44 protein-coding genes and 2 pseudogenes are annotated in these 46218 nt (G+C 52.8%); 16 read left to right on the forward strand and 30 right to left on the reverse strand.

Annotation, left to right across the window (positions count from 1 at the left end; translation table 11 throughout):
* Positions 1–229 precede the first annotated feature (229 nt).
* Positions 230–667, reverse strand: a complete 438-nt coding sequence (locus ACLD11_RS18060) for an acetyltransferase (RefSeq protein WP_000973244.1) — start codon at positions 665–667, stop codon at positions 230–232.
* A gap of 156 nt (positions 668–823) precedes the next feature.
* Here ACLD11_RS18060 and metA point away from each other — a divergent pair, with 156 nt between their 5' ends.
* The 4 genes from metA to aceK all read left to right on the forward strand — a co-directional run bounded on the left by metA (position 824) and on the right by aceK (position 6842).
* Positions 824–1753, forward strand: coding sequence for a homoserine O-succinyltransferase MetA (metA, locus tag ACLD11_RS18065; RefSeq protein WP_001122764.1), 930 nt, complete (start codon positions 824–826; stop codon positions 1751–1753).
* A gap of 268 nt (positions 1754–2021) precedes the next feature.
* On the forward strand, positions 2022–3623 hold the full coding sequence (gene aceB / locus ACLD11_RS18070; protein ID WP_001069371.1) for a malate synthase A: 1602 nt from the start codon (positions 2022–2024) through the stop codon (positions 3621–3623).
* Between the two features lie 31 nt (positions 3624–3654).
* Entirely contained in the window at positions 3655–4959 is a 1305-nt protein-coding gene (gene aceA / locus ACLD11_RS18075) for an isocitrate lyase (RefSeq protein ID WP_411015209.1), read from the forward strand.
* A gap of 101 nt (positions 4960–5060) precedes the next feature.
* Complete coding sequence (gene aceK / locus ACLD11_RS18080) at positions 5061–6842, forward strand: bifunctional isocitrate dehydrogenase kinase/phosphatase (protein WP_411015210.1); 1782 nt, start codon at positions 5061–5063, stop codon at positions 6840–6842.
* Positions 6843–6886: 44 nt separating this feature from the next.
* On the opposite strand, the gene iclR is transcribed toward aceK, so the two are convergent.
* The gene (gene iclR, locus ACLD11_RS18085) at positions 6887–7711 is read right to left on the reverse strand and encodes a glyoxylate bypass operon transcriptional repressor IclR (RefSeq protein ID WP_183059181.1); all 825 of its coding nucleotides are present in this window, start codon (positions 7709–7711) and stop codon (positions 6887–6889) included.
* Between the two features lie 303 nt (positions 7712–8014).
* Here iclR and metH point away from each other — a divergent pair, with 303 nt between their 5' ends.
* Together metH and ACLD11_RS18095 are read left to right on the forward strand one after the other, a co-directional pair.
* Entirely contained in the window at positions 8015–11698 is a 3684-nt protein-coding gene (gene metH / locus ACLD11_RS18090; RefSeq protein ID WP_411015211.1) for a methionine synthase, read from the forward strand.
* 266 nt (positions 11699–11964) lie between these two features.
* On the forward strand, positions 11965–13596 hold the full coding sequence (locus tag ACLD11_RS18095) for a Na/Pi cotransporter family protein (protein ID WP_411015212.1): 1632 nt from the start codon (positions 11965–11967) through the stop codon (positions 13594–13596).
* 75 nt (positions 13597–13671) lie between these two features.
* Here the strand turns inward: ACLD11_RS18095 and pepE are convergent, their stop codons facing one another.
* Positions 13672–14361 (reverse strand): dipeptidase PepE, encoded by a 690-nt coding sequence (gene pepE / locus ACLD11_RS18100; protein WP_000421776.1) that lies wholly within the window; start codon positions 14359–14361, stop codon positions 13672–13674.
* 71 nt (positions 14362–14432) lie between these two features.
* Between pepE and ACLD11_RS18105 the strand changes: the two genes are divergently transcribed.
* The 3 genes from ACLD11_RS18105 to rluF are packed head-to-tail and all read left to right on the forward strand — an operon-like array spanning position 14433 to position 16024.
* Positions 14433–14534 (forward strand): hypothetical protein, encoded by a 102-nt coding sequence (locus ACLD11_RS18105; protein WP_001541281.1) that lies wholly within the window; start codon positions 14433–14435, stop codon positions 14532–14534.
* Between the two features lie 34 nt (positions 14535–14568).
* On the forward strand, positions 14569–15108 hold the full coding sequence (locus ACLD11_RS18110; protein WP_001096724.1) for a DUF2058 domain-containing protein: 540 nt from the start codon (positions 14569–14571) through the stop codon (positions 15106–15108).
* Positions 15109–15154: 46 nt separating this feature from the next.
* Positions 15155–16024, forward strand: coding sequence for a 23S rRNA pseudouridine(2604) synthase RluF (rluF, locus tag ACLD11_RS18115; RefSeq protein WP_001541283.1), 870 nt, complete (start codon positions 15155–15157; stop codon positions 16022–16024).
* Here rluF and ACLD11_RS18120 read toward each other — a convergent pair.
* The 25 genes and pseudogenes from ACLD11_RS18120 to ACLD11_RS18240 form a co-directional block, all read right to left on the reverse strand.
* Entirely contained in the window at positions 16021–16293 is a 273-nt protein-coding gene (locus ACLD11_RS18120) for a DUF3811 domain-containing protein (RefSeq protein WP_001207628.1), read from the reverse strand. The two genes, rluF and ACLD11_RS18120, sit on opposite strands and share 4 nt — an antisense overlap.
* Before the next feature lie 210 nt (positions 16294–16503).
* A complete protein-coding gene (locus tag ACLD11_RS18125; protein ID WP_001068171.1) occupies positions 16504–17262 on the reverse strand; it encodes a DeoR/GlpR family DNA-binding transcription regulator in 759 nt (252 codons plus the stop codon).
* Positions 17249–18112, reverse strand: a complete 864-nt coding sequence (locus ACLD11_RS18130) for a Cof-type HAD-IIB family hydrolase (protein ID WP_411015213.1) — start codon at positions 18110–18112, stop codon at positions 17249–17251. The genes ACLD11_RS18125 and ACLD11_RS18130 overlap by 14 nt, the downstream gene beginning before the upstream one ends.
* Positions 18113–18128: 16 nt before the next feature.
* Positions 18129–18968, reverse strand: a complete 840-nt coding sequence (locus ACLD11_RS18135) for a hypothetical protein (protein WP_000472332.1) — start codon at positions 18966–18968, stop codon at positions 18129–18131.
* A 23-nt stretch (positions 18969–18991) separates the two neighbouring features.
* Positions 18992–20581, reverse strand: a complete 1590-nt coding sequence (locus tag ACLD11_RS18140) for a PTS sugar transporter (protein WP_000716847.1) — start codon at positions 20579–20581, stop codon at positions 18992–18994.
* Between the two features lie 428 nt (positions 20582–21009).
* A complete protein-coding gene (locus ACLD11_RS18145; protein WP_000587740.1) occupies positions 21010–21738 on the reverse strand; it encodes a hypothetical protein in 729 nt (242 codons plus the stop codon).
* 484 nt (positions 21739–22222) lie between these two features.
* Positions 22223–22738 (reverse strand): tail fiber assembly protein, encoded by a 516-nt coding sequence (locus ACLD11_RS18150; RefSeq protein ID WP_411015214.1) that lies wholly within the window; start codon positions 22736–22738, stop codon positions 22223–22225.
* A 204-nt stretch (positions 22739–22942) separates the two neighbouring features.
* Positions 22943–24064: pseudogene (locus tag ACLD11_RS18155) on the reverse strand (tail fiber protein); the annotation flags it as partial.
* Between the two features lie 2 nt (positions 24065–24066).
* Positions 24067–24699, reverse strand: a complete 633-nt coding sequence (locus tag ACLD11_RS18160; protein ID WP_411015215.1) for a phage tail protein I — start codon at positions 24697–24699, stop codon at positions 24067–24069.
* Positions 24692–25807: a baseplate J/gp47 family protein gene (locus ACLD11_RS18165; RefSeq protein WP_411015216.1), complete on the reverse strand. Its 1116-nt coding sequence runs from the start codon at positions 25805–25807 to the stop codon at positions 24692–24694. Before ACLD11_RS18165 ends, ACLD11_RS18160 begins: the two co-directional genes overlap by 8 nt.
* Positions 25798–26157, reverse strand: a complete 360-nt coding sequence (locus tag ACLD11_RS18170; RefSeq protein ID WP_183060006.1) for a GPW/gp25 family protein — start codon at positions 26155–26157, stop codon at positions 25798–25800. The genes ACLD11_RS18165 and ACLD11_RS18170 overlap by 10 nt, the downstream gene beginning before the upstream one ends.
* A 98-nt stretch (positions 26158–26255) precedes the next feature.
* On the reverse strand, positions 26256–26978 hold the full coding sequence (locus ACLD11_RS18175) for a phage baseplate assembly protein V (protein ID WP_411015217.1): 723 nt from the start codon (positions 26976–26978) through the stop codon (positions 26256–26258).
* Positions 26979–26987: 9 nt separating this feature from the next.
* Positions 26988–28031 carry a phage late control D family protein gene (locus tag ACLD11_RS18180; protein WP_411011965.1) on the reverse strand — a complete coding sequence of 348 codons (1044 nt, stop codon included), beginning with the start codon at positions 28029–28031 and terminating at the stop codon, positions 26988–26990.
* The gene (locus tag ACLD11_RS18185; RefSeq protein WP_023201681.1) at positions 28019–28228 is read right to left on the reverse strand and encodes a tail protein X; all 210 of its coding nucleotides are present in this window, start codon (positions 28226–28228) and stop codon (positions 28019–28021) included. Before ACLD11_RS18185 ends, ACLD11_RS18180 begins: the two co-directional genes overlap by 13 nt.
* Positions 28228–29181, reverse strand: coding sequence for a phage tail protein (locus ACLD11_RS18190; RefSeq protein ID WP_411015218.1), 954 nt, complete (start codon positions 29179–29181; stop codon positions 28228–28230). The genes ACLD11_RS18185 and ACLD11_RS18190 overlap by 1 nt, the downstream gene beginning before the upstream one ends.
* Positions 29181–31546, reverse strand: a pseudogene (locus tag ACLD11_RS18195) (phage tail tape measure protein). The gene ACLD11_RS18190 and the pseudogene ACLD11_RS18195 overlap by 1 nt, the downstream one beginning before the upstream one ends.
* Positions 31547–31642: 96 nt before the next feature.
* A complete protein-coding gene (locus ACLD11_RS18200) occupies positions 31643–31771 on the reverse strand; it encodes a GpE family phage tail protein (protein WP_001651222.1) in 129 nt (42 codons plus the stop codon).
* Positions 31731–32048: a phage tail assembly protein gene (locus tag ACLD11_RS18205; protein WP_023201678.1), complete on the reverse strand. Its 318-nt coding sequence runs from the start codon at positions 32046–32048 to the stop codon at positions 31731–31733. Before ACLD11_RS18205 ends, ACLD11_RS18200 begins: the two co-directional genes overlap by 41 nt.
* Positions 32049–32099: 51 nt before the next feature.
* Positions 32100–32624, reverse strand: coding sequence for a phage major tail tube protein (locus ACLD11_RS18210; RefSeq protein ID WP_000907494.1), 525 nt, complete (start codon positions 32622–32624; stop codon positions 32100–32102).
* Positions 32624–34051 (reverse strand): phage tail sheath subtilisin-like domain-containing protein, encoded by a 1428-nt coding sequence (locus ACLD11_RS18215; RefSeq protein WP_411011969.1) that lies wholly within the window; start codon positions 34049–34051, stop codon positions 32624–32626. The genes ACLD11_RS18210 and ACLD11_RS18215 overlap by 1 nt, the downstream gene beginning before the upstream one ends.
* Positions 34041–34238, reverse strand: a complete 198-nt coding sequence (locus ACLD11_RS18220) for a hypothetical protein (protein ID WP_023201676.1) — start codon at positions 34236–34238, stop codon at positions 34041–34043. The genes ACLD11_RS18215 and ACLD11_RS18220 overlap by 11 nt, the downstream gene beginning before the upstream one ends.
* A complete protein-coding gene (locus tag ACLD11_RS18225) occupies positions 34235–34690 on the reverse strand; it encodes a Gp37 family protein (protein ID WP_023201675.1) in 456 nt (151 codons plus the stop codon). Before ACLD11_RS18225 ends, ACLD11_RS18220 begins: the two co-directional genes overlap by 4 nt.
* A gap of 158 nt (positions 34691–34848) precedes the next feature.
* Entirely contained in the window at positions 34849–35163 is a 315-nt protein-coding gene (locus ACLD11_RS18230; RefSeq protein ID WP_000777269.1) for a hypothetical protein, read from the reverse strand.
* Between the two features lie 12 nt (positions 35164–35175).
* Positions 35176–35781, reverse strand: coding sequence for a lytic transglycosylase domain-containing protein (locus ACLD11_RS18235; RefSeq protein ID WP_023201674.1), 606 nt, complete (start codon positions 35779–35781; stop codon positions 35176–35178).
* A 2-nt stretch (positions 35782–35783) separates the two neighbouring features.
* Positions 35784–36071 (reverse strand): putative holin, encoded by a 288-nt coding sequence (locus ACLD11_RS18240; RefSeq protein WP_001226439.1) that lies wholly within the window; start codon positions 36069–36071, stop codon positions 35784–35786.
* Positions 36072–36647: 576 nt separating this feature from the next.
* Between ACLD11_RS18240 and ACLD11_RS18245 the strand changes: the two genes are divergently transcribed.
* Positions 36648–36995, forward strand: coding sequence for a Mor transcription activator family protein (locus ACLD11_RS18245; protein ID WP_000615248.1), 348 nt, complete (start codon positions 36648–36650; stop codon positions 36993–36995).
* A 130-nt stretch (positions 36996–37125) separates the two neighbouring features.
* On the opposite strand, the gene lysC is transcribed toward ACLD11_RS18245, so the two are convergent.
* A complete protein-coding gene (lysC, locus tag ACLD11_RS18250; protein WP_411015219.1) occupies positions 37126–38475 on the reverse strand; it encodes a lysine-sensitive aspartokinase 3 in 1350 nt (449 codons plus the stop codon).
* Positions 38476–38819: 344 nt separating this feature from the next.
* Between lysC and pgi the strand changes: the two genes are divergently transcribed.
* The 6 genes from pgi (at position 38820) to psiE (ending at position 45241) form a co-directional block, all read left to right on the forward strand.
* Positions 38820–40469: a glucose-6-phosphate isomerase gene (gene pgi / locus ACLD11_RS18255; RefSeq protein ID WP_000790036.1), complete on the forward strand. Its 1650-nt coding sequence runs from the start codon at positions 38820–38822 to the stop codon at positions 40467–40469.
* 443 nt (positions 40470–40912) lie between these two features.
* Positions 40913–41155, forward strand: coding sequence for an exopolysaccharide production protein YjbE (gene yjbE, locus ACLD11_RS18260; RefSeq protein ID WP_001541297.1), 243 nt, complete (start codon positions 40913–40915; stop codon positions 41153–41155).
* 63 nt (positions 41156–41218) lie between these two features.
* Entirely contained in the window at positions 41219–41857 is a 639-nt protein-coding gene (locus tag ACLD11_RS18265; protein ID WP_000824809.1) for a YjbF family lipoprotein, read from the forward strand.
* Positions 41854–42591, forward strand: coding sequence for a capsule biosynthesis GfcC D2 domain-containing protein (locus ACLD11_RS18270; RefSeq protein WP_411015220.1), 738 nt, complete (start codon positions 41854–41856; stop codon positions 42589–42591). The genes ACLD11_RS18265 and ACLD11_RS18270 overlap by 4 nt, the downstream gene beginning before the upstream one ends.
* Entirely contained in the window at positions 42591–44687 is a 2097-nt protein-coding gene (locus ACLD11_RS18275) for a YjbH domain-containing protein (RefSeq protein WP_411015221.1), read from the forward strand. The genes ACLD11_RS18270 and ACLD11_RS18275 overlap by 1 nt, the downstream gene beginning before the upstream one ends.
* A 143-nt stretch (positions 44688–44830) precedes the next feature.
* A complete protein-coding gene (psiE, locus tag ACLD11_RS18280) occupies positions 44831–45241 on the forward strand; it encodes a phosphate-starvation-inducible protein PsiE (protein WP_183060016.1) in 411 nt (136 codons plus the stop codon).
* 45 nt (positions 45242–45286) lie between these two features.
* Here psiE and ACLD11_RS18285 read toward each other — a convergent pair.
* Positions 45287–46218: sugar porter family MFS transporter (locus tag ACLD11_RS18285; RefSeq protein WP_411015222.1), on the reverse strand; the 932-nt coding region annotated here is incomplete at its 5' end.

Consider the following 46218-nt stretch of genomic DNA (forward strand, 5'->3'; position numbering starts at 1 on the left):
TTTGAACGTTGCGCAGCAACGGCCCGTAGGGTGGCGGGCAGGACGCCCGCCATAAACTGCCAGGCATCAGACAAGTGAAGAAGCCCGTCCGTCAGGACGGGCTTTTTTGTGTGTGTGGTAACTGTAAAAATGTAGGCCTGATAAGCGCAGCGCCATCAGGCAACCTGCACCGCCGGATGGCAGCTTCGCCTTATCCGGCCGGCATGCACTTATCAGACAGCGCTGCTACTCACGGATAAATTAAATTCAACAATGGATACGGTTTCCCAAGATCGTCGACCTCCGAACGTCCCGTCACCTTAAATCCCATTTTCTTATAAAATCCAACAGCTTGTGTATTCTGCTCGTTAACATTGGTTGTCAACCCCGGCGCCAGTGTTAACGCATGTTCAACCAGCATCTTACCGATACCCTGGCCACGCACGTCCGGATCGACAAACAGCGCATCCATATGTTCACCGGTAAGCAGCATAAATCCTACCGGCTCATCCTGATCGGTCACGGCAACCCATAGTGGCGCTTCTGGCAGAAAATCGCTCACCAGCTCTTCCAGTTCGGCCCGATAAGCGTTTGACAGAAAATCGTGCGTGGCATCGACTGAGCGACGCCAGATCGCAATCAGTTTTTCCCCTTCCTCATGCCTTGAACGGCGAATGTTAATCATCATCTTCACTCCTTTTTTGCTTACTTCTATTCTAATGCAAATGCTGTCGTGAAACTTTCTCACCTTGAACTTGCAGACTCGACATTCGCCTGATTTCTGAGTATCTTCAGCTATCTGGATGTCTAAACGTTTAAACGTATGTCGTGAGGTTATCAGGTTATGCCGATTCGCGTGCTGGACGAGCTACCCGCCGTCAATTTTTTACGTGAGGAAAATGTCTTCGTCATGACGACTTCTCGCGCATCAGGTCAGGAAATTCGCCCGCTGAAGGTTCTTATCCTTAACCTGATGCCGAAGAAGATTGAAACGGAAAATCAGTTTCTGCGCTTGCTATCGAACTCGCCATTGCAGGTCGATATTCAACTACTGCGGATAGATGCCCGCGAGTCGAGGAACACGCCAGCCGAGCACCTGAACAACTTTTACTGTAACTTCGACGATATCTGCGATCAGAACTTTGATGGGCTTATCGTGACCGGAGCGCCGCTGGGTCTGGTGGAATTTAATGACGTGGCTTACTGGCCGCAGATTAGGCAGGTGCTGGAATGGGCGAAAGATCACGTTACTTCGACGCTATTTGTCTGTTGGGCCGTTCAGGCCGCACTCAATATTCTTTATGGTATCCCTAAGCAGACCCGTACAGATAAACTTTCCGGCGTCTATGAACATCACATCCTTCATCCTCATGCTCTGTTGACACGTGGTTTTGATGATTCGTTTCTTGCGCCACACTCACGCTATGCCGATTTCCCGGCGGCGCTGATACGGGATTATACGGATCTTGAAATTCTGGCCGAAACAGAAGAGGGGGATGCGTACCTGTTTGCCAGCAAAGATAAACGTATTGCGTTTGTCACCGGTCATCCTGAATATGACGCTCATACGTTAGCGGGTGAATATTTTCGTGACGTTGAGGCCGGGTTAAATCCGGAGATTCCGTACAACTATTTCCCGAAAAACGATCCGCAAAACATACCGCGCGCAACCTGGCGCAGCCACGGTAATTTACTGTTTACTAACTGGCTCAACTATTATGTCTACCAGATTACGCCATATGATCTGCGTCACATGAATCCAACTCTGGATTAATCTTCTGCTCCTGACGATCCTAAAGCGTTTCAGCATGTTGAATCAGGCACCTTCGGGTGCTTTTTTTATTTCCGAAACGCACCTCATCATGTAATTAAATTTAATTTATATTGTTATCAATAAGTTAATTCACAATTAAATTAAAAATGGAAATTGTTTTTGATTTTGAAATTTAATTGAGTAGTCTTAGTTGTGTTGAACGAAAAGCGCACAGTGATCCTTCGTTCGCATTGGGGATGTATCTGGATCAACAACGAGGAGCTGCATGATGAATCCACAGGCAACCACAACTGATGAGTTAACCTTTACCAGGCCGCAAGGCGAGCTGGAAAAGCAAGTCCTGACCGCTGAGGCAGTCGAGTTTTTGACGGAGTTAGTCACCCGTTTTACGCCAAAACGCAATAAACTCCTGGCTGCACGTATCCAGCAACAGCAGGATATTGATAACGGTAAGTTGCCTGATTTTATTTCGGAAACCACTTCCATTAGAGAAAGTAATTGGCAGATTCGTGGTATTCCGGCGGATTTACAGGATCGCCGAGTAGAAATTACCGGGCCGGTTGAACGTAAAATGGTGATTAATGCCCTGAACGCAAATGTGAAAGTGTTTATGGCGGATTTTGAAGACTCGCTGGCGCCGGACTGGAATAAAGTTATTGATGGTCAAATCAACCTGCGTGATGCGGTGAACGGCACCATTAGCTATACCAACGAAGCCGGAAAAATCTATCAGCTCAAGCCCGATCCGGCCGTATTGATTTGTCGTGTACGTGGTCTACATCTGCCAGAAAAACATGTTACCTGGCGGGGGGAAGCCATTCCTGGCAGCCTGTTTGATTTTGCTCTGTACTTTTTCCACAACTATAAAGCGCTGCTCGCTAAAGGTAGCGGCCCGTATTTTTACCTGCCGAAAACGCAAGCCTGGCAGGAAGCAGCCTGGTGGAGTGAAGTTTTCAGCTACGCCGAAGACCGCTTTAACCTGCCGCGCGGTACGATCAAAGCGACCCTGTTGATTGAAACGCTGCCTGCTGTTTTCCAGATGGATGAGATTCTTCATGCGCTGCGTGATCATATCGTCGGTCTCAACTGTGGTCGCTGGGATTATATTTTCAGCTATATCAAAACGTTGAAAAATCACCCGGATCGCGTCTTGCCGGACAGGCAGGTGGTAACGATGGACAAACCGTTTCTGAGCGCCTACTCGCGCCTGCTGATCAAAACCTGTCACAAGCGCGGCGCGTTCGCGATGGGCGGTATGGCGGCGTTTATCCCGAGCAAAGATGTTGAACGCAACAATCAGGTCCTTGCCAAAGTGAAAGCGGATAAAGCGCTGGAAGCGAACAACGGCCACGACGGCACGTGGATTGCGCATCCCGGGTTGGCGGATACCGCAATGGCCGTCTTTAACGAGGTACTGGGCGAGCACAAAAATCAGCTGTTCATTACCCGTGATGAAGATGCGCCGATTACCGCTGAGCAGTTACTGGAGCCATGTGAAGGCGAACGCACAGAAGCGGGAATGCGCGCCAATATTCGCGTGGCAGTGCAGTACATTGAAGCGTGGATCTCCGGCAATGGCTGTGTACCGATTTACGGTCTGATGGAGGATGCCGCGACGGCGGAAATCTCACGAACCTCTATCTGGCAGTGGATTCACCATGAGAAAACGCTGAGCAATGGAAAACCCGTAACGAAAGCGCTTTTCCGCGAAATGTTGGCGGAAGAGATGCGGGTAATCCAGGACGAACTGGGCGAGCACCGCTACAGCAGCGGGCGCTTCGACGATGCCGCACGTCTGATGGAGCAAATCACCACCTCAGATGACTTAATCGACTTCCTCACCCTGCCGGGCTATCGCTTACTGGCTTAATTCACCACATAACAATATGGAGCATCTGCACATGAAAACCCGTACTCAACAAATCGAAGAATTACAGAAAGAGTGGACACAACCGCGCTGGGAAGGCATCACCCGCCCGTACAGCGCGGAGGAGGTGGTGAAATTACGCGGCTCGGTTAACCCGGAATGCACGCTGGCGCAGCTCGGCGCCGCGAAAATGTGGCGGTTGTTGCACGGTGAAGCGAAAAAAGGCTATATCAACAGCCTTGGCGCGCTGACCGGCGGTCAGGCGTTGCAGCAGGCGAAAGCCGGTATTGAGGCGATTTATCTTTCAGGCTGGCAGGTGGCGGCAGATGCCAACCTGGCATCCAGCATGTATCCGGATCAATCGTTGTACCCGGCAAACTCTGTTCCGGCGGTGGTGGATCGGATCAACAACACTTTCCGTCGTGCAGATCAGATCCAGTGGGCATCCGGTATTGAACCCAACGATCCGCGCTATGTGGATTACTTCCTGCCGATCGTTGCTGATGCGGAAGCCGGTTTTGGCGGCGTTCTGAATGCCTTCGAACTGATGAAATCGATGATTGAAGCCGGTGCAGCGGCCGTTCACTTCGAAGATCAACTGGCGTCGGTGAAGAAATGCGGCCATATGGGCGGCAAGGTGCTGGTCCCCACGCAGGAGGCGATTCAGAAACTGGTTGCTGCGCGTCTGGCCGCTGATGTGGTGGGCGTCCCGACGCTGGTGATTGCGCGTACCGATGCGGATGCGGCAGATCTGATCACCTCCGACTGCGATCCCTATGACAGCGGTTTTATTACCGGCGAACGCACCAGCGAAGGTTTTTACCGCACCCATGCGGGCATTGAGCAGGCGATCAGCCGCGGTCTGGCGTATGCCCCGTATGCCGATCTGGTATGGTGCGAAACTTCTACGCCGGATCTCGAACTGGCGCGTCGTTTTGCCGATGCTATCCACGCGAAGTATCCGGGCAAACTGCTGGCCTATAACTGTTCGCCGTCCTTCAACTGGCAGAAGAATCTGGACGACAAGACCATTGCCAGCTTCCAGCAGCAGTTGTCGGACATGGGTTACAAATACCAGTTTATTACCCTGGCGGGCATCCACAGCATGTGGTTCAACATGTTCGACCTGGCGCATGCATACGCTCAGGGCGAGGGCATGAAGCATTATGTTGAGAAGGTTCAACAACCCGAGTTCGCCGCGGCGAAAGATGGCTACACCTTTGTTTCCCACCAGCAGGAAGTGGGTACTGGTTACTTCGACAAAGTCACCACCATTATTCAGGGCGGCGCGTCATCCGTTACCGCGTTAACGGGTTCCACCGAAGAATCGCAGTTTTGATTGATGCCCGGTGGCGCTGTGCTTACCGGGCCTACAGATAGCGTAGGCCGGATAAGCGAACGCGCCATCCGGCATGACGTGGTGCCGGATGAGGGAAAAAAATGCCGCGTGGCCTGGAATTACTGATTGCTCAAACCATCCTGCAAGGCTTTGACGCGCAGTATGGTCGATTTCTGGAAGTGACTTCCGGCGCGCAGCAGCGTTTTGAACAGGCCGACTGGCACGCCGTCCAGCAGGCGATGAAAAGCCGTATCCACCTCTATGATCATCATGTGGGTCTGGTGGTGGAGCAACTGCGCTGTATTACCGATGGCAAAAGTACCGACGCGGATTTCCTTTTACGCGTTAAAGAGCATTACACCCGGCTGTTGCCGGATTACCCGCGCTTCGAGATTGCGGAGAGCTTTTTCAACTCCGTTTATTGCCGGTTATTTGACCACCGCTCGTTAACACCCGAGCGGTTGTTTATTTTCAGTTCGCAACCGGAGCGTCGCTTCCGTACTATCCCGCGCCCGCTGGCCAAAGACTTCTTTCCCGATCACGGTTGGGAGCCGCTGTTGATGCGCATACTCAGTGACTTACCGCTGCGTCTGCCCTGGCAGAATAAAAGCCGGGATATCCGCTATATTATCGCGCACCTGACTGAAACACTGGGCGAGGACGCGCTACCTCGCTGCCATGTCCAGGTGGCGAATGAGTTGTTTTACCGTAATAAAGCGGCCTGGCTGGTAGGTAAATTAACCACACCTGACGGTACGCTGCCGTTTTTATTGCCGATTCATCGTACTGATGAGGGGGAACTGTTTGTCGATACCTGCCTGACCACCACGGCAGAAGCGAGCATTGTGTTTGGTTTTGCCCGCTCTTATTTTATGGTGTATGCGCCGCTGCCTGCCGCGCTGGTTGAGTGGTTGCGTGAAATCCTGCCGGGTAAAACCACTGCCGAACTGTATATGGCGATTGGCTGCCAGAAACATGCGAAAACCGAAAGCTACCGCGAATATTTATGTTATCTGGCTGAAAGCGATGAGAAATTCATTGAGGCGCCTGGCATCCGCGGCATGGTGATGCTGGTGTTTACCCTGCCAGGTTTCGACCGGGTATTTAAAATCATTAAAGACAAATTCGCCCCGCAGAAAGAGATGTCTGCCGCCCATGTGCGTGCCTGTTATCAACTGGTAAAAGAGCATGATCGCGTCGGTCGTATGGCGGATACCCAGGAGTTTGAGAATTTCGTGCTGGATAAACGGCAAATCGATCCGGCGCTGATGGCGCTGTTACGACAAGAAGCGCCAGAGAAGATTACCGAGCTTGGGGAACACATCGTCATTCGCCATCTCTATATTGAACGTCGCATGGTGCCGCTCAATATCTGGCTGGAACAGGTAGAAGGCCAGCAGTTGCGCGATGCGATAGAAGAATATGGTAATGCGATTCGCCAGCTTGCCGCCGCTAATATTTTCCCCGGCGATATGCTGTTTAAAAACTTTGGCGTTACCCGTCATGGTCGCGTGGTGTTCTACGACTACGATGAAATTTGCTACATGACGGAAGTGAATTTCCGCGATATTCCGCCAGCGCGTTATCCAGAAGACGAACTGGCCAGCGAACCCTGGTATAGCGTCTCGCCGGGTGATGTTTTCCCGGAGGAGTTTCGCCACTGGCTGTGTGCCGATCCGCGTATCGGGCCATTGTTTGAAGAGATGCATGCCGACCTGTTTCGCGCCGATTACTGGCGCGCGCTACAGACGCGTATTAAAGAAGGGCATGTAGAAGATGTGTATGCCTATCGTCGTCGCCAGCGCTTTAGCGTGCGTTATGAAACCGACCGTAGGCCGGATAAGGCCTTTGCGCCGCCATCCGGCAATGTACGCCGTGCCTGATGGCGCTGCGCTGATCAGGCCTACAAATCAGTCCCAACCCTTGCTTATCTAAACCCACCATAGGCCAGCGTCACCTCTTTCGCCGCTTTAATCGCCATGGCGCCAAACTCGGTCACGCGATCGTCGGTAATACGCGAAATGGGTCCGGAGATGGAAATCGCAGCAAACGGCTCGCGGTGCTCGTCATAAATACACGAGGCCACGCAGCGCAGACCGAGCGCATGTTCTTCGTCGTCAAAGGAATAGCCGCGCTTGCGTGTTTGGGCGAGGTCATCTTTCAGATGCAGCGGTGACACCAGCGTCGCATGGGTATAAGCGTGCAACCCCTTGCGGTGCAGCAGACTGGTAACCTGTTCCTCACTGAGCTGTGATAAAAACGCCTTGCCCGCGCCAGAGGCGTGCATGGGCAGCTTGCCGCCAATAGGGGCGGACATGCGCATCAGCTGCGTACACTGCACCTGGTCGATAATAATGGCCTGATGGTCGCTCTGGTCGAGTACGGCAAGGTTTACCGTTTCGCCGGAGTCCTCCATCAGCTTGCGCAAAATCGGATGGACAATCGCCAGCAGATTACGGCTCTGTAAGAAGCTGCTGCCGACGATAAACGCGTGTGCGCCTACGGCCCAGTGGCCCAGCTCACCAACCTGGCGGACAAAACCCTGTTGCTGCATGGTGGTGAGTAGACGGTGAGTCGTGGAATTAGGCAAACCCGCCTGTTGCGCCAGTTCGGTCAGCGCCACGCTGCCGTTGGACTCGGCAATCCACTCCAGCAGCTTCAGACCGCGAGTTAAAGACTGAACCTGCCCGGTTACGGGTGCAGTGGTAGCGGCAGGTTTTCTCCCGCGTTTCGCGGGAACAGGGGCAACCATGGCAGACTCCTTTTTCTGTATCGTGGAAATCATTTTCGTTTTATTCAATTATAATGCAAGAGTTCCTGAACTGATCGGATGAGTGACATCACAGGATGCCCGATGGCGCTGCGCTTATCAGGCCTACGCTTTGGGAGCCGCCAAAGTAATTTGTAGACTGATAAGGCGCTTGCGCCGCCATCCGGCAAAGCGACAGAAGTGGGTGGCAAGCTGAACATGTCTCATGTTGCCCGTTGTTCTCTTTTCCGCCAGCACGCTTTGTGCCAGTATGGCTCGTTACGTGGAGCGTTGTCGGGAGCGAGTGTGAGCAGCAAAGTTGAACAACTGCGTGCGCAGTTAAATGAACGTATTCTGGTGCTGGACGGCGGTATGGGCACCATGATCCAGAGCTATCGTCTACATGAAGAAGATTTCCGCGGGGAGCGCTTTGCCGACTGGCCCTGCGACCTGAAAGGCAACAATGACCTGCTGGTACTCAGCAAGCCGGAGGTGATCGCCGCTATCCACAACGCCTACTTTGAGGCTGGCGCGGATATCATCGAAACCAACACCTTTAACTCGACAACCATTGCGATGGCGGATTACCGGATGGAATCCCTGTCGGCGGAAATTAACTATGCGGCGGCCAAACTGGCGCGCGCCTGCGCCGATGAATGGACGGCGCGAACACCAGAAAAACCACGCTTTGTTGCGGGCGTGCTTGGTCCAACTAACCGCACGGCCTCCATTTCGCCGGACGTCAACGACCCGGCGTTTCGTAATATCACCTTCGATCAGCTGGTGGCGGCCTACCGTGAATCCACCAAAGCGCTGGTGGAAGGTGGCGCAGACCTGATTCTGATTGAGACCGTCTTTGACACCCTGAATGCGAAAGCGGCGGTGTTTGCGGTGAAAGAAGAGTTTGAAGCGCTGGGCGTTGATCTGCCGATCATGATTTCCGGCACCATCACCGACGCCTCTGGTCGTACCCTCTCCGGCCAGACGACCGAAGCCTTTTATAACTCGCTGCGCCACGCCGAGGCGCTCACTTTTGGCCTTAACTGCGCGCTGGGGCCAGATGAACTGCGCCAGTACGTCCAGGAACTGTCGCGGATTGCCGAATGCTACGTCACCGCGCATCCGAACGCCGGCCTGCCGAACGCTTTCGGCGAGTACGACCTCGACGCCGACACCATGGCGAAACAGATTCGCGAATGGGCGGAAGCGGGCTTCCTGAATATCGTTGGCGGCTGCTGCGGCACTACGCCGGAGCATATTGCGGCGATGAGCCGGACGGTAGAAGGTTTACCGCCGCGTCAGTTGCCAGAAATCCCGGTCGCCTGCCGCCTTTCCGGCCTGGAGCCGCTGAACATTGGTGACGACAGCCTGTTTGTCAACGTCGGCGAACGTACCAACGTCACCGGCTCGGCCAAATTTAAACGGCTGATCAAAGAAGAGAAATACAGCGAAGCGCTGGATGTCGCCCGTCAGCAGGTCGAAAGCGGCGCGCAGATTATTGATATCAACATGGATGAGGGGATGCTCGACGCCGAAGCGGCGATGGTGCGTTTCCTCAGCCTGATTGCCGGTGAGCCGGACATTGCCCGTGTACCAATCATGATCGACTCCTCCAAATGGGAGGTTATCGAAAAAGGGCTGAAGTGCATTCAGGGTAAAGGCATCGTCAACTCTATTTCGATGAAAGAGGGCGTGGAAGCCTTTATTCATCATGCGAAGTTGCTACGTCGCTACGGCGCGGCAGTGGTGGTCATGGCCTTTGATGAGCAGGGCCAGGCCGACACCCGCGAGCGTAAAATCGAAATTTGCCGCCGAGCCTACAAAATTCTCACCGAAGAGGTGGGCTTCCCGCCGGAAGACATCATCTTCGACCCGAATATTTTCGCCGTGGCGACCGGTATTGAAGAGCATAACAACTACGCGCAGGACTTTATCGGCGCTTGCGAAGATATTAAACGCGAGTTGCCCCATGCGCTGATCTCCGGCGGCGTCTCTAACGTGTCCTTCTCGTTCCGCGGCAACGACCCGGTACGTGAGGCTATCCACGCGGTATTCCTCTACTACGCCATCCGCAACGGCATGGACATGGGCATCGTCAACGCCGGGCAACTGGCGATTTATGACGATCTGCCTGCCGAACTGCGCGATGCGGTTGAAGATGTCATTCTTAACCGTCGCGATGACGGCACTGAGCGTTTGCTGGATTTGGCGGAGAAATACCGCGGCAGCAAAACCGACGAAGCTGCCAACGCCCAGCAAGCGGAATGGCGCTCCTGGGATGTCAAAAAACGCCTTGAATACTCGCTGGTGAAAGGCATTACCGAGTTTATCGAGCAGGATACCGAAGAAGCCCGTCAGCAGGCCGCCCGCCCGATTGAGGTGATCGAAGGGCCGCTGATGGACGGCATGAATGTGGTCGGCGACCTGTTTGGCGAAGGGAAAATGTTCCTGCCGCAGGTGGTGAAATCCGCTCGCGTGATGAAACAAGCGGTGGCCTACCTGGAGCCGTTTATTGAAGCCAGCAAAGAAAAAGGCTCCAGCAACGGCAAGATGGTGATTGCCACCGTGAAGGGCGATGTGCACGACATTGGCAAGAACATTGTTGGCGTGGTGCTGCAATGTAACAACTACGAAATCGTCGATCTTGGCGTGATGGTGCCTGCGGAGAAAATCCTCAGAACGGCGCGTGAAGTGAATGCCGATCTGATTGGCCTTTCCGGGCTGATTACCCCGTCGCTGGACGAAATGGTCAACGTGGCGAAAGAGATGGAGCGACAGGGCTTTACTATCCCGCTACTGATTGGCGGCGCAACCACTTCGAAAGCGCATACGGCGGTGAAAATCGAGCAGAACTACAGCGGTCCGACGGTCTACGTGCAGAATGCTTCGCGTACCGTGGGCGTGGTGGCGGCGCTACTCTCCGACAACCAGCGCGATGACTTTGTCGCCCGTACCCGCAAAGAGTACGAAACCGTGCGTATTCAGCACGCCCGCAAAAAACCGCGCACGCCGCCGGTCACGCTGGAAGCGGCGCGCGATAACGATCTGGCATTCGATTGGGAACGCTACACCCCGCCGGTAGCCCACCGTCTGGGCGTGCAGGAGGTGGAAGCCAGCATCGAAACTCTGCGCAACTACATCGACTGGACGCCGTTCTTTATGACCTGGTCGCTGGCCGGCAAATACCCGCGCATTCTGGAAGATGAGGTGGTGGGCGTTGAGGCGCAGCGTCTGTTTAAAGACGCCAATGATATGCTGGATAAACTCAGCGCCGAGAAACTGTTGAATCCGCGTGGCGTGGTGGGCCTGTTCCCGGCTAACCGTGTGGGTGACGACATCGAAATCTATCGTGACGAAACCCGTACTCATGTTCTGACGGTCAGCCACCACCTGCGCCAGCAGACCGAGAAAGTCGGTTTTGCCAACTACTGTCTGGCGGATTTTGTCGCGCCGAAACTGTCCGGAAAAGCGGACTACATCGGCGCGTTTGCCGTCACCGGCGGTCTTGAAGAAGACGCCCTGGCTGATGCTTACGAAGCGCAACACGACGACTATAACAAGATCATGGTGAAAGCGATTGCCGACCGTCTGGCGGAAGCGTTTGCCGAGTACCTGCATGAGCGTGTACGTAAGGTTTACTGGGGATATGCGCCGAACGAGAGCCTGAGTAACGACGAATTAATCCGCGAAAACTACCAAGGGATTCGCCCGGCGCCGGGTTATCCTGCCTGCCCGGAACATACCGAAAAAGGCACTATCTGGCAGCTACTGGATGTCGAAAAACACACCGGGATGAAGCTTACCGAATCTTTCGCCATGTGGCCTGGCGCGTCGGTTTCAGGCTGGTACTTCAGCCATCCTGAGAGCAAATACTTCGCGGTAGCGCAGATCCAACGCGATCAGGTGACAGATTATGCTTTCCGTAAAGGAATGAGCGTTGAGGACGTTGAGCGGTGGCTGGCGCCGAACCTGGGTTACGATGCGGACTGATTCATAAAATCGTCACTTTTCCTTACAACATACAAGGCGCTCATTGGGTGCCTTGTCTCTTTCTTACAATTAAACCCTTATACTGAAGGAAGGCTCTACGCTGAATTTGCCGGATGGCGGCGTAAATGCCTTATCCAGCATACCGTATTACGTATGGTAAGCCCGGTGGCGTGCAACGCCAGCAGGCCTTAACGCTGTGCGCCATCAGGCAATTTATCGCAAGTGAGCTTCAGGAAAACGTATAACGATAAGGAGAACCTGACGCCGTGTTAACTTTGCTCCATCTACTTTCTGCCGTTGCGCTGTTGGTATGGGGAACACATATCGTTCGTACTGGCGTAATGCGCGTGTTTGGCGCGCGTCTACGCACTGTCCTCAGCCGCAGCGTGGAAAAGAAACCGCTCGCCTTTTGTGCGGGTATCGGTGTTACCGCGCTGGTACAAAGCAGTAACGCCACCACTTTATTGGTAACGTCGTTTGTCGCCCAGGATCTTGTCGCCCTGACGCCAGCTCTGGTGATTGTGCTGGGCGCCGACGTGGGGACCGCGCTAATGGCGCGTATCCTGACCTTCGATCTCTCGTGGCTGTCGCCGCTGCTGATTTTTATCGGCGTGATTTTCTTTTTGGGACGTAAGCAGTCCCGCGCCGGGCAGCTGGGTCGCGTCGGTATCGGGCTTGGCCTGATTCTACTGGCGCTGGAGCTGATTGTGCAGGCGGTGACGCCGATCACTCAGGCTAATGGCGTGCAGGTCATTTTCGCGTCGCTGACGGGCGACATTATGCTGGATGCGCTGATTGGCGCGATGTTCGCTATCATCAGTTATTCCAGCCTGGCGGCGGTGTTGCTGACGGCAACCCTGACGGCGGCGGGGATTATATCGTTCCCGGTGGCGTTGTGCCTGGTCATCGGCGCCAATCTGGGATCGGGGCTGCTGGCGATGCTCAATAACAGCGCCGCCAATGCTGCCGCGCGTCGCGTAGCGCTCGGCAGCCTATTGTTCAAATTGATCGGCAGCCTGGTCATCCTGCCGTTTGTCCATCCGCTGGCGAATCTGATGGATGAGCTATCGCTACCGAAGTCAGAGCTGGTGATCTATTTCCACGTTTTCTATAACCTGGTGCGCTGCCTGGCGATGGTGCCATTTGCCGAGCCGATGGCGCGTTTTTGTAAACGGATTATTCGTGATGAGCCTGAACTGGATACCCATCTGAAGCCGAAACATCTGGATGTCAGCGCGCTGGATACGCCAACGCTGGCGCTGGCTAATGCTGCCCGTGAGGTGTTGCGCATTGGCGATGCGATGGAACAGATGATGGAAGGGCTAAAAAAGGTCATGCACGGCGAGCCGCGTGAAGAGAAAGCGCTGCGCAAGCTGGCGGATGACGTTAACGTGCTCTACACCGCGATTAAGCTTTATCTGGCGCGGATGCCGAAAGACGAGCTGGCGGCGGAGGAGTCCCGCCGGTGGGCGGAGATTATCGAAATGGCCCTGAACCTCGAACAGGCGTCGGATATTATCGAGCGAATGGGCAGTGAGATTGCCGACAAGTCGCTGGCGGCGCGTCGGGCATTTTCAGAAGAAGGATTGAAAGAGCTGGATGCGCTTTACGATCAACTACTCAGTAATCTGCAACTGGCGATGTCGGTCTTTTTCTCCGGTGATGTCACCAGCGCCCGTCGGTTGCGCCGCAGTAAACATCGCTTCCGTATACTTAATCGCCGATACTCACATGCGCATGTCGACCGCCTGCACCAGCAGAACGTGCAAAGCATTGAAACCAGCTCGCTCCATTTAGGGCTGCTGGGCGATATGAAGCGTCTTAACTCACTGTTCTGTTCGGTCGCCTATAGCGTACTGGAACAGCCGGATCAGGACGAGGAACGGGGCGAGTATTAAGTGAAATGCCGGATGGCGGGGCCTACGGAGAACATGCGTGTAGGCCCGTCATTCGGCATTCAATGTGGCCAGGGATTAAAAGCGATGACCCGCTTCCAGCGCCACGGCCTCTTCGCCCGCTTTAAACACCCAGGTGGTATTCGGGCCGCCGAGAACCGCCTGGCCGTTGCTCACCTGAATCCAGTTACCTTCCGGCAAACCAATCACTGTCAGTTCCGGCGCGACCACCAGCAGTTCGCGAATACGCTGCTCGCGGGTCTCGCCCTTATGACCTTCCGGCAAGGCGTTAGTGAAGTGAGGATTAATTTGCAGCGGGAACAGATCCAGCGCGTCGAAACCGTTTGGATCGACGATCGGCATATCGTTGGTCGTGCGGATAGTCGGGCAGGCAAGGTTGGCGCCTGCGCTCCAGCCGATATACAGCGCGCCGCGTTTTACCCTGTCCGCCATCGGCGCCAGCAGCCCGCGTTCACGCGATTCTTTCAGTAGCTGGAAGGTATTTCCGCCGCCGACAATAATGATTTCCGCTTTCTCAATCGCCGCAAGCGGATCGGCGACACGATGAATCCCTGTGACGTTTATCCCTAATGGCGCAAGCACCTCTGCGGTTTTATCCGTGTACTCGTCCCATGTTTGCGTGACGCCGGCAAACGGAATAAACACGGCTGAACGTCGACCGTTCAACTGATTCGCTATCAGCGGCAGAGCGTGTTCCAGCCAGGCTTTACCCGGCAGCGTCGAGTTACTTAATAAAAGCAGTTCCATTACTTCTCCACCTCATCAGGAAATGTCAAAACGTAATAATGCTACCATTATCCATTTAATGTCTTACTGATATGGCTCATGATGTTACGCGTGTCACAGGCAAAGCGCGGTCGCTAAAAGTGACGACAGGCCAGATCTGCCATCTGGTATCGCCTGAAAAATTACAGGTATAATCCGCAAAATTATTTAACACGTTTAGAGACGAAAATGGCAAAACTGACCTTACAAGAGCAACTGCTACAAGCGGGATTAGTGACCAGCAAAAAAATGGCCAAAGTCCAGCGCACGGCTAAAAAATCACGCGTTCAGGCTCGTGAGGCCAGAGAAGCGGTGGAAGAAAATAAAAAGGCGCAACTTGAGCGTGATAAACAACTCAGTGAACAGCAAAAACAAGCGGTTTTAGCGAAAGAGTTTAAAGCTCAGGTTAAGCAACTTATTGAAATGAATAGAATCAATGTATCTAAAGGCGATATTGGTTTTAACTTCACCGATAATAACGTCATCAAAAAAATAGACGTGGATAAGCTCACTCAGACGCAATTGATTAATGGGCGTCTCGCGATTGCGCGTTTGGTTATCAATAACAGCGGTGAATGTGAATATGCGATTATTCCCGCGAGCGTCGCCGATAAAATCGCACAACGAGATGCGGACAGTATTGTCGTAAACAGTGCGCTGAGTCAGGAAGAGCAGGACGAAGATGATCCGTATGCCGATTTTAAAGTTCCCGACGATTTGATGTGGTAAGTCACATTCCCGACGTTTATGTAGAAAAATTTCTCAGAGAGTAAATATGCTGACCGACACATCTATCCGGCTTAATAAATATATCAGTGAAAGCGGCATCTGTTCGCGTCGCGAGGCGGACCGTTTTATCGAACAGGGCAATGTCTTTATCAACGGCAAACGCGCCGCCATTGGCGATCAGGTAGTCGCCGGGGATGTTGTTAAAGTAAATGGTCGGTTGATTGAGCCGCGAGAAGCGGATGATTTAGTGCTGATTGCGCTGAATAAACCGGTTGGCATTGTCAGTACCACTGAAGACGGCGAACGCGACAATATTGTCGATTTTGTGAACCACAGCAAACGTATCTTCCCGATTGGTCGTCTTGATAAAGACTCACAGGGGCTGATATTTCTGACTAACCACGGCGATCTGGTCAATAAGATTCTGCGTGCCGGTAACGATCACGAAAAAGAGTATCTGGTGACGGTGGATAAACCGATTACCGACGAGTTTATTCGCGGTATGGGCGCTGGCGTGCCGATTCTGGGTACCGTCACCAAAAAATGTAAGGTGAAAAAAGAGGCGCCGTTTGTCTTTCGCATCACCCTGGTGCAGGGATTAAACCGTCAGATCCGTCGTATGTGTGAATACTTTGGTTATGAAGTGACGAAACTGGAGCGTACGCGCATTATGAACGTCAGCCTGAGCGGGATTCCGCTGGGCGAGTGGCGCGATCTGACGGACGATGAGCTGATCGATCTGTTTAAATTGATTGAGCGTTCCTCTTCCGAAGCCAAACCAAAGGCCAAAGCGAAGCCGAAGACCACGGGTATTAAGCGACCGGTCGTTGCGATCGAAAAAAGCAATGAGAAAGCGCGCCCGACATCAAGCGGTAAGCGCTTTACCTCGCCGGGACGAAAGAAGAAAGGACGTTAACGTCTGCCGCGCGTCGGCGTATTCGCCGACCAGGAGAATGACGCTTCCGTATCGGGTTTATACGCCTGCTTTTTCTTCAACTGGCGGGCTTTTTTCGCTTCAGCCTCACGCAGCGCCATCAGCTTATCGATGTACTCCTTTTTTACGCTGTTGGTCTCAGAATTGGTCAGCGGACGCCCGTGCGCAATACGGGCGCGGTCCAGCAACGTTTTTAGTTCGCGCTGTTCGCGCTCGGTCATCTCTTTTTGGGTAATGCGGGGGAGTGCCATACGGGTGCCCTCAGTTAGCCGATGCATTTAGAGCCTATCCCATTAGGGCTATTTTACTTGCCATTTTAGACCTGGGCAGTGCTCAAAATCCTCACGTACTACGTGTACGCTCCGGTTTTTGCGCGCTGTCCGTGTCCAAACTGGCTGCGCCAATAACGCCTGGTGGGATAGGCTCTTAGTCTACGGCAATACGCAACGGGCGGATAGCGCTCAGTCCGCAATCCGCAGCTTTCCGGCGAAATCCTGTGGCGTATAACCCGTTGACGTAAATCCTTTATCCGTGATGATGTTATCGATTTCTTTTACGCTTGCGATGCACATCACACCGTCCTGACCAAATTTGGTATGGTCGGCGAGAATCACTGATTTTTTGCTCATCGCAATCATGGCTTTGGCAACGTAGGCTTCTTCAAAGCTCTTCACCAACACGCCATGCTGGGGAGAAATGCCGCCAGCGCCAATAAAACAGATATCCGCGTGAATCGCGTTAATCTGCTGACACACCGAGACGCCGAGGTTGGCGCGAAAATGGTAATCATATTCGCCGCCTAATACATACACGCGGGCCTGCAGGTTATGCTCTTTAATTTTATCGGCAATTAGGGCTGAATTGGTAATCACGGAAAAAGCGAGAGGCGGTAATTGCTCGGCCAGAATAAGGTTAGTTGTACAGGAATCAATAAACAATGTATCCCGTTCACTGACCATTTCGGCGGCAAGTTTGCCAATCGCTATTTTCTCTTCGCGATGCGCCTCTATTCTTGCGCTAAACGCATCCTCCTGGACAACTTGCTTTTTGACTGCGCCCCCATGAATCTTAGTGATTTTGCCCTCAGACTCCAGTAAGGAGAGATCGCGACGAATGGTTTCTGAGGTGACGTTGAGCATTTCCGATAATTTAATAACGGTGACTTCACCGAATTTGTTTAATTCATCAAGAATATGTTTTCGTCTTTTAATTGGATTCATTATCTTTCGCCGCCGTCAACCTTTGGCGCATGGTAACTGGATGCGTAAGGCAACGCAACCACTCCAACGCATGGACGATACCCTCCTCATCATTCGTGGCAGTCACATAGCCGGCCTGCCGCTTTACTGCATCCGGCGCGTTGCCCATTGCGATGCTGATTCCGGCGGCGGCAAACATGCTGACATCATTCTGCTGATCGCCAATCGCGACCACCTTGTCAGAAGATATATTTAAATAATGAATTAATTGTTCTATTATGCACCCTTTATTTATATCGGATCTTTGAATATCAATATAATTCTCTCCCGTGACAACCGCATAATATCCACAAGGCAGGTGATTATTCACTTCTGTACACAGAGTATCTATTTCCGAAGATGCGGCAATAAGTGTGATTTTATATATATTGCGACGATTAAAGATATTTTCTGCAGTTTCAGTTATAAGCGGTAACCCAAATAAGCGGGCTTCATATGTTGTCCAGGGCGCAATTAGTCTATCGTCACGATGGTGAATTGCTTCGGCGCTAAAAAAGTGGTGGTGGTAGCGGGAAAGAGAAATATGCTGGTCAATATTCCACAGGTCTGTGGCGGTCAGCGGGGCAGCATGAATAATGCGCGGCCCCGCCATCTCCAGCAGGCGTCCGCAGTTAAAACCGGCGCACCAGTTAAACAACGTATCAACCTGTTGCTGGCGTAGCAGGCGTACCATTGAGGAGACCGGTCTGGCGGAACATGCCGCCAGCAGACCACCGTCCTGGCGGAACGCAATCAGCGCCTGGCGCGTGCGCGGGCTGATTGTTTTCTGCGAGGTGAGTAATGTTCCATCCAGATCGGTGATCAACAACATCTCTCGTTCCCTGATATCAATGAACAATAAACGGCGTAACGGCTTCTTTGGCGGCGTTGCACACCATGTTGTCGATAGCCGTACCGACCACCAGAATATTGACCCCGGTATCTTTAAACGCTTTCGCGTTGGCGAGGTTAATCCCGCCTTCCGCCAGCGTCGGAACATCCACCGCGCCGACCAACGCCCGCAGGCGATCTTTAATCATCTGCGGGATATCGCCTGCCGCTACGCCTTCATAGCTCATGCCTGTCATCAGACCAATCATATCCACGCCGATATCCTGCATTCGCTTCGCCACGCTGGCGACTTCTTCCGGCGTGCGTGCAGGAATACCGAAAGTATGCAGATCGTCAGGATGGCCAATGTAGGCATCGACAGTCAGACCATACTGATGGGCGAGATTAACGATGTCCTGCAGATCGTCCCAGTCGGATTTATGCGTATGTAAACCGTCGGCCCCAGCGCGGGCAATCTCCAGAATTTCCGTTTCGCTGAGCGGCACCGGTAAGGTTTCGGTAAAACCGCCGGCGATACCAACGGTGATAAAAATATCGTCCGGGACCACATTACGCACACCGTGTACGGCCTCAGCCATCTGGCTATTGGTGATTTCGTGACGAATCTGCTCCGCCGCGTGCATGTTGCTCACGCCTTTGTGTCCACGCGCCAGCGCCAACGCAGGGTGGTTCGGCTCCAGTAGCTTAACGCCAGCCTCACACACGGCTTTCGCCAGGCGCGCATCGTCGCCGGTTATTCCTGTGCTGAGGATGGTTTGCCCGCCGTGAAGCGTGATGGCTTCTTTCACTTTCTGTAACGCTTTGGCGCGTTTTTTATTCATATCGCCTTTAAACATGGTGTACCTCTGGTGTTGGTGCATTAATTAACGGCTGTCGTTGTTGATTCGCTCTGTACGACAGGTTTGAAACGGTTAGCAATAATGGTGGTAAGGCAGGTCATCGCCATTGTGGCAATCATTACGATGGCCATCTGGAGCGCATTGCTGGATAAGAACGGTGAGGCGAAAGCCGGAACATAGGCCACGCCTTTGACGTTAAAAAAGCCCAGCATCATGCCGCCCATTCCGGCCCAAAAAATGGCGGAGCCAAAAACAATTTTGTTGGCGAACATGAAGGGATAGGCGGATTCAACAAAGGTGCCAAAGCCCAGGTTAATGAGCAGGCCCGGCGTAGCAACGGCAGCTTCGCTTTTTTCACGCGGGGCGATCACATTGGCAAGGTTAATACCTGCGGCCACCATCACCAGACCGACCATATCGACCGCGCCGAGGAAGCTGACGCCGGATTTTTCCATCTCCAGCAGCACCAACGGCAGGATCACCGCGTGATAGACGCCGCCGAGAATGGCAGGCCAGATAACCAGACCAGCCAGCAGCCCGGCAAGAATTGGGCTGAATGCCAGCGTGCTTTCGATAGCTAGTTTGATGTAATTACCCGCAGATAGCGCCAGCGGACTCAGCAGATAGTGCATGATTAACCCAGCGGCAAGGCCCGATATCCCACCGGCGACGATGTTGACGGTAGTCATTGGGAAGCGCCAGTTCAGGCACAGCTCGAACAGCCAACGGACGAAAATCCCCGCCATTACACCGCCGATAATGCCGCCGATCAGTCCGCCCTCTACGGAAAGCACGCCAGCGACGACCCCGGCCACAATTGAAACTTCATCCAGTTCGGAAATCTGTTTTGCCGCCAGTACCGCGACTAACACCGGCAGGCCTTTTAATAAGATTTCAAAGATATCGTTAAGTTTTTCCAGTCCTGGTATATGGCTCAGGGCGAGTACAATCGCCATGGCGATAAAGCCTGGTAGCGCAGGGATCATGATGCTACGAATGTTAAAACGTTTGAGCAGGCTTTTTCCGGAACCGCTCTGCGAGGGCGAAGCGCTACCCAACTGTGGTTTGTACTTGATACCCCAATGTTTACACAGTGACGCCACGAAGGAGACGGCGCGGGTACGGCTGGTGGTGCCGGTTGTTCCGGAGGTCGCGACCACATTCGCCCCCTTTGCCGCCACCAGCGCCATGGAGGTTCCCCCGGTGCCGACAATCGGTGTTTTCATCTCAACGGCGGCGGCAAAAACGGCCTGGTTCGCCTTTACCGGATCGGCGCTCATTACCACGATCCCATCGATCTCACCGCAGCGGATCATCTCAGCGATTTGGCGATCGCTTTCTACTACCGAGGTGTTTACCTCCGAAAGTTTGCCCTGAAATATGCGCTGTGGTTTTTGTTGGTTTTCTGTGGTTAATGCATAAACCGATGCCGGGGTATCCGGTTTGGCGACGTCCATCGAGGCTTCTGCCGCGATAAACTGTACGGCGGCCACATTTACGCCCGCAGCCTCACACTGCTGATAAATCTCCTGGAGTAACTTCTCTGGCTCGGCGCCACCCAGGTTGTAGAGGTTGCCTCCACTGCTTCCAATAATCGCAATTTTTTTCATAGCGGCCTCAAATAGGGTAAGGGGGTTATCTGTGTTGTAGTGCAATCATAATTCCAACTAAAACCAAATAAAGCAACAATGAGAAAGTGGGCTTATACCAAAAGATATCAATTTTTAAATGTAACTCATTAAAATATAATGATTAATTTATGTTTTTGCTTTGTGTTGTTTTGTGTGGTTTTGTGACGAGGTTCAAAATGGGGAGTGCATAAATAGGGGAAAGTTGCCCATGTTGATGGGACGAGTAGGGTGTTGCGGATTCCTGAGCAGTATTCCGCCGGCAGCGCCTGGCGCGGGAACCGCCGGATGACGCGCCTGCGTCGCCATCCGGCAACGCATCGCCCGATGGCGCTTACGCTACCGGATTAGAAATATATAGAGGTTCTGGTGGCGCAAAGAAAAGCGCCGGCATTGACGAGAAGGAAGCTTTAACGCAGTGATAACTTATATTGTTTCACTTTGCTTTGGATTGTGTTTTTTAAACTAAAGTAAGGCACCCAAGGCAATGCTGTGTTCCAGGGGCGAGGGGAACCATGAAAACAGACTATGCTTACTCCGTCAGGTAATTTTCCATTACCTGTCCCATCGTATAGTTCAGGGTTAAAACCAATCATTTTTGGTGTTGCTATATTAGCTTTGTAACTAATAATTCTTCCGGGTAAGATGTTTTGCCATCTTTCAGCATCTTGACATATTCTGCCGATAAATCCTTGATCGCCATGATAGGGCGGGGTTCTTATAGCATTGATTTCCTTTTCAGGATTTTTCATAAATTCATCCCACACATTTTTTTTTGCGGGTGCAGGAATAAACATAATACCTGTTGCTGGCGCAACTGAAGCACCATGCTGAGAAAAGTCATTAAGTAATGTTATTTTTTTCATAGTTGTCAGAGGAGTAATATCTCCCACAATAACGCTATCTATATCAATATAGAGAATATCCTCATTACCAAGAACAGGATGCAGTGGATTGAAAAGTTCTAGTTTTGCCCACCATCCTGGCCAATCATACAAAAGAGGCGCTGTATTTACCCCTTTTATCTTTAGCGCATCTGTTAAACAAACAGAATCATAACCTTTGAGCTGCTTATGTAACCATTGAGCATGTTTTGTGGTGAAGTCTTTGCTTTGTCTGAGCACAGAAACAATAATCATTATATTCCCCTGTGAATACTAGGTGTTTTTAGCCATGTTCCACTATATTTAATGTGCTTTATATTGCAACAAAATTAGTGTTCATATGGTTATTGAATTTAAATTACATTCAGGATATGAATGTAATTTATTTATTTATGGTGTGATTAATATATGTAATATAAGTTGATAAATGTTTTAATGATTGTTTTGTCTTTTATATTTCAATGGGGTGATATAAAATGAGAGTTGGGATGGGAGTGATCTTATTTCCCTCCTTTTATTTCTGGTAGTTTTTATGTCGCTGAATTGGATAAAACACTTCAGTGTTTAAAGTGCGAGGTCCGCAATATTTTTATCTATCCTCTCAGGCAACCGGGAGGTGGGTGTCCCGAAGTTGGACAGACTGCAGTGATGTTATGAGAGTGATGCCCGATAGCGTTCACGCTTATCGGGCCTATATTTATGTATATATTATTAAATTTACTGTATATGTCTATCGGACTTATACATCTGGTGGCAAAGGCCAGCTAACGTCGAGTAAATTACTAGTGTTAGTTCTATTGATTTCAACTCGATACTTCTTCCAGGCATTCAATTTTTGTATCTCTTCGGTAGTGGCTATTTCAAGGTCTACAGCATCTTGTAACGGTATTATTTTTTCATTGGCCAGTTTTAGTCTTTCTGATTTTTCCACATTGGTGATTCGAGTAAGTTCTATTTCATTATATGTTCTCATTATTATTCTTTCATCTACAAATTGATATTTTCCTGAAATAATGTCGTCATATGGAGCATTATCAGTTTCAACAATATCGAAACCGGCTGGGTATAATTTAGAAATATCTTCACTTACCGAGTGAATGACTTTTGTTTCAGGGTGGATGCATAATTTGTATTTCAAATTGAAATGTTCGATTGCGCTGTAAAAATCCACTCCATTCTCATCTATGAAGTACTGGATATTTTCACCAAATGGCATATCATCTGGGTAGTAACGTTTTACGCTCTTTAATTTCATGGTTTTAAATCCTTATCCTGAAATAGTGCGCCAGGTACCATTAATATTAATCTGAAGAGGTTTATATTCGATACCTTGCATTTTATCGCCACCATCTACATAAGTAACAACGCATCCAGCAGGGGCTGCCGTGCCTGCTTTTCCTACTGCACCTAACATAACATTTTGCACGTATCGTGCATCAGATTGTGTCCTGGTATATATATTCGTTGCAGAGGTTTTGCTGTTTGCCAAATCATACGCCGCTTTTACCGCGCTCGGTGTCGCCGCTTCTGTGGTACTGGTGCTGTTCGTTGCGTTATTAAGCTTCACGATCCCTTTTTGCGTCAGCGTACCGTCCGGGACGCCGGTGATCTGCCCCCAGGCGTGAGTATGGTTCGCCGGGGCCGCCGCACTCGCCTTATCCATCGCCGCCTTGACCGCACTGGGCGTTGCCGCTTCGGTGGTGCTGGTGCTATCGGTGGCGCTATTAAGCTTCACAATCCCTTTTTGCGTCAGCGTGCCGTCCGGGACGCCGATAATCTGGTTCCAGACGTGAGTATGGTTCGCCGGAGCTGCCGCATTCGCCTTATCCATCGCCGCCTTGACTGCGCTCGGCGTTGCCGCTTCCGTTGTGCTGGTGCTGTCCGTCGCACTGTTAAGCTTAACAATCCCCTTTTGCGTCAGCGTACCGTCCGGAACGCCGGTAATCTGGTTCCAGGTATGCGTGTGATTACGCGCTTCCGCCATCGCCGCTTTTACCGCCTTTGGCGTAGCCGCTTTGGTTTCGTCATCGCTGTCGGTGGCATTACTGAGCTGTGTAAACCCTTTCTGCGTTAATGTCGCATCCGGGTGATTTGTCGAATGTTCATGCTCGTCCAGCCGGGCATCCACATAGTCGCGCGTCGCCAGCACAATGCTCGGATCGACCGTCAGCGTCACCGCCGTGGTGTTGGAGACTTCCATAATCAGGCGAATGCAGACCTGCTTGCCGCAGCCGCCCGGCAGCAGCGGTTTGTAGGATTCTGGGAATTTGCCGATGGCGATCAGTTCACCGTCGGCATCGAATACGCCCACTTCACGCACGTACCAGCCGCCAACCTCTTCCGGCAGCACCAGTTCGGCAATCAGCCAGTTGGGATTGTTCGGCGCAACGGTTAGCGTATTCATATCGCCGCGCCAGACTTCGTGGCGTAAAGTGGTCTGGCTGGTGGTCGGTTCATAATACTGTCCGCCGCCGTCGCCAACCGCCATCTTTTGCAGATGTATCTGTTTCTTATCCGCAAGGGCGCTGGCGATTTTCGCCATTCCCCTGTCGGTCAGGAGGGTATAAAACTCATTATCCATAATTACTCCGGGTAAATAGATGTAATTTCAAGGCTCCATTGCCCTGTACCGAAATAGATCGGTTTAGTTTGTTGAACTTCCAGAACCTGGAAGGGTAAGACGGTCGTTATTTCTCCACCGTAAAGCGCGCTGCCGATAACAGGAATAGCGCTTTGGTTAATTATCCAGACAATTAACGCTTCCAGCTTTGAGCGCACGTTCTTATACTCATGAATAAGAACGACCAGATTATTAAAAAGATTTTCATCCATGCCCTGGTTGATGAGCTCAATTTCAACCTTGAAGAAATAAGCCTTACCGCCATACTCAAACCATTCTGAAATCGTGCCGGGTAAGGATAATATTTCCAGTACACGGCGAACGGCCCAGGGAGTTCCTTTATATTTATGCAGTTCAATCGCCTGTTTAATTAACTCTCGTTTCTCCTGTTCATTGGCGGAAAATAGCCAGCCTTCGAGCCCCTGTACATGAAATTGTTCGGCCAACGAGGGCAGTGCCGAGGCATCAACGATATCCACCAGATAGACCAGCAACGCCGTCAGGTCGATTTGCGCAAAGCGTTCGGCGGCAATATTCGCCAGAATCGAAAAACGTTCGTCGCTGGCCAGCGGCGGCGGCAGAAGCAATTTATCCATCGCTGACTCCGGCAATCGTCACGTCAATAGCCGTACATTCCGCCCATTCGTGCGCCTGCAATACTTTTTTTGCGGGCATATCCAGCGCCACGTCGTACACGCCATCGACCTGCAATACTTTAATTATCTGGTTTGGCACAATGTCCTGGCCCAGTCGGGTCTGGCGCGAGCGCGTCCATGTATTAATCGCTTCACGCGCGGTGGCAAGCGTTGTCTCCTGGTCAGCGGTGTTAAACAGTGTTAGCCGGGCGCAGATCTGATAAGTCACGCGCGGCGCGCGCTTCGCGCTGACCTTATCGGTTAGCGGGCGCTTGTTCTCTTTGCTCACCTCCCGTTCGATCTGGGCAAGAAGCTCCGGCCCCGGCAGACCGTTCAGGGTCAGCGGATAGAGTTCCACGCAGCCTTCCGCCAGCCCTTCATCCGGCCCCAGCACCGCCACGTCGATAATCGACTGGCTGACCGAGAGCGTATGGAAGCGATAGGCGCCATAGCTGCCCGCGTTGCTGAAACTTTCCGGCGCTAGCTGGACGCGTTTACGTAGCGCGTTGTCGTTCTCTTCGCCGCAGCCGCCACTTGAGGCCGTCAGATTGGTGACGCTGAGATCGTAATTGCCTACCCGATCCACCAGCGCGTTAATTTGTGCAGGCTGCCAGTTGTTGCCGGATTCACCGGTTGCTACACAGGTTGCAGTTACCGCAGCGCTCAGGCTGCCCGCAGGCAACAGAACATCTTCGTCGGTGGCGAACATCACGCTATCCGACGCGCTGGCGCGAGTACCCTGTGGAATCAACAGGTTACTTTTAGCCGCTTGAGTAACAGAAAACTGCAGCGTGGTTTTCGCCGCCTGAGCGGGCAGACGGTGAACGCCAACCAGCTCGCCTAAATAATCCAGCATCGGCGCGCGGGAATACGCGACCAGGTTTTGCTTCGCCGCCTCCTGAATGCCGATACGGACAAGGTTTTCACGATAAGCAAACAGGTCAATGAGCAGCCGCTCAGCCTGCGCCGGGTAGAGTTTTTTACCGCTGGCTTCTTCATATTGCGCAATCATCTCGCTGGTGATTTGCGCGGGGTCGCGGTCAATAAAGTCGGGTTCGGCTATCGCCATAACACCTCCGTTGAGTTGATTACGCCGTCTGCGGCACGCCATTGCACGCGTAACGTCAGGTGTTCGCCGTCAATCGTCGGCGTCACCTTCAGCAACCAGCAGCGGGGTTCCCACATGCGAATCGCTTCCACCGACTCCCGAACAACGTGCGGAATAGCCCGCTCGATCGGGTAATCGATATAGCGCCACAGATTGCTGCCAAAAAGCGGCCTGTGGGGATCGCTGCCGCGCGGCGTGCGCAGAAGGATGTGTATTGCCTGATGAATATCATCCAGCCCGCAGACGTATTCTTCAGGACGTTGCAAGGCAGGTTGCCAGTGCAGGGTCGAGGGTCGTGTTTTTGTGTTCATGAGGCTATTTTCGCCTCCTGGCGGGGGGAACGATATTAAAGCGCTTTAGGAAACGAATTGATTACACAAAGAAAACCCGCCGTGACGGCGGGGTTGGGTTAGTGAGAGTGATGGTTGGAGTTGCCGCCGCTATCCATCAGCGTGCCGCTGGCGTTAACGTTGCCGAGGACATTCACGTTGCCCGTGATAACCGCGCTGTTTCCGACGCCGCCGCTGCCTGCCATACCGCCAAGCCAGGTGAGTTTTTTCATCACGGTAACGTCGCCGGTAAAGGTGCTGAGCGGCGCATCGACGGTGACATTCAGCGCTTTAATACCCGTATGGGGCGCTTCCACGTTGACATTTACCGCCTTGACGCCCACGGAGGTGGCCGCCACGTCTACGGTTTCTGATATCACCGTGACGTGCTGCGCCCTGACCTCTACTTGCGGTGAAGTAAGCTGCGTACGTTCCTTCACTTCAATGACGATTTTTTCTATGCCGCCGTTGACGGTGAGCTGATGTAACGCACGGTCATATTCAAAGGTCGCGCCGTCGGAAAACTGCACGTAGCGCTTGTCGCGCGAGGCCAGCGGCGCGGTATCCACGCTGGAGTAGACCGCGCCCAGCACCACCCCATCCTCGCCGTTGTCGTCGAGCAAAACTTCCACCTGTTCGCCAATATCCGGCAACCAGTAATCTTTGTTGTCCTGCGTGTTGCGTTGCAGCACCGCAAGCCAGTTACTGCGCAGGTTATCGCACTCCGGCAGAGTGACTCTGACGCGCACGACCGCCTCATCAATATCGCTGATAATGCCCGTCTGGCGGGTAACGCCTTTCATATTGTCTCCTTACTGGCTGGTTGCCGGTCCGCGTGAAATGTCGATTTCGGTAGTGTAGCCGCCGCTGCGCGTGAGTTTGTGCATGGATTTATCAATCAGCCATTGCCCGGAAAGCACGCCAAAATCGCTCAGTTCTATCTTGTTGCCCGCCGTCAACTGCGGGCAGCCCATCATGCTGAGCGTGCCGGTTTGCTGGTATTCGTTGTGGCTGTCCAGCGCGGCATTGGCTTTAGCCTGCGCCGCGCCGGTATCCGGAGCGCGACTGTTAATCTTCAGGGTATCGGCGCTGGTCGCCGCACCGCGCGCCGGGGCTTTTTTCTGGCTGTCATGGGTGTAGATAACCAGTTCTTTTTGCTTGCTATTTTGATGCTGCACGGTGGCGTTTTTGTAGATCCGGTTGATGGTATCTTTGAACGTGTAGTGCGAAATATCCGTCCGCCTGAGCGTCTTCACCGGCGCCAGACAGCGTAGCGTCGGCAGATGCGAAAAGATAAGCTCCGTCGCCGTCACTTTCACGGTATAGCCATATTCACTCGCCAGCCGTTTGAGAAACGCCACGTCGGTTTCGGCATATTGCGTGACCCGATCAATCGTCAGCGGCGCAATCTTGCCCACCAGCGTTAAACCGTGTTTTTGCGCGATGCGACTGGCGATGGCGTAAAGCGTAGTCTCCTCAAAGCCCTGGCTGTTTTTGGTGCGTAGCGCTTTGCTGACCGAGGTGGCGATACCGTCGATATTGACCGTCGAAGGCGGCGCGCTGATATCAATTTTATCAATGATATAGGTTCCGCAATCGAGCAGATCTTCGCCCTGGTAGCCCAGGCGCAGCGCCAGCGTGTCGCCTTTTCCCGGATACCATTCGTTTACCCAGCGCCCGGCGCTATCTTCCAGCGCAATGGCAATAACATCCGACTCGTTTTTAATGCTGTCGCTGTAACTGATGCTGGTGACGTAAGGCACGATGTCGTAAGTGATCTCTTTATGTCCATACCAAAGGGTAAAAATGGGCGTCAGGGTGGCGAACACCCCGCCGGATACCGTTATCTCAGCCATGGCGGTAGCTCCGGGGTCGTTTGCGTGACGCTGACAACCGGGATGACCAGCCGCACGCCTGACGGCAAAACCGGCATAATAGCGACGTGCGGATTGGCCGCGATGATGCGTTCGTAGGCCAGCGCATCGCCGTAATAGCGCCAGGCGAGATTATCCCAGCGTTCGCCGTCGGTGGTGATATGTTCAAGATAGCGCATTACAGACTCCTCGTAATATCGGCGGCGGCAAGCTGGCTCACGTCAGGCGCGCTTGTTTGCAGTGTGTCGCGCGCTTGATTGACCAGCGTCGCGGCGCTGTCGTAAGCCGCTTCCGCGACGCTGCTGGTGATAGTGTCAAACAGCGATTCGGCGTGTTCGATAAGCGTGCCAGCGTCGCCCGCGCATTCGCGGATCCCCGGCAGGCTGTCGATCAGTTCCTGCATTTTCGCCGCCAGCGCTTTCGGCAGCCCGGCCAGCGTTTGCAAATCCAGCGGCTGCTGGAACAGCGCGTCTATCGAACTCATGGTTTTTTTCAGCGAATCGACGATATCGCCACATTTTTCTTTCAGCGCTTTGGCTTCCTTCACCAGCTCTTTCGCCTGGGCGATCGTTTTTTTGATGTCATCAATGGCGTCAGCCACCTCATCCATCATCTCTTTGGCTTCACGCATACCCTCTTCGACGGCGCTCATCAGTTCATCGAACCAGGAATCGCTAACGTCGGGAAGCTCATCCAACATCTCGTCAATGTTCGGTTCCTGGGTGGTGATGGCCGGAGGCAGTAACGGGCTCTTCGGATCGCCGGTGTACTCCTGTAGCGACAGACTGCCGCCCTGGGCAATGACGTTACCGTAAGGATCGGTGTGCTGGTGGGTAGCGGTCAGATCGGTAATCACGAACCAGCCGCGATAATCACCATTGCCGAACACCAGCGCCATCGCCTGGTGCGCGGTCATCGCTTCCCGCAGACGGTTCAGCTCGGTGGTCGGCTGGCAATACTGACTATGAAAGTTGAATTTCAGGGTGATTTTGTCCAGCTTATCGCCGATAAATTGCACGCCCGGTTTCCCTTCAATACGGGCATGGCTGGTATAATCCACGCCCATCGTGCTTTCAAATTCGTCCCAGTAAGCGACGACGTCAAATTCTATTTCGCCTAATACGGCATACATTATGCGTACTCCCGGCGCCGTTGTTGCGCCATGACATCGTTAATTATTCTCTCCAGCTCGCGTTTACTCAGCGACAGCACGTTGTTGATATCTTTGGCGGCATTCGCGCCGCTTCCCTGCACGGTAACCTGCGGGGAAAAGTGTACCTGCACGTTGCTTTGCGCGCGGGAGGGCAGCGTATAAGGTTTCCCGCCGGATTTGCCGGGAAGCGCGGCTGGCGTCGGCGGCGTGGCGGCGCTTTTCGTCTTCATAGGCTGCGGCGAGGCCATCGTTTTGGCCGTGGACGCCAGCGGCGTTGTCACCGCTTTCGCTCCCGATGCCAGCGGCGCGCTGGCCTGTTGCGCGACCATTGTTCCGGCAATACCGGGGACGGCGGCGGCGACAGACGGCATTTCAGCGTTGATGCCCAGCGCGCTTTTCGCCCAGTCGGGGATCAGCGCTTTTATCTTCTCAATCGCCCCGTTCAGGAAAGGAAGCGCATTCAGAATGCCGTTGATCAGGCTATCCAGAATATTGCCGCCAAATTCGCTGAAGCTGGCGGGGAGTTCAATGCCAAACCAGTCCAGTACGCTGGCGAAGGCGCGGTAAAACAGCCCCAGCGGCGACCAGTCGAGAATCAAACGCGTGACGCCGGCAATGCCTCCGTCAAAGGCGGTTTTGATGCGCTCCCAGACTCCGGCAAAGAAACCGGAAATCGGTTCCCAGTAGCGATAAAGTAAATAGGCGGCGCCTGCGATAGCGGTGATAGTCAGGCCGACAGGGTTCATCAGCAGCGCCGACCCAGCCAGATAAACGTCTGGCCGACCAGCCGTAGCCCTTTTATCAGGCCGTTTCCCAGCAGCATCGTCAGGCTTTTCGCACCGTTGCCAAACGATTTCAGAACCGACAGCGCGCGACTGCCGCCGCCCAGCGCCAGACCGGCTTTGACCTTCAGGAAGATATCGATCAGGCGAATAAACGGTGACGCAATGAGGTTTGCTCCCAGCCTGAGAATATTCAGCGCCCCGTTGAACAGCCAGATAACGCCAACGACTTTGGCGACCCCTTGCACCAGCGCCGGATTTTCCCGCAGCCAGGCGCTGAACTGCCGCACCAGCGGCGTGACGCTTTGCGCCAGTTCGCCAATGGCGGGCATCAGTTCCAGGCCGACGGTCAACCACAGATCGTTAAGTGAAAGCTGTAGCGCTTTGGTCTGCTCTCCGGGCGATGTCATTTTCGCGGCGAAGTCATCATCAATAAAATTTTGCCCCGCCGCCTGCATTGCGGAGGCTTTTAGCTGGCGATATTCGTCCATATTCGCCAGCATCGGGGCGAGAAAATCCCGCGTTTGCGCATCGCCGAACATCGCGCCGAGGTTAAATTTCTCCGTCATGGCCTGTAGCGCGTCGCCGCGCGCGGAAAGATCCTCAATCTTCATGGTTTGCCTGAAGGTGTCGAGGATCTGCGGGTTCATTTTCTCCAGTTGCATCTGCACGATGTGGGCCATCGCTTCCGTCACGCCGATGCCGTTTTGCTGATGCTCCAGCAGCGATCCCTGAAGATCCACGCCCTGGCGGGCAAACCAACTGTCCGCCTCTTTCGAGAAGGCGGATTTCAGGAAATGGTCGAAATTCGCTGCCGCCGCGCCTGCGTCAGGGGCGTTTTTCATGGCGATTTGCATCGTTGCGGTCAGTTCCGCAATGCCTTCTTTCCCCCGAGCGTCGGTTTTTCCGGCAAAGGCGTTAATCCACTGGGTTTGTTCTGCAACGGAGCCGCCGCCGCTTTTTGCCACGCTGTACAGCATATTTTGCGCAAAACGGAAGTCGTCAGGGGCGATGTTCAGTTTGTCGCGAGTGGCCAGAGCCGCCTGCGCCCAGCTTTGCGCGCTGTCGCGGGAGGCGGTTGCGGCTTTGGCGATATCGGGCATGTAGCGGCTAAGATCCTGCAATGCGCTGACGCCGCCTTCGATCATCGTGGCGGCGGCGCTTTGCAGATCTTTTTGATCCTGATTGAAATCAAGACTCCAGTCGCGGATATTCAGGCTCAGGGCGTCCCGCGCGGTGTTATCCATGCCGCCTTTCGCCGCCATATCGACCATGTTGCCCTGAAATTCGTAAGGCAGCTTCCAGTCGGGAGTCTCAACGTTCAGGAGCTTGCCGAGCTGTCCGGCGAACGTTTGTGTTTTTTCCAGCAACCCGGCGCGCTGTTTATCGTTCTCTTCCCGGTGAAGGGCAAAGTTAGCGAGCTGTTGCGTAAGCCGGGTGATTTTTGTTTGCTCAAAGCTGAGCGTGTATAGCGTGCTGGCGTTGAGTGAGCCGTAACGGGCTATTGCCTGCGTCAACGTCTCATTACGCGCCTGAAGCTGAGTAATAATGTCGTTGGCCAAAATAGTGTCTCGTATAAGTTGCCCGGTAACAGGCTGCTTGCCGGAAAAAGAACAGGGAAGGAGTGAACCGGGCTTGGGTCAGGAAACCCGCAGGCATTAAGTCTGCGAGTCGTATTCGTGTTTAATTTGCGCGCTGGCTTCATCCAGCCAGCAGGTAAAATCGTCAACCGACAGCGCGTCAATTTCACTGGGCGGAAAGCGAAACCACCTCGCCAGCAGCGCCATTGCCTGCCACAACTGCTGTGGGTTCTGTAGCCATGCTAAACATGGCCTGAAATCGTTTCTGCAATGCCTGATAGTCCAGCAGATCCATTTCCGCCAGATCTTCGGTTACCAGCCCGGTCATCGCCGCCATCAGCGGCTCATCCCACTCTTCCGGTTTATCGCTGACGCGGCGCGCGGCGCGCATATCTTTTACCTTCAGGCGACGTAATTGCAGAACGTCGATACGTTCCCCGGCGGCGGAGGTAAACGGGAACTGCAGGGTATATTTTTCGTTCATGGTGTAGTCCTTATTCGTCGTGTTAAATTCGGGGCCGTAGCCCCGAAGTAATTAACCGCCAATATTATTACGGTAGGCATTTAATTGATCCGCGCCATTTACGCGGAAGATATTCGCCAGATAATCCAGTTCAAGAAGCGTTTCACCGTCAACCACCTGTTTAATATAAGTGCAGCCGAAGGCGCTGCTAAATTCCGGGTTTTCATTCTGTTTAAACGTTCCCAGCGGGTTCTTTTTAAACATTACGGTCATATGCGTCACCAGCGCTAACTGATCCGCTTTACCCTGCGAGTTATAACAATCGATGCTGGAGCGGCACTGCAATGCCACCGCCTGCCACGGGTTTGCCGTTTTACGCATGACGTCGTGGTAAAACGAGTTCCATTTAATTTCGCCCTCCAGTTTGTCAAAGCCGGCAGGCAGCTCAATTTTACCTACCATCCCCAACGCTTTATGCTCCTGCATAATCATGCTGATATCAGGCAGTTTAATTTCACTCGCGCGACCTAAAAGATTATTACCATCGAGATAAATATTGGCGTTGGTAATACGGTTAATTTGAATTTTTCCAGCCATTAGCGATTGCTCTCCAGAGAAACTAAATATTCAGAGGTAATTTCGGTTTCAAACGTCAGACGTTCCAGCGGCGGCGGCGGGGTGAATTTGTAGCTCAGCAACAGATGCCCGGCTGCCAGTTCAGTCTGTTCGTTACGCGCCGGGTCGTACCAGCATTCAAAACCCAACAGCGCGCCGTCGGCAATCAGCTTACGACCCCAGGTGTTCACCGATTCGGTTAGCGCATCAATCAGTGCCTGATTAATCGGCATATCCATATACTGCTGGCTGAAATAACGAATCGATTCGTTAATCACATCACCAGTACGGCGCACGTTCTCAAAGTTACGCATATGGGTAACCGTCGGCCAGGCGGCGGTACGGTTGCCCCACAGGCGCAAACCGGAGCCATAGCTGTTGAAGATGGTGGTGATGCCGTTTTCATTCAGTTGATTCACCTCACTTTGCGGATCGTCGATCATCGCTGACAGTGAGCGCTCTACGCCGGTAATGCCCTGAATTTCCTGATTGGAGTTGCTCCACCAGAAGCCTTTTTCCAGGTCCACCTTGGCACGCAGACCTGCGGCGCGGGAGGAGAGCGGCTCCAGAACTTCGCTGTCCGTCGCGCTGTCGTACACTTTAACGTGCGGATAGCACAGACGAACGCGATCGGAGCTGGTGTTGAAGTTGATCGCGCCTTTTGCGCCGCGTCCTGTCAGCGCTTGCTGGAACGTGGTGCCGATTGGCGCATCGATGTAGGCGATGGCCCCCAGCTTTTCCGCCTGAGTGATAAGTTCAGTGGAGACGGATTTCTGGGTGCAGAAAATCGGCGCAAGCAGAATTTTTGGGTAGAAACCGTAAAGGTTCCAGGTATCCTGCAACAGCTTCATACCGGTACGGTCGCCCGCAGTGTTTACCGCGCCAATAATATCGGCAGCGGTCACTTTGGTGGGGTCCGCGTAAGTATAATTCACATAGGCCTGAACGCCGGGTTTCAGGTTGGTTCCCATACAGGTGATTTTACCGGTCAGCATATCAATGGTGTAATCGGTGCCTTTGAGATAAGCGTTTCCGGCGCTCGTGCTGCGGCCAATGCTCATCGTTTGCACGGCCCCGTGCTTGAGTTGAATCTGACCATTGTCATCAACCTTCACGACTTCACTGGAAATGGCGCTTTTGTGTACCGTCGGATTCAGCACGTTAATCACCACGACCGTTCCCGCGCCGTGATCGTAGATCGCCTTCAGCGCCTGCGGGATGGTGAAATTTGCCAGACCTGGACCAAATTGCGCCGCGTCGCTTTCAGAAAGGCACAGCGTCGGCTGGTTTACCGGGCCGCATGGCGCGGTGCCGATCAGACCAATAACCGCAGATTTCACCGCCTTAACCGGACGTGGGCCGGTTTCGATCTCAATGGTCTCTACACCGTGCAGGTAATTAGCTGCCATGGACAATTTCCTCTTCATTAGTTTCTACTTCTTGCGTAACCACTGGCGCCAGGTGACGGCGGGCAATCATGGTGATTACCCACTCGTTATCTTCCGGTAGCTCGATTTCGCTATTGGGCCACAGTAAGACTTCCTGGCCGTCGGCGAGCGTGACGCCGCTTGCCGGGCCACTGTAGATATATTTCATTGAATTTCCTCATAATTAACAGATGTAAGCAGGGGGGAGTCCTTGCTTTCCCGATCGGCGATAAACAGGGCGTGAGCGGTCATTTTCAGAATGTAGCGGCAGAAGCCGGCGTTCTCGCCGAGAGACTTTTCTCGCTTCAGCCACAGTGGTCGATCGCAGTCAGGGAGCGTGATGCCGCCCAGTGAACTGCGTATACGATCCAGCGCGTTTATCGCGTCACTTGTTTGCGGAACAATAACGGCGGCGGAAATGCGCAGAGTTTGTTTTTGCACGGTGGTATCAGTACTTTCTGATGCGGCAAAAACCGATCCGCGGTAGTGGATTAATACCGTTATCTGCTGTACGTTTGGGATATACGCTTTCGGGTCTGCCGATGAAATAAGTACATCCATATCGGGATTTAATTCACGCAGTCGATTCGCGACGGCATTTACAACAGATAATGTTTCCATATACGCTTTCCTTAATTCGCCAGGAGAGGAGATATTCTCTCTCCGTCACAGTTCGGAGATATTTTGGCGTATCAGGCGCGAGGCGTCTTTTAATCTGCTTTAGAGAAAAAAGTTAAAACAAATAAAAAATCCCCGGCGTATAAACGACGGGGATTTATTTAAAGGTTACCTCGTTGAATCAGTTCTATTTTGCTATATAGCGCATCCAGTTTTGCTTCCAGAACGGCCTGGCCGCGAAGATAATCCTCGCGGCGGACATAATGCAGCGGTAAATCGGCGCGAAATTCCAGAAATTCTCTCTCCAGCCTGGACCAACCTATTTCTGATTCGCGCCGGGCAGCTTCCAGTGCTTCAAAACGTTCATTCAGCCGTTTTTCAATTTGCGCCAGCAGCAATTTACCGGCAGCAAACATGAGTCCAACAAACGAAAGTAAGAGGGAGATGACTTCCCAAAAATCGATACTGAGTTTCATTACTCCCTCTGATTAATGAATGCAGCTAGCCTGCCCCCATTGCAAATAACGGGGAGCATGTTGGTATAAAATCGCTTCAGGATAATGACGATTTTCGCGCCAGTTCGCGGCGCTGCGCCCGGCGTTAACGCGTTCTACATGTTCAAACCAGATGGACGCATCCAACCCCTTTGCAGCGGCCAGCTTTTTATCTCTGTTCACCCAGCCTTGCCCGCCGTTATAGGCGCTCAGAGTGAAAGCCATTCGCTGGCAGCTATCCTTCGCGACCAGGCCGTTCCAGAGTTGATAGTCATACTGCACCAGCGCGCGTATCGCCCAGGCGGGATTAAACGGCTTGTTCTCGCGAAGCGCCGGATACATCTGGCTTACCCATTTTGCCGTCGCAGGCATAAATTGCGCCATACCCTGCGCGCCAGCCGGAGAAAGCGCGTCAGGCGCCCAGCCAGATTCCTGATGTAGTTGCCCGGCAAAATCAGCAACGGGGGCGTTAAGCCCCCAGATTTCGCGCGCGGTACGAATCACTTCGTTGCGCCATTGCAGAGAAGTGCGCGGCGGTTCGGCAGCGTCGGCAGACAAGAAAGACATAGCGCAGACCAGGCATACGTATTGATAACGCATCGTTACAGCCCCAGCGCGACGGCAAGGCAAATTGCCGCAACGATGATCGCGCGACGAATCATCGCCGCGGCGCAGCACAGTGACTCTTCCCACGGACAGAAGGAGTCGGGACGCGCCCAGGGGAAAAGACTGCGGTCAAGCCAGTAACCCAGCACCGCTGATAACGAGACAAGGCTGAGTTTATAGATGACTACCGGAATTTGCGCTGATGATGTCCAGCCGATAAGCGCAAACAGTACGACAGAGGCAATCAGCCAGCCGGAAAGTCGGGGAACAATAATTTTTCGCATACTCTATCTCCTGATAATTGAGAGAGAAGTATCGCTTTTCCCCATAGCGGAAGAACGAAAAGGGCTTTAATAAATAACTTTAAAAAATGTTTAGCGCATGGTGTCAAATGCCAACAAATAAACGAATAAATAAAGGGTTCGGGGCCGGGGATAGAGGTTGCCTGCGGAGAGTCAGTATGTGTCTGTGGCAGGCTACGGTGGCGGTATTGCTGCGTCATAATAATTTTTGATTAAAATTATCTTATTGATTTTTAAAGTTAGTTTAAAAATTCACGCGATCGTGATGAAAGCGATCTTTTTGATCGAACGCAGAAAAAAATGCAAAAAATTAACTGTATATGCATACAGTATTGTGTAAAATGATGACATCAGTGAAGGCTTACTTCACCTATAAAATAAATACATATTATAAATTGAAAACGATATATACATTCTTTTAATTTATAATTAAATGCCGTTGATAGTAAATATTTATATATATTTTGAATGTATTGATAGGTAGTTATTGCACCGTTTTTTACGCTTCCCTTTTTGGTGCCGTCACGGGGAGCATGGTGCTGGATATGGAGATAAAATATGATTCAGAAATCAAAAGAAATGGTTCGGCTTCCGGAGATTATTAACGATCTGGCGTTTCATGCGTCGCAGGTGCTTATTGAAAGCATGAATATTGATAGCGCGTCAGCCGAAAATGCCGGTCAGGCAATTGCTGACAGAATGATGCGCAACTGGGGCGGGCAAAGCATTTATTTCCCCAAAGGTATCTCTGGCCGGGCCTCGGAACGGGATTATCAGATTTACAGCGAGTGCGATGGGCGTAATTATGCGGAGCTGGCCAAAAAGTACAATTTGACACTGCAGTGGATCTATAAAATCGTTAAGCGGGTCCACACGGAAAAACAGCACCAGCGGCGTATGCTGTAAGTGATATCGGGTATGGCGTATAGCGACAAGCGCTATACGCCGGGAGCTGCGACAGGCCGGATAAGGCGCTTGCGTCGCCATCCGGCAACGTATTGCCTGATAGTGCTCACCCGCTGTCGTGTCAGGGCGATTATTCAAATAAGTTCTGATGTAGCTTTTGCACCACTTTCTCGGCATCGTCTCCCGGCACGAGGAAGCACAGATTGTGGCTGGAGGCGCCGTAACAAATCATGCGAATGTTGAACGGTTCCAGGACGCCAAACACTTCTTTACCAACGCCGCAGGCTTTTGACAGGTTGTTGCCAATCAGCGCGACCAGCGCCAGTCCTTCTTCGACTTCTACCCGACACAGCGCGGAAAGCTCCATCAATAAGGATTGTGTCAGTAACGTATCGCCCGTGGAGGTGGAGCCGGTAGTATCCAGTGTCAGCGCGACGCTCACCTCCGAAGTGGTAATCAGATCTACCGAAATATTATGCCGCGCCAGAATGCCGAACACCTCTGCCAGGAAACCTCGCGAGTGCAGCATATTCAGGCTGTGCAGCGTCAATAGCGTTTGATTGCGGCGCAGCGCCAGCGCGCGGAATAGCGGCGGGTTTTGGGTTTTATTGCACACCAGCGTACCGCCCGCTTGCGGATCTTTACTGGAGCCAACGAAGACCGGGATATCGCTACGCACGGCCGGGAGTAAGGTGGCTGGATGCAGTACTTTTGCGCCGAAGGTTGCCATCTCCGCCGCTTCTTCAAAGTCGATTTCATCAATTCGCTGCGCGACGGGCACCACGCGCGGGTCGGTGGTGTAAATACCGGGCACATCTGTCCAGATATCAACCCGCGCGGCGTGGAGCGCTTCAGCCAGCAACGCTGCCGTATAGTCGCTGCCGCCGCGGCCTAATGTCGTGGTGCGGCCTTTGCTTTCACTGCCGATAAAGCCCTGAGTAATGACCAAATTTTCGTTCAGTCGCGGGAGCAACTGCTGCGCGGCCAGTTCCGCAAGCGCTGCGACGTCCGGTTCCGCACGACCAAAGCGATCGCTGGTACGCATCACTTTGCGCACGTCGAACCAGTGGGCCTGTACGTCGCGTTCACGCAGGATCTCAACAAATAGCAGGGTAGACATCAGCTCGCCGTGACTGACCAGTTCATCGGTCAGGGCTGCCGATGTCGCCAGCGATGCCGCCTCCGCCAGAATAGTGATGTTTTCCAGCAGGCGTTCAATCTCTTCGCGAATGACATTCGGATGACGCAGACGATCAAGGATATCGAACTGGATTTTACGGATGGCGTCGAGCGTAGCGAAACGTTCGCCAGGCTCCATCCCTTCGGCCAGCGCCACCAGCAGATTAGTGATGCCGGCAGACGCGGAAAGCACGACTAAACGAACATTGGCATCGGAAAGTACGATATCCGCGCTACGGTTCATGGCGTCAAAATCAGCGACGCTGGTACCGCCAAATTTGGAAACAACGATCTCTGTCATATCAACCTCGTGTCAGGAAATGAAAAACGCGACCATGGCACAAGGGCAGAACAGAAACCGGTGCAGGCGCAAATGCAAGTAACGTATTTATAAATAAAAGTTGTGGCCTGGACTGTCAACGTTGGGATTATGCGGATTTTTTATGCTGAGTTTAGGCTCAGTAACAGCGCTTATAACCCCGATACCCACTTGCCGCCTTTCTGCACCTCGAATTATTTAGGGTATATACTTTTTATCCTCATTCGACAGTGCCTGGGGCAACGGCACTAAAACAATCACACTTTTCTGTGACTGGCGTTACAATCGATCCCAGTCACAATTCTCAAATCAGAAGAGTATTGCTAATGAAAAACATCAATCCAACGCAGACTTCTGCCTGGCAGGCGCTCCAGAAACACTACGACGAAATGAAAGACGTTACGATCGCTGAGCTTTTCGCGAACGATAGCGACCGTTTCGCTAAATTTTCCGCGACGTTTGACGATCTGATGCTGGTGGACTTCTCCAAAAACCGCATCACTGAAGAGACGCTGGCAAAATTACAGGATCTGGCGAAAGAGACCGATCTGGCCGGCGCGATTAAATCCATGTTCTCCGGCGAGAAGATCAACCGCACCGAAGACCGCGCCGTGCTGCACGTGGCGCTGCGTAACCGTAGCAATACGCCGATCATTGTGGACGGCAAAGATGTGATGCCGGAAGTGAACGCCGTGCTTGAGAAAATGAAAACTTTCTCGCAAGCGATTATCTCCGGTCAGTGGAAAGGCTACACCGGTAAGGCCATCACCGACGTGGTGAACATCGGTATCGGCGGTTCCGACCTCGGCCCGTTCATGGTGACGGAAGCGCTGCGTCCGTATAAAAATCATCTGACTATGCACTTCGTCTCTAACGTTGATGGTACCCACATCGCTGAAGTGCTGAAAAAAGTGAACCCGGAAACGACTCTGTTCCTGGTGGCGTCGAAAACCTTCACCACGCAGGAAACCATGACCAACGCCCACAGTGCGCGCGACTGGTTCCTGAAAACTGCAGGCGATGAAAAACACGTGGCGAAACACTTTGCTGCGCTCTCCACCAACGCCAAAGCGGTCGGCGAATTTGGTATCGACACGGCCAATATGTTCGAGTTCTGGGACTGGGTCGGAGGTCGTTACTCGCTGTGGTCTGCCATCGGACTGTCCATTATTCTGTCCGTCGGTTTCGACAACTTTGTCGAGCTGCTTTCCGGCGCGCACGCGATGGACAAGCATTTCTCCACCACTCCGGCGGAGAAAAACCTACCCATTCTGCTGGCGTTGATTGGCATCTGGTACAACAATTTCTTCGGCGCGGAAACCGAAGCCATTCTGCCGTACGACCAGTATATGCACCGTTTCGCCGCCTACTTCCAGCAGGGTAACATGGAATCCAACGGTAAATACGTTGACCGTAACGGCAACGCCGTGGATTACCAGACAGGCCCAATTATCTGGGGCGAACCAGGCACCAACGGTCAGCACGCGTTTTATCAATTGATTCACCAGGGTACTAAAATGGTGCCGTGTGATTTTATCGCCCCGGCTATCACCCATAACCCGCTATCCGATCATCATCAGAAGCTGCTGTCTAACTTCTTCGCGCAGACCGAAGCGCTGGCGTTTGGTAAATCCCGCGAGGTGGTTGAGCAGGAATATCGTGATCAGGGTAAAGATCCGGCGCAGCTTGAACACGTTGTGCCATTCAAAGTGTTTGAAGGCAACCGCCCGACCAACTCTATCCTGCTGCGCGAAATTACGCCGTTCAGCCTGGGCGCGCTGATTGCGCTGTATGAGCATAAAATCTTTACGCAGGGCGCCATCCTGAACATCTTTACTTTCGACCAGTGGGGCGTTGAGTTGGGTAAACAGTTGGCTAACCGTATTCTGCCGGAGCTGGGCGATGATAAAGCTATTTCGTCCCATGATAGCTCTACCAACGGTCTGATTAACCGTTATAAAGCCTGGCGCGCCTGATGGCGCTGCGCTTATCCGGTCTACGTAATGCATAGCGTCTGTAGGCCGGGTAAGGCGTTTCGCCGCCATCCGGCAAAAAGAGAATAAGATAATAAAAAGGCCGATATTCACATCGGCTTTTTTTATAAGATAATTCCGCTTGTCCGTCTTTATCCCCAAAATTTTATATTGAGCTTAATCCTAAAATAAGCAATAACCAGAAAATCACTCTGCGTTATTTTCAGATTATACGGATGCTGATGTCTTTTGGTTTAATTTTAACTTATTGATTTTATTTGTTTGTTAATTAAATAATGTAGACGTTACTTCTTTAAAGTTTAATTATCCTAAAACCTCGCTGTTATTTCTCCCGGACATAATCCGCCTGCTTTGGTTGTGTATACTCGGTAGCGCCCGAAATTCTTTTGGGTAAATCTCCATTCATTCAATGAAGGGAAATTATGATGAAAAAAGTACTGTATGGCATTTTTGCCATAACCGCGCTTGCGGCGACATCTGTCTCGGCGGCCCCCGTTCAGGTGGGTGAAGCGGCAGGGTCGGCAGCGACGTCGGTATCGGCGGGAAGTTCCTCCGCCACCAGCGTTAGCACCGTAAGTTCGGCGGTGGGCGTCGCGTTAGCGGCAACCGGCGGCGGCGATGGTTCCAATACCGGAACCACGACCACCACGACCACCAGTACCCAGTAGTATCGGTACGTTTAACCATAACCACACTCCGGTGTGGTTATTTTGCCCCTCTGGAGAAGCGTCGTGAAGCGACTCGCACTTATCCTGATTTGCCTGCTATTACAGGCGTGTTCGGCCACCACTAAAGGCCTGGGCGATTCACTGTGGGACAGTTTGTTCGGTACGCCAGGCGTACAGCTAACGGATGACGATATTCAAAACATGCCTTATGCCAGCCAGTACATGCAGCTTAACGGCGGTCCTCAACTGTTTGTGGTGCTCGCTTTCTCGGAAAACGGGCAGCAGAAATGGGTGACGCAGGATGGCGCGACGATCGTGACGCAGCATGGCCGTCTGGTCAAAACGCTGCTCAGCGGTGACAACCTGATCGATGTGAATAATCTGGCGGCCGACCCGCTGGCGAAACCAGGACAGATTATCGATGGCGCGACCTGGACTCGCACCCTGGGCTGGACCGAACATCGCCAGGTGCGTTACGCCACCGCCCGTTCCGTTTTTACATGGCGAGGGACCGATAGCGTTAGCGTCGGCAGTGAAGAGACCGCCGTGCGGGTGCTGGATGAAGAAGTGACGACCGATCAAACGCGTTGGCGTAATCGCTACTGGGTTGATAGTGAAGGCCAAATTCGCCAGACGGAACAATATCTGGGCGCGAATTACTTTCCGGTGAAAACCACGCTGATTAAGGCGGCAAAATCATGATGAAAAGGACGATAAGCGTGCTGGCGCTGGCCTTTGTCGCGTCATCCGCCTTTGCCAGCGGCACTGTGACCGTTTTTACCCAAGGTAATAGCGAGCCTAAAACGCTGACAGACGCTGAGCGTCTGCTCGATTTAGTCGGACAGCCGCGCCTGGCAACGAGCTGGTGGCCCGCAGCGGTGATAGGCGAAGAACAGGCGACCGTGACGGCGCGTCAGCAACAGCAGGAACTTCTTGGGCGACTGGCGGCGCTCAGCGCTGAGGAAGACGGCGATGCGGCGGCGGCGATAAACACACTGCGCCGACAGATTCAGGCGGTGAAGGTGACGGGCAGACAATTAGTGAATCTTGATCCTGACGTGGTGCGGGTGAGCGAACGAGGTAACCCGCCGCTGCAAGGACACTACACGCTCTGGGTCGGGCCGCAACCCACGCAGGTGACGCTCTTTGGCTTGATTAGCCAGCCGGGCAGCCAGCCGTTCGTTCCTGGGCGGGACGTCGCCAGTTATCTTGAGGGTCAGCGCTTACTCAGCGGCGCGGATCGTAGCTATGCCTGGGTGGTTTACCCTGATGGACGTAGCCAAAAAGCGCCGGTGGCTTACTGGAATAAACGTCATATCGAGCCGATGCCCGGCAGCATTATTTTTGTCGGTTTTGCCGATTCCCTTTGGCGCGGCACGCCGGAGGCGATAAATGCCGACATTCTTCATACCCTGACGCAGCGGATACCGGAATAATGAAAAAAACACATCTGCTCAGCGTGCTGGCGCTGGGTATTAGCGCGGCCTGCCATGCCGAAACATATCCAGCCCCTGTTGGGCCTTCACAATCTGACTTTGGCGGCGTGGGCCTGCTGCAAACGCCGACAGCGCGTATGGCGCGTGAAGGGGAGATGAGCCTGAACTATCGCGATAACGATCAGTACCGCTACTACTCGGCTTCGGTTCAGCTTTTCCCGTGGCTGGAAACCACGTTGCGCTATACCGATGTCCGTACGAAAAAGTACAGCAGCGTGGAATCATTCTCCGGCGACCAGACTTACAAAGATAAAGCGTTTGATGTGAAACTGCGGTTGTGGGAAGAGAGTTACTGGATGCCGCAGGTGGCGGTTGGCGCGCGCGATATCGGCGGAACGGGGCTGTTTGATGCGGAATATATTGTAGCGAGTAAGGCCTGGGGGCCGTTTGATTTTTCATTAGGTCTCGGCTGGGGCTATCTTGGCACCAGCGGCAATGTGTCTAATCCTTTCTGTTCGTATAGTGATAAATTCTGTTCGCGTGATAACAGCTATAAAGAGGCAGGTTCCGTCGACGGTAGCGATATGTTTCACGGCCCGGCCTCGCTGTTTGGCGGCGTGGAATACCAGACCCCGTGGCAACCGCTACGCCTGAAGCTGGAGTATGAAGGCAATAACTATCAGCAGGATTTTGCGGGTAAACTGGAGCAGAAGAGCAAGTTTAACGTCGGCGCCATTTACCGCGTCACCGATTGGGCCGACGTTAACCTCAGCTACGAGCGCGGCAACACCTTTATGTTTGGCGTTACGCTGCGCACCAATTTCAACGATTTACGTCCCGCGTATCATGACAATTCACGCCCGCAATACCGACCACAGCCGCAGGATGCCATCCTGCAACATTCGGTAGTGGCTAATCAATTAACGTTATTGAAATATAATGCCGGTCTGGCGGACCCGAAAATCCAGGTCAAAGGCGATACGCTGTACGTTACCGGCGAACAGGTGAAGTACCGCGACTCCCGTGAAGGGATCGTGCGCGCTAACCGGATCGTCATGAACGATCTGCCGGAGGGGATCCGCACGATCCGCGTGACGGAAAACCGCCTTAATCTGCCGCAGGTCACCACTGAAACCGATGTCGCCAGCCTGAAACGCCATCTGGAAGGCGAACCGCTGGGACATGAAACCCCGCTGGCGCAAAAACGCGTAGAGCCGATCGTGCCAGAGAGTACTGAACAGGGTTGGTATATCGACAAGTCGCGCGTTGATTTTCATCTTGATCCCGTGCTGAATCAGTCGGTAGGCGGCCCGGAAAACTTCTATATGTATCAGTTTGGCGTAATGGGAACTGCGGATCTGTGGGTCACGGATCATCTGCTCACCACGGGCAGCGTGTTTGCCAATATCGCCAACAACTACGACAAATTTAACTACACCAATCCGCCGAAGGATTCGCATCTGCCGCGGGTGCGTACGCATGTCCGTGAGTATGTGCAGAATGATGTTTATGTGAATAACCTACAGGCCAACTACTTCCAGTATTTTGGCAATGGTTTCTATGGGCAGGTCTACGGTGGCTATCTGGAGACCATGTTTGGCGGTGCCGGGGCGGAAGTCCTGTATCGCCCGGTAGACAGCAATTGGGCGTTTGGTCTGGATGCCAACTACGTGAAACAGCGTGACTGGCGTAGCGCGCAGGATATGATGAAGTTTACCGATTACAGCGTGAAGACCGGACATTTGACCGCATACTGGACGCCGTCGTTCGCCCAGGATGTGCTGGTGAAAGCCAGCGTTGGTCAGTATCTGGCGGGCGATAAAGGCGGTACGCTGGAGATCGCCAAACGCTTCGATAGCGGCGTCGTTGTCGGCGGTTACGCGACGATTACCGATGCGTCGCCGGATGAATATGGGGAAGGGGATTTTACCAAAGGCGTATATGTTTCCGTGCCGCTGGATCTCTTCTCGTCCGGCCCAACCCGAAGTCGTGCGGCAATTGGCTGGACGCCGCTGACGCGTGACGGTGGTCAACAGCTTGGCCGTAAGTTTGGCCTGTATGATATGACCAGTGACAGGAGCATAAATTTCCGTTAATACTCAGGCCGGATAAGGCGTTCACGGCGCTACCCGGCAAATCATCTTATTGAACAAAATATAAACATAAATAAAAAATATAGATGCTCGTCACATTTGTGCGTTATACAGAAACCTCGCCACAGAGAAAGAGGGGGGCTGTTATGATGCCATTATCGCGCTCACGTCTTGAGTTTATCGCCACGATTTTACAAAACGTACTAAATTTGGGGCTACTTACCCTCGGTCTGATCCTGGTCGTTTTTCTCGGTAAAGAGACAGTGCATCTGGCGGACGCATTATTCGTGCCTGAGCAAGCCAGCAAATATGAACTGGTGGAAGGGCTGGTGATCTACTTTCTTTATTTCGAATTTATTGCGCTGATTGTGAAGTACTTTAAGTCTGGCCTTCACTTTCCGCTGCGCTATTTTGTGTACATTGGGATCACGGCGATTGTGCGCCTGATCATTGTCGATCATAAAACGCCAATGGATGTATTACTCTATTCGGCGGCGCTCCTCCTGTTGGTTATCACGTTGTGGTTATGTAATTCTAACCGACTACGGCGAGAATAGGCGTCGCCACACCGTAACGGACGTACGGCGTGGCGATAAATCAGCTTATTGTATGGCGGCTTTCGGCGTTTTCTCTTCTGCTGGTGTCCATAACTTCTCAAGTTCTTCCAGCGTTTTGCCTTTGGTTTCCGGCACGAACTTCCACATAAACAACGCCGCCAGAATACCCATACAACCGTAAATCCAGTAGGAGAAACCGTTGTGGAAATGGGAAACCAGCCACGAATTTTTGTCCATCATCGGGAAGGTCCAGGAGACGAAGTAGTTCGCCAGCCACTGCGCGGCGACGGCAATGGCGAGCGCTTTGCCACGAATCGCGTTCGGGAAGATTTCTGCCAGCAGCACCCAACAAACCGGTCCCCAGGACATGGCAAATGCGGCGACGTAAAACAGCATCGACAGCAGCGCTATCAGCCCGGAAGCCTGGGTGTAAAACGCGGTACCAAGGCTGAACATCCCAAGAGCCATACCCAATGCGCCAATAATTTGCAGCGGTTTGCGACCAAATTTATCTACCGTCATGATGGCCAGCACGGTGAAGCTCAGGTTGATTACGCCGACAATAATGGTCTGCAAGAGCGCCACGTCGGTGCTGGCCCCTAACGTTTTAAACACTTCCGGCGCGTAGTAGAGCACGACGTTAATGCCGACAAACTGCTGGAAGACGGACAGCATCACGCCGATGACTATCACGCCCACGCCAAACATCAACAGGCGTCCGCCGGTTTTACGACCATGCTCCAGAGACTGGTTGATCTCCTGCATGGCATGGGTGGTGAGGCTGCTACCCATAATTTTGCGCAGAATGCCCTCCGCCTGCTCGTGTTTGCCACGCGCCATCAGCCAGCGCGGGCTTTCCGGTACGGTGTACAGCAGCAGTAAAAACAGCAGAGCGGGAATACTTTCGGAAGCAAACATATATCGCCAGCCATCGGTATTCAGCCAGTTAGCGTCACCGGAACGGGCAATAAAATAGT

The organism is Salmonella sp. 741265116_PST (assembly GCF_046567715.1).
GTDB classification, from domain to species: domain Bacteria; phylum Pseudomonadota; class Gammaproteobacteria; order Enterobacterales; family Enterobacteriaceae; genus Salmonella; species Salmonella enterica.

Excerpts from the sequence above, each read along its gene's own strand:
- pgi (WP_000790036.1), top strand. The coding sequence starts at position 38,820 with ATGAAAAACATCAATCCAACGCAGACTTCTGCCTGGCAGGCGCTCCAG.
- ACLD11_RS18170 (WP_183060006.1), bottom strand. The coding sequence starts at position 26,157 with ATGAACACAAAAACACGACCCTCGACCCTGCACTGGCAACCTGCCTTG.
- aceA (WP_411015209.1), top strand. The coding sequence starts at position 3,655 with ATGAAAACCCGTACTCAACAAATCGAAGAATTACAGAAAGAGTGGACA.
- ACLD11_RS18165 (WP_411015216.1), bottom strand. The coding sequence starts at position 25,807 with ATGGCGATAGCCGAACCCGACTTTATTGACCGCGACCCCGCGCAAATC.
- ACLD11_RS18270 (WP_411015220.1), top strand. The coding sequence starts at position 41,854 with ATGATGAAAAGGACGATAAGCGTGCTGGCGCTGGCCTTTGTCGCGTCA.
- ACLD11_RS18225 (WP_023201675.1), bottom strand. The coding sequence starts at position 34,690 with ATGGAAACATTATCTGTTGTAAATGCCGTCGCGAATCGACTGCGTGAA.
- ACLD11_RS18150 (WP_411015214.1), bottom strand. The coding sequence starts at position 22,738 with ATGAAATTAAAGAGCGTAAAACGTTACTACCCAGATGATATGCCATTT.
- ACLD11_RS18120 (WP_001207628.1), bottom strand. The coding sequence starts at position 16,293 with ATGGCACTCCCCCGCATTACCCAAAAAGAGATGACCGAGCGCGAACAG.
- ACLD11_RS18235 (WP_023201674.1), bottom strand. The coding sequence starts at position 35,781 with ATGCGTTATCAATACGTATGCCTGGTCTGCGCTATGTCTTTCTTGTCT.
- ACLD11_RS18175 (WP_411015217.1), bottom strand. The coding sequence starts at position 26,978 with ATGAAAGGCGTTACCCGCCAGACGGGCATTATCAGCGATATTGATGAG.
- ACLD11_RS18230 (WP_000777269.1), bottom strand. The coding sequence starts at position 35,163 with ATGAAACTCAGTATCGATTTTTGGGAAGTCATCTCCCTCTTACTTTCG.
- ACLD11_RS18130 (WP_411015213.1), bottom strand. The coding sequence starts at position 18,112 with ATGTTGTTGATCACCGATCTGGATGGAACATTACTCACCTCGCAGAAA.
- yjbE (WP_001541297.1), top strand. The coding sequence starts at position 40,913 with ATGAAAAAAGTACTGTATGGCATTTTTGCCATAACCGCGCTTGCGGCG.
- ACLD11_RS18110 (WP_001096724.1), top strand. The coding sequence starts at position 14,569 with ATGGCAAAACTGACCTTACAAGAGCAACTGCTACAAGCGGGATTAGTG.
- psiE (WP_183060016.1), top strand. The coding sequence starts at position 44,831 with ATGATGCCATTATCGCGCTCACGTCTTGAGTTTATCGCCACGATTTTA.
- ACLD11_RS18135 (WP_000472332.1), bottom strand. The coding sequence starts at position 18,968 with ATGTTTAAAGGCGATATGAATAAAAAACGCGCCAAAGCGTTACAGAAA.
- ACLD11_RS18105 (WP_001541281.1), top strand. The coding sequence starts at position 14,433 with ATGGCTCATGATGTTACGCGTGTCACAGGCAAAGCGCGGTCGCTAAAA.
- metA (WP_001122764.1), top strand. The coding sequence starts at position 824 with ATGCCGATTCGCGTGCTGGACGAGCTACCCGCCGTCAATTTTTTACGT.
- ACLD11_RS18245 (WP_000615248.1), top strand. The coding sequence starts at position 36,648 with ATGATTCAGAAATCAAAAGAAATGGTTCGGCTTCCGGAGATTATTAAC.
- aceB (WP_001069371.1), top strand. The coding sequence starts at position 2,022 with ATGAATCCACAGGCAACCACAACTGATGAGTTAACCTTTACCAGGCCG.
- ACLD11_RS18160 (WP_411015215.1), bottom strand. The coding sequence starts at position 24,699 with ATGGATAAATTGCTTCTGCCGCCGCCGCTGGCCAGCGACGAACGTTTT.
- ACLD11_RS18185 (WP_023201681.1), bottom strand. The coding sequence starts at position 28,228 with ATGCGCTATCTTGAACATATCACCACCGACGGCGAACGCTGGGATAAT.
- ACLD11_RS18180 (WP_411011965.1), bottom strand. The coding sequence starts at position 28,031 with ATGGCTGAGATAACGGTATCCGGCGGGGTGTTCGCCACCCTGACGCCC.
- aceK (WP_411015210.1), top strand. The coding sequence starts at position 5,061 with ATGCCGCGTGGCCTGGAATTACTGATTGCTCAAACCATCCTGCAAGGC.
- ACLD11_RS18190 (WP_411015218.1), bottom strand. The coding sequence starts at position 29,181 with ATGTATGCCGTATTAGGCGAAATAGAATTTGACGTCGTCGCTTACTGG.
- iclR (WP_183059181.1), bottom strand. The coding sequence starts at position 7,711 with ATGGTTGCCCCTGTTCCCGCGAAACGCGGGAGAAAACCTGCCGCTACC.
- pepE (WP_000421776.1), bottom strand. The coding sequence starts at position 14,361 with ATGGAACTGCTTTTATTAAGTAACTCGACGCTGCCGGGTAAAGCCTGG.
- ACLD11_RS18140 (WP_000716847.1), bottom strand. The coding sequence starts at position 20,581 with ATGAAAAAAATTGCGATTATTGGAAGCAGTGGAGGCAACCTCTACAAC.
- lysC (WP_411015219.1), bottom strand. The coding sequence starts at position 38,475 with ATGACAGAGATCGTTGTTTCCAAATTTGGCGGTACCAGCGTCGCTGAT.
- ACLD11_RS18240 (WP_001226439.1), bottom strand. The coding sequence starts at position 36,071 with ATGCGAAAAATTATTGTTCCCCGACTTTCCGGCTGGCTGATTGCCTCT.
- ACLD11_RS18275 (WP_411015221.1), top strand. The coding sequence starts at position 42,591 with ATGAAAAAAACACATCTGCTCAGCGTGCTGGCGCTGGGTATTAGCGCG.
- ACLD11_RS18145 (WP_000587740.1), bottom strand. The coding sequence starts at position 21,738 with ATGATTATTGTTTCTGTGCTCAGACAAAGCAAAGACTTCACCACAAAA.
- ACLD11_RS18060 (WP_000973244.1), bottom strand. The coding sequence starts at position 667 with ATGATGATTAACATTCGCCGTTCAAGGCATGAGGAAGGGGAAAAACTG.
- ACLD11_RS18215 (WP_411011969.1), bottom strand. The coding sequence starts at position 34,051 with ATGGCAGCTAATTACCTGCACGGTGTAGAGACCATTGAGATCGAAACC.
- ACLD11_RS18125 (WP_001068171.1), bottom strand. The coding sequence starts at position 17,262 with ATGAATCCAATTAAAAGACGAAAACATATTCTTGATGAATTAAACAAA.
- ACLD11_RS18205 (WP_023201678.1), bottom strand. The coding sequence starts at position 32,048 with ATGAACGAAAAATATACCCTGCAGTTCCCGTTTACCTCCGCCGCCGGG.
- ACLD11_RS18210 (WP_000907494.1), bottom strand. The coding sequence starts at position 32,624 with ATGGCTGGAAAAATTCAAATTAACCGTATTACCAACGCCAATATTTAT.
- rluF (WP_001541283.1), top strand. The coding sequence starts at position 15,155 with ATGCTGACCGACACATCTATCCGGCTTAATAAATATATCAGTGAAAGC.
- ACLD11_RS18220 (WP_023201676.1), bottom strand. The coding sequence starts at position 34,238 with ATGAAATATATCTACAGTGGCCCGGCAAGCGGCGTCACGCTCGCCGAC.
- ACLD11_RS18200 (WP_001651222.1), bottom strand. The coding sequence starts at position 31,771 with ATGGCGCTGCTGGCGAGGTGGTTTCGCTTTCCGCCCAGTGAAATTGAC.